The organism is Stenotrophomonas sp. YJH_SMC_20, from assembly GCF_059367845.1.
In genome coordinates this window covers 1-57,671 of the sequence record NZ_JCAFRG010000004.1, presented here as the reverse complement: position 1 = coordinate 57,671, position 57,671 = coordinate 1, and the positions used below count along the sequence as shown (strand labels likewise).

Genomic DNA, 57,671 nt, shown 5'->3' with positions numbered 1-57,671 from the left:
CCAGCGCGCGGTCGTAGCAGACCAGGCCGATCTCGGCATTCAGCGCGAACGAGCGGATGTCCATGTTGATCGAGCCGAGTACGGCGATGTCCTCGTCCACGCTCATGTGCTTGGCGTGCAGGAACTGCGGTTCGTACAGCGCGATGCGCACGCCACAACGCAGCAGCTCGTCGTAGTAGGCCTCCTGCGCCCACGAGGTCAGCCGCTGGTTATTGCTGGCCGACAGGATCAGCTGCACCTGCACGCCGGACAATGCGGCGATACGCAGCGCGCTCAACGTGGCCTCGTCGGGCACGAAATATGGGGTCACCATCACCAGCCGGCGCCGCGCCAGATGAATCAGCGCCGCAACCGCATCGCGCGCGTTGCTGTACGGGTAGGCCGGGCCGCTGGGCAGCAGCTGGGTGGCGATGTCGTCGCCGCATTCGGGAACATCGGTGATCACATCCAGGCGCTGGCCGGTTTCCATGTACCAGTCGCTGGCGAACACCGCTTCCAGATGCGCCACCGCCGGGCCGCGCACGCGCGCCACCAGCTCGCGGTTCGGGTGGCCAGGCACGAACTGCGGGCCGGCCAGATTCTGCGAACCGACATAGGCCACTTCGTTGTCGATCACCGCGATCTTGCGGTGGTTGCGCAGGTCCATGCGGCCGCTGCGGCGCCAGCGCAGGCCACCGGGCAGCATCGCACGCACTTCGATATCGCGAGCTTCCAGGCGTTTGCGATAGGCGCGCAGGCCACGCTTGGCACCCACCGCGTCGAGCAGCACGCGGCACTGCACGCCCCGTGCAGCCGCACGCTGCAGTGCCTCGACAATAGCCTCGCCCACCGCGTCGTCGAACATCAGGTAGTACAGCAGGTGCACCCGGTCTTCGGCCTGGTCGATATCGGCAATCAGCGTGTGCAGCGATTCGTCGTAGTCGGTCAGCAGATCGACGGCGTTGCCGTGCACCGGCATGAAGTCGCCCTGGCGCTGCACCAGCGGCACGATCTCGGCGCTGGCGGTGTCCGGCTGCGGTGTCCAGCGCAGGCGATGCTGCAGCGCCTGTTCCTCGCGGATGACCTGCGAGGCCTCGGCCTGGCGGCGGATGCGCTCGCGCGACAGCCATGGGTGGCCGAACAGCAGGTACAGCGGCAGGCCCAGCAGCGGCACGAAGCCCACCAGCAGCAGCCAGCTGCGCGCCGCCCCCGGCGTGGTGCGGGTGGGAATCCAGCACAGCGCGACCAGCCGGATCAGCCAGTCGATCAGCAGCAGATACGAACCCAGCAACCACTCGAACAGCATCGCGTCGCCCGTCGGGAGGTGATGGGCCATTCTGCCCAGCAGGATTTGTAGAGTCGAGCCATGCTCGACTGCCTTTCGAACCGACGGCAGAGAGCCAGCGTGTCGACCAGGGTCGACAGCTACCGGGTGCGGGGAGAGCGTGCCGACCAACGGTCGGCACCCACCACCTGGATGCCAGGCATGAAAAAACCCGCCACAAGGGCGGGTTTCTTCGCGGGGATCAGCAATCCGTGCGGATTACTTGATCTTGCCTTCCTTGTACAGGACGTGCTTGCGCACGACCGGATCGTACTTCAGGAATTCCATCTTCCCCGGGGTGTTCTTCTTGTTCTTGTCGGTCGTGTAGAAGTGGCCGGTACCGGCCGAGGAAATCATACGGACCTTATCGCGCTTGCCTGCCATGATGCTTTACTCCTCAGACCTTTTCGCCGCGCGCACGCAGCTCAGCCAGAACGGAATCAATGCCGTTCTTGTCGATGGTGCGCAGTGCATGCGCGGAAACACGAAGCTTGACCCAGCGGTTCTCGCTGGCCACCCAGAAACGGCGCTCGTGCAGATTCGGCAGGAAACGACGACGGGTCTTGTTGTTGGCGTGCGAGACGTTGTTACCCGTCTGCACTCGCTTGCCGGAAACCTGGCATACGCGGGACATTGCGCACCTCGATAGTAGTAGTTGTCAGCCCGTAGCCCGGGAGACGGCGGCCTCGATGGTTGCCCACCACACGTCAAGAGAATCAAAGGGTTACGCTGGCGTTGGGCGGCCGGGGACGTGCTCCCGGGGGCGCCGCCCGGTAGAAAACCGGACACAGCGAGCCGCGCATTATGCACGGGTTCAAGCACTTGCGCAAGTTACCCACAGGCTGCGGCTGAACCGGCAGGGCCGGGAGCCCGCCAACCGGCATACTGGCCCGGATCACTGCGGAGCTTTCCATGCGGCTGCTGGCCCTGACCTACGGAACCGAAGGCGATACGCGCCCGCTGGCCATGCTCTGCCATGGGCTGATCGGCGCAGGCCACGCGGTGACACTGCTGGCCGATGGCGGCACCCTGGGCAGCGCGCAGGCCCTGGATGTGCCCCACGTGGCCCTTGAGGGCGACATCCATGACGAAGTGGTCGCCCTGGTGTCGCGTGGCAACGGTGTTGCCGCCGCCAGTTCCGGTCTGGCACGGATGGCGCTGCAGCATGTCAGCGGCTGGATGCGCCAGGCCGATGCGGCCGCAGAAGGCTGCGATGCGATTCTGACCGGTGGCCTGGCGGCCTTTGTCGGCATGAGCGTGGGCGAACGCCGCGGAATGCCGGTCATCGGCACCGGCATGATCCCGCTGACCCCGACGCGGGCCTTCCGCTCTCCGTTCCTGCCACCGGGACGCTCGCCGGGCTGGTTGAACCGCGCCAGCTATGGGCTGGTCAACGGCCTGATCTGGCGCCAGTTCCGCCGGCCGATCAACGCGGCACGCCAGCAACTGGGGCAATCGCCGCGCCGCGCGTTGTGGTCCGGCCTGCCGATGCTCTATGGCATCTCGCCGCAGCTGCTGCCGCCACCGGCGGACTGGCCGGCCAACCACATCGTCTGTGGCCAGTGGCGGCTACCTGATGCGCCCTGGACGCCCCCGGTCGATCTGCAGGCCTTCCTCGATGCCGGGCCGCCGCCGGTGTACCTGGGCTTTGGCAGCATGACCGGATTCGATCACGAGCGCGTGCTGCCGGCCCTGCTGCAGGCGCTGGCACCGCGCCGGGTGCTGCTGTTTCCAGGGTGGGCCGGATTGCCGACGGGTGCGCTGCCAGCAGATGTGTTCGTGCTCGGCCCGACGCCACACGAAGCACTGTTCCCGCATTGCGCACTCGCCATCCACCATGGTGGCAGCGGCACCACGCATTCGGCCTGCCGCGCCGGCATTCCCTCGCTGGTGATGCCGTTCGCCGCGGATCAGTTCTTCTGGGCCGATCGCCTGCATCGGTTGGGCGTGGCACCGGCACCGTTGTCACCGAAGCGACTGGATGCAGCAACGCTGGCGGCAGCCATCACCTTCGCTGAAACCGACGCAACACGCGCACGCGCGGCAGCCCTGGGCGCGGCGATGAACCATGAGGACGGGGTGGCACGTGGCGTGGCAATGATCGAGCGCTGGTTGCGGCCGGTGTAACAGCGGCCAGGCCTCAGCGCAGGTGCGGAATCACCTGCGCCAGCAGATGGGCATCCTTGAGCGCGCCGTGCAGGCCGCGCTGGCTGGGAATGCGCAGGCGCTGCAGCACATCATCCAGCTTGTTGCCTTGGCCCGGCCAGCGCCCGCGCGCCAGCTTCAGGCTGCAGGTGATGCGACAGTGCTGGGCCAGCGTGCCGGGTATGCCGGCCAGGCGCAGCTCGTTGTCGAGGAAACCCACATCGAAGGTGGCGTTGTGCGCGACCATCTCGCTGCCGCGCAGGAAGTCCAGCAGTTCGGCGGCCTTGCTGGAAAACAGCGGCTTGCCCACCAGCATCGCATCGCTGATGCCATGCACGCGCTGTGCGCCCCAATCGACCCTGCGCTGCGGCTGCAGGTAGGTGTGGAACTGGCGACCGGTGAGCTGGCCATCGATCAGCTCGACGGCACCGATTTCGATCACCCGATGCCCCAGGCGGTGGGAGATGCCGGTGGTTTCGGTATCCAGTGCGACGATGCGACTCATGCGTGGCGATGGTTCCTGTTGCGTGCCGCGATGATTTTCGCATGCCTGCAGCAGGAAGCCCTCCCTGTACCCGAACCCGTGCTCGGCTCACGCGCGAAGCGCGGGCCTTGAGCGCTGGAGCGAGAAGCAGCCGAGCGTGGGCTCGGCTCTACAGGTGCGTGTGCATCACCCCAACGCTTGCACCACCCAATCGATGAACACCCGCAGCCGCTGGCTCATGTGCCGGTTCGGCGGGAACATCACGTGCATCGGCATCGGTGGCAGCTGCCAGTCCTGCAGCAGCGGCAGCAGTTCGCCACGCGCCACGTGCGGCGCGGCCATGTAGCTGGGCAGCGCGACCACGCCAAGCCCCGCCAACGCAGCGGCCAGATAGGCATTGCCGTCATCGAAGCCAACCGTATAGCGGCTCTGCACTTCTACGCGCTCCTCGCCGCGCTGCGCGCTGAACACTCTCGCCCGGCCACTACGCGGGCTGAGGAAGCCGACCATGTGATGATCAGGCCCTTCCAGCGCGCGCGGGTCGGTCGGCAGGCCGAAGCGCTGCACATAGCCTGGACTGGCGTGGAAGCCGATCGGCAGTGCAGTCAGCGGCCGCGCCACCAGCGCCGGGTCGGCCGGGGTGCCGCCACGGATCACGCAATCGACGTTGTCGGCGATGACATCGACCTCGCGATCACTCACGCCGACGTCGAGCTGGATCTCCGGGTAGCGCGCCTGGAAATCCGGCAGCACCGGTACCAGCCGCAGCCGCGCGTAGGGCCCTGGCACATCCACGCGCAGGCGGCCACGCGGCTGGGCGGCCGCGTCGCCCAGCCCGCCTTCGACCTCGTCCAGTTCGGCCAGCAGGCGGGCGATGCGCGGGTAATAGGCCGCGCCGTCGGCGGTGACGCTGACCCGCCGGGTGGTGCGGTTGAGCAGGCGCAGCCGCAGGTGCGCCTCCAGCTGCTGCACCAGCTGGGTAACCGTGGTGCGGCTGATCTGCAGGGTGTGCGCGGCGCGGGTGAAGCTGCCGGTTTCCACCACGCGGGCAAAGGCCCGCATCGCCTCGAAACGGTCCATGGCCGGCCGTGATTATTTGGGATTGGCAATCAATCTAGGCCGATCATCGCGGTTTATCCAGACAGCGCTCGCGAGGAGGATGGCGTTCTCTCCCACGGGATCTTCCCCATGTCACAGCGTGATGTCGTTTTCCCCGCCGGGCGCCAGGCCCTGTACGAGCGCAACCGCTACTCGCCGGCGATCCGGTCCGACGGCTTCCTGTTCGTTTCCGGCCAGGTCGGCAGCCGCGAGGACGGTTCGCCCGAGCCGGACTTCGAGACGCAGGTGCGCCGCGCCTTCGAGAATCTCAATGCGGTGTTGGCTGCCGCCGGCTGCACCTTCGATGACGTGATCGACGTGACCGTGTTCCTGGTCGATCCGGAGAAGAACTTCGAGAAGGCCTGGGCGATCGTGCCCGAGTACTGGGGCGAGGCCCCGCACCCGACCCTGACCGGTATCGGTGTGACCTGGCTGTATGGGTTCCAGTTCGAGATCAAGGTGATCGCGAAGCTGCCGTGACCTTCGTTGTAGAGCCGAGCCCACGCTCGGCTGATCGTGCGACAGCAGCCGAGCATGGGCTCGGCTCTACAGACGCGCAGCCCGGTGTCCGACCCCACGGGCCAAAAGGCGTGCCGGCCAAGGTCGGCACCCGCCAGGGCAGAAGGCCCCAGGCCGCCCACCTGAACGGGAGATTCGGACGTATTCCCGAAGCGGCCATTGATATTGTATCCGGCGAAAATCGCTTGCTAGCCTCCCTTCCATGCGCCGGATCACCCGCCAACTGCGTACGTACCTGATGATGCTGCTGATGGCGGCGTTCGTGGTCGTGCCGGTGGCCGACGTGCTGGCCTGCGCGGTCGAACCGCACGACACCACTGCGGTGCACGTGGAAAGCAACGCCAACGATGCCGAGGGTGACAGTGACAGCAAGCACGCCGGTGCCTGCAGCCACAACCACTGCCACCACTCCAACCTGAGCCTGCCGGCGCACACGATCGCCGCCTTCGGGGCGCCACTGCCGGCGCGCTGGATGAGTGCGGGCGATGCGGCGGCCTATACGGTCGCCCAGGATGAATTGACGCGTCCACCCCGGGCGTGAGTTGAGCGCGTCCCGCGATTGCGGGCTCCCGTTTCACTCACAACCGGAATCCCCCTATGTCGATCCTGACACCTCGGTCGCCGCGTGCGGCCGGGCTGGTCGTCGCCGTGTTGCTGGGCCTGGCCCCGGCGGCATCGGTGATGGCGCAAGCTGCCCCCTCCTACGACACCCTGCTTGAACGCCTGGACCAGCTGCCCGGCACTCGTGTGGGCACGGCACTGGCCGAGGCCGCCGATGCGCGCGCCGACCAGGCCCGCGCACTGCCCAACCCTTCCCTGTCCTGGTCGGCCGAGAACGCCTGGGGCACCGGCTCCTATGGCGGCATGGGCAAGGCCGATACCGTGCTTACCCTGTCCCAGCCATTGGAGGTCTGGGGCCAGCGTGGCGCGCGCGTTCGTGCCGCCCGGGCCGAGGCACAAGCCGCTGCCCTGCGTGGTTCGCAGAGCCGCAGCGATGTCGCCAGCCAACTGGCGGCGGTCTACGCACAGGCGGAAAGTGCACTGCGCCGCTACACCCTGGCCGAGGAAGCACTGTCACTGACCCGCGATGACGCCAACGCCGTCAACGCCATGGTCAAGCAGGGCCGCGAACCACAGCTGCGCGCGGTGCAAGCGCAGAGCGAAGTAGCCAATGCCATGGCGTCGCTGGATGAAGCACAGGCGTTCCGCGATGCCGCGCTGGCCCGCCTGGCCGGCACCGCGCTGCTGGATGCGCCGGTGCAGTCGATCGACAACAGCCTGCTCGACCGCGCACCACCGCTGCCGCGCGGTGCCACCGATACCGCACTGGCAGTGCGCATTGCCGAAGCCGAAGCCGATGCGGCGAGCAAGCTGGTCGACGTGGAGCGCAAGCGCGCCCTGCCCGACCTCAGCGTCACCGCCGCACAGACCCGCTTCCGCGAAGGCGGCGAGCGTGCCTACAACCTCGGGCTCAGCCTCAGCATCCCGCTGTTCGACCGTAACCGCGGTGGCATCCGCGCCGCCAATGCCGACCAGCGCGCGGCCGAGGCACGCCTGGACCAGCAGCGCCGCGACAGCGAGGCCGCACGCCTGTCCGCCGTGGCCGGGCTGAAGGCGGCCGGCAGCCGCACCCGTGCCGCCGATGAAAGCGTGGTCGCCGCCGAAGAGGCCTACCGCCTTGCACGCATCGGCTTCGACGCCGGACGCATCTCGCAGCTGGAACTGCGCAGCACGCGCAGCGCCCTTATCGCCGCCCGCGGCGCCGCCGTGGATGCGCGCCTGTCGCGCGTCGGCGCGGAAATCGATCTTGCCCGCCTTGAAGGGCGCGCACCTTTTGTGGAGGCACCATGACTCTCTCCCGTACCTTCCCGCTGATCGGCGGCGTGCTGCTGACCGTGCTGCTGGCCGGCTGCGCTGGCAACGCGCAGACACCTGCAAATGAAGACCCCGCCGCGGCCAAGGCGGGCACCGACGATGGCCATGGCCACGCGACCGACAGCAAGGAAGCCAAGGCGGAAGCCGCCAAGGCGCCGGCTGACGCCGATGAAGGCGTGGTGCCGCTGACCCCGGAGCAGATCAAGGCGTCCGGTATCGAGGTGGTCGCCATCGGCCGCGGTGGCGGTGGCTCGACGCGCCTGTCCGGCCGCGTCGAGCCGTCGGTGGGCGCACGTGCCTCGGTGGCGTCGACCGTGACCGGCCGTGTCGAACGCGTGCTGGTCGCACCGGGCACCGCAGTGAAGCAGAACCAGGCCCTGGCCATCGTGGTCAGTGGCGAAGCGGCGGTGTTCCGTGCCAATGCGCTGGCCGCCTCGGCCGAAGCCGAGGCCGCGCGCCTGGCCTATGGCCGCGACAAGGCGCTGGTCGACCAGGGCGTGGTCGCGCGCCAGGAGATGGAAGCCTCGCGCGCACGTTCGCTGGCGGCACAGGCCCAGGCCGCTGCCGCGCAGGCCCAGGCCGCCGCCAACGGCGCGCCCGATGCCAGTGGCCGCGTGCGCATCACCAGCCCGGTGGCCGGCATCGTCGGTAACGTGCAGGTCACTCCGGGCGGTGTGGTCGCCGCCGGCAGTGCAGTCGCCGATGTCGCCGACCCGTCGATGAACGAGCTGGTGTTCACCGCACCGCCGGCGCTGGCTGCACAGGTCACGCCGGGCATGAAGCTGGAAGTGAGTGTGCCGGGGGGCAGCTTCACCGCCACCGTCACCGGCTCGGCCGCCGATGTCCGCCAGCAGGGCGGCGTCGCGGTGATCCGCGCCACGCCGGTGGATGCTTCGCTGCCGCCAGCCGGTTCGCCGGTATCGGCCGTGGTGGTCACCGAAGGCCAGGACGGCTCGCTCAGCGTGCCCGCCGATGCGGTGCAGAACGTTGATGGCAGCAGCGCGGTGTTCGTCGCCGTCGAAGGCGGCTTCAAGGCGCAGCCGGTACTGGCCGGGCGTCGCGCCGGCGACCGTATCGAGATCCTCGGTGGGCTGACCGGCAACGAGCGCATCGTCGGTGCCAACGCCTTCCTGCTCAAGGCCGAACTGGCCAAGGGCGAAGCCGAGCACGGCCACTGAGGAGGCGACCATGTTCAAGCTGATCATTGAAACAGCGGTGCGCCACCGCTGGCTGGTGGTGTTCATGGCCGCGCTGATCGCGGCCGTGGGCCTGTTCCAGCTCGGCAAGCTGCCGATCGACGCGGTGCCGGACATCACCAACCGCCAGGTGCAGATCAACACGGTGGCCCCGGCGCTGACCCCGGAGCAGATCGAACGGCAGGTGACCTATCCGCTGGAAACCGCGCTGGCCGGCATTCCCGGCCTGACCACCACCCGTTCGCTGTCGCGCAATGGCTTCTCGCAGGTCACCGCGATCTTCACCGATGCGACCGACATCTACTTCGCCCGCCAGCAGGTGGCCGAACGCATGCGCGAGGCATCGGAGGACCTGCCCGATGGTGCGTCGCCGATGCTGTCGCCGGTCACCACCGGCCTCGGCGAGGTGCTGATGTGGACGGTGGACTTCACCGCGTTCGATCCGGCCAAACTGGCCAAGCCCGATGAAGCGGGCTGGCAGGCCGGCGAGGTCTACCGCACGCCGGAAGGCAACCTGCTGCGTACACCCGAAGAACGTGCGACCTACCTGCGTACCGTGCAGGACTGGATCATCGCGCCGCAGATGCGTTCCAGCCCGGGGCTGGCCGGCGTCGATACGGTCGGTGGCTACGTCAAGGAATACGGCGTGCATCCGGACAGTGCCAAGCTGGCCGCGCACGGCCTCGGCCTGGCCGACCTGGTCACTGCCCTGCAGCGTTCCAACGTGCAGGCCGGTGCCGGTTTCGTGCAGCGCGCCGGCGAAGGACTGGTGGTGCGTGCCGATGGCCTGGCGCTGACCACCGACGACCTGGCACAGGCGCCGGTCGCGACCCGCAATGGCGTGGTGGTGCGCGTGGCCGATGTGGCCGACGTCGACCTGAGCCGCGCGCCGCGCCTGGGTGCGGCCAGCCGCAATGGCCATGAAGCCGTGCTGGGTACCGCGCTGATGATCGCCGGTGGCAACAGCCGCACCGTGGCGCAGGCCGCTGCGGCGCGCCTGGAACAGGTGAACAAATCGCTGCCGGCCGACATCGTGGCGGCACCGGTGCTGGACCGCAGCGTGCTGGTCAATTCCACCATCAAGACCGTGGCCAGGAACCTCACCGAGGGCGCACTGCTGGTGGTGGTGGTGCTGTTCCTGCTGCTGGGCAACCTGCGTGCGGCGACGATCACCGCGCTGGTGATTCCGCTGTCGTTCCTGTTCGCAGTGATCGGCATGAACCGCTTCGGCATCAGCGGCAACCTGATGAGCCTGGGTGCGCTGGACTTCGGCATCCTGGTGGACGGTGCGGTGATCGTGGTCGAGTCGACCCTGCTGATGCTGGGCCAGCGCCGCGCCGAACTGGGCCGTGCGCTGACCGCGATGGAACGGCTGCGCGTGGCCGCCGATTCTGCGCTGAAGATGGCGCGCCCGGCGGCGTTCGGCCAGCTGATCATCCTGCTGGTGTTCGCGCCGATCCTCACCCTGGAAGGCGTGGAGGGCAAGACGTTCCACCCGATGGCGGCGACCTTCATGCTGGCCCTGGTCGGTGCCTTCCTCTTCTCTTTCACATTCGTGCCGGCGATGACGGCGCTGCTGGTGCGCGAGCCCAAGGTGAAGGAAGGCGATGCGCATGCGGACGACGGCGAGCACGAGACCAGGCTGATACGCGTGCTGCGTGCGCGCATCGAGCCGGTGATCCGCAAGGCCGTGGCGCATCCGCGCACGGTAGTGGCCAGTGCGGTGATGATGGTGGTGGTGGGCATCGGCTCGTTCTCGCTGCTGGGCCGCGAGTTCATGCCGACGCTGGACGAAGGCAACGTGGCGATGCAGGCCCTGCGCGTGCCATCGACGTCGCTGGAGCAGTCACTGGCCATGCAACTGGCGTTGGAAAAGGTGATTGCCAAGCAGCCGGAAGTGGAGACCGTGTTCTCGCGTACCGGTACCGCCGAGGCGGCGATCGATCCGATGCCGACCAATATCTCCGACAGCGTGATCGTGCTGAAGCCGCGCAAGGACTGGCCCGATCCGAAGCTGGACAAGGAAGCCCTGGTGGCGCGCTTCGAGAAACTGGCCGGGCAGCAGCTGGGCAACAGCTTCGAGTTCAGCCAGCCAATCGAGCTGCGCTTCAACGAGCTGATTTCCGGCGTGCGTACCGACCTGGCCGTAATGATCTTCGGCGATGACTTCAGCCAGCTGCAGAAGGTGGCCGACCAGGTGGCGTTGAAGCTGCGCGCGGTGAACGGCGCGGCCGACGTGCGGGTGGAACAGATCTCCGGCCTGCCTACGCTCAACGTAGCGATCGATCACGTGGCGGCGGCGCAGTACGGGCTGACCGCCGCGGACGTGAGTGATGCGCTGTCCACCGGCATTGGCGGCACTGCGGCCGGCAAGATCTTCGAAGGTGATCGCCGCTTCAACGTGGTGGTGCGCCTGGACGATGCCTCGCGCAACGATCCGGACCAGCTCGCGTCACTGCCGATCGCCACGCCGTCAGGGCTGGTGATTCCGCTGTCGTCGGTGGCGCGCATCACGGTGAGCGAAGGGCCGAACCAGATCAGCCGCAACAATGGCAGCCGCCGTGTGGTGGTGCAGGCCAATGTGCGTGGCCGCGACCTGGGCGGCTTCGTCGGCGAGGCACAGGCCGCGGTGGCCGACGTGGCACTGCCGCCGGGTGCCTACCTGACCTGGGGCGGTCAGTTCGAGAACCTGCAGCGCGCGGAGAAGCGGCTGGCGACGGTGGTACCGGTGGTGTTCCTGCTGATCGGCAGTCTGCTGTTCATGGCGCTGCGCAGCGGCAAGGAAGCCATTCTGGTGTTCAGCTGCGTGCCGTTGGCGCTGGTCGGCGGCATCCTCGCGCTGCTGCTGCGGGGCATGCCGTTCTCGGTATCGGCAGCGGTCGGCTTCATCGCCGTGTCCGGCGTGGCGACCTTGAATGGCCTGGTGCTGATGCAGGCGATCCGCGAGCGCCTCGACGCCGGCGACCTGCCGCTGCAGGCGGCGATCAACGGTGCCTCCAGCCGCATCCGCGCGGTGCTGACCACGGCGCTGGTAGCGATCGTCGGCTTCATTCCGATGGCGATTGCCAGCGGTTCCGGTGCGGAGGTGCAGAAGCCGCTGGCGACGGTGGTGATCGGTGGCCTGATCACCGCCACCGTGCTGACCCTGCTGGTGCTGCCGACGTTTGCCGCACGCGTGGCCAAGCCGCGGGCGGTGGGGTGAGGTGAGAGGGGGTCGGAGCCCCGCCCTTCGGGCGGGGCTCTGACCCGATCGCATCACGCTCGCCGGGCATGGTCCGGCGCTACCACCGCGCATTCTGGTAGCGCCGGGCCATGCCCGGCGACGCGTCGGGTCAGGCCTTCTTGCGCTCGGCGATGTAGGCCTGGATCTGCTGTTCCAGCACAGGCAGCGGCACCGAGCCCTGCTTGAGCAGGGTGTCGTGGAAACCCTTGATGTCGAACTTGTCGCCCAGCTCCTTCTCGGCCTGCGCACGCAGGCGCACGATGGCGATCTCGCCCAGCTTGTAGCTCAGCGCCTGGCCCGGCCAGGAAATGTAGCGATCCACTTCGGTGGTCACTTCATGCTCGCTCAGCGCGGTGTGGTCACGCAGGTAGGCCAACGCCTGCTCGCGGGTCCAGCCCTTGCTGTGCACGCCGGTGTCGATCACCAGGCGCGCAGCACGCCACATCTCGTAGGTCAGGCGGCCGAAATCCTCGTACGGGGTTTCATAGATGCCCATTTCCACGCCCAGCTTCTCGCAGTACAGCGCCCAGCCTTCGCCATAGGCGGAGATGTAGGCGTTGCGGCGGAACTCGGGCAGGTTCTTCTGCTCGGCGGCGATGGCGCCCTGCAACGCGTGGCCCGGATCGGACTCATGCAGGGTCAGTGCCGGCAGGTTGTACAGCGGGCGCGACGGCAGGTTGTAGGTGTTGAGCCAATAGGTGCCCATGCCACCGCGGCCGGCGGTCCAGAACGGCGCGATGTCCGGCGGCACCGGCACGATGGTGAAGCGCGCGCGCGGCAACGTCATGTACTTGCCCAGCTGGCCATCGGTTCGCTTGGAGATCCACGCGGCGCGTGACAGCAGCTCTTCCGGCGTCTTGGCGTAGAACTGCGGATCGGTACGCAGGAAGGTCAGGAACTCGGCGAAGCTGCCCTTGAACTTCACCTGCTTGATGATGTCGTTCATTTCCTTCTGGATGCGTGCCACCTCATCCAGGCCGATGCGGTGGATCTCCTCCGGCGACAGGTCCAGCGTGGTGTATTCGTGGATCTGCTGCTTGTAGTACGCCTTGCCATCGGGCATCGCTTCGGCGGCCAGGGTGGTGCGCGCCTGCGGCACGTACTCGTTGACGAAGAAGGTGCGCAGCTGCTGGAACGCCGGCACCACCTTGCCGCTGATCGCTTCACGCGCCTGCGCCTGCAGCCTGGCCTGTTCGGCGGCCGGGATGCTGTTGGGCAGCTTCTTGAACGGCGCGTACAGCGGCGATTCGGTCGGGTCCTTCAGCTCGGCGACGGTGGCGATGGACACTTCGCGGCCATCCAGCACCGCGCGCGGCACGCTGAAGCCGCGCTTCAGGCCGGCGCGCATGTTCTCGGTCTGCTGGCCGAAGTAACGCGGCACATCGTTCAGCCGTGCGATGTAGTTCTGGTAGTCCTGTACGGTCTTCATCTCGCGCCGGGCCATGAAGGACAGGTTGGACCAGAACGAGGAGTCGGCGTTGAACGGCATCTCGTAGCCGCGCAGGCGCACCTCTTCGGCGAGGTTGAACACCTGGTCGCGGTAGATCGCGTAGTTGACCTGGTTGTCGGGCGACAGGGTCTTCGGGTCGATCTTCTTCAGCGCGGCCAGGGTCTCGTCCCACACCTTCAGGCGCGCCTGCTGCGCGGCCGGGCCGACGTCGGGCATGCGGGTGGCATTGGCCGGGGCGTCCTCGTCCTCGCTGGCCTCGCCGCCGCCATCCTGGCGCCACTTCCATTCCTTCTCGTACACCGCACGGAAGGCGGCGTCGGCGGGCGATTCGGTGGCCACGCTGGCCGGTGCGGCGGTGGCGGGCGGTGCAGCCAGCGCCACGGCGGGGGCGGACAGGGCGAGCAGCAGGGCAACAGCAAGACGGGTTTTCACGAGCACAGGTTCCCGGGAAGGCAGACCCCGATGATGGCACCGCCCACGGCTCATGGCATGGGACGAAGGTCCTGCCTGCAGCGCAGGCAGGACCGGGAACCGGCCGCAGGCCGGGGCCCAAGCGCCGCAGGCGCGTGGTAGAGCCGACTGTCAGTCGGCTGCTCTTCGGCCAGACGTGGCAAAGCCCGCGCTCCGCGCCAAAGTCGACTGACAGTCGACTCTACCCACGGCAGACCGCATCCCGGCGCAGCTTCAGTGGCTGGCCTTGTCGCGCTTCCAGCCGCGGTGCTTGATGTCCAGGTGCAGGCTGTACAGCGCGGTGAACGCCGGGAACAGGTTCTGCAGCACACCCACCGAGTCCTGCTTGGCCGAGAACAGGAAGTAGCTCAGCGTCATCAGGCTGCCGATCACGCTCATGTACCAGAACAGGCGCGGGATGACGGGCTTGCCGGCACGCCTGGAGGCGATGAACTGGACCAGCCAGCGGCCGCCGAACATCAGTGCGCCGGTGTAACCGATCAGCTTCCAGCCGGTTACATGCAGGCCGGTCCAGTACAGCCAGGTCAAGGGCTGATCCAGCCAGTGAAGCTCCAGATCCATCAGCGCTCCTCCACCGCGGTGCGCTTGCTTCGGGTGATCAGCCAGGCCACGCCACGCAGATCGCGGATGCCGACCAGCGCGCGGCCGAGGTTGTTGTACTTGGACACACCGGCGGTACGGTGGCGGTGGTTGACCGGCACGCTGGTGGTCTTCCAGCCGGCGCGCTGCATCAGCGCCGGCAGATAGCGGTGCATGTGGTCGAAATACGGCAGGTCGAGGAACGCGCTGCGTTCGAACAGCTTGATGCCGCAACCGGTGTCTGGGGTGTCGTCGCGCAGCATGCGCGCACGGATGGCATTGGCCCAGCGACTGGCCCAGCGCTTGCTGCTGCTGTCCTGCCGGTTGACGCGCCAACCGGCGAACAGCTTCACCTGCGCGTCGGCGGCGTCGCGTGCGGCGAGCAGCTTGGGAATATCGGCCGGATCGTTCTGGCCATCGCCATCCAGGGTCGCGATCCACGGCGCCCGCGCATGCTTGACGCCGGTGCGCACCGCCGTGCTCTGCCCGCTCTGGTTCACATGGTGCAGCACGCGCAGTTCCGGGGTGGTTGCCTTCAGCCCCTGCAGCACCGCCAGGGTGTCATCACGCGAGTGGTCGTCGATGTAGACGATCTCGAACGGCAGCCGGCCACGCAGCGCAGCGGTGATTTCGGCGACCAGCGGGGCAACATTGTCGCGCTCGTTGAACACCGGGACGACAACGGAAAGCTCGGGTTGGCTCATAAGGCACTCGGCCAAAGGGGGGACAAAGACCGCGCATTCTCCGAAACCGAGGTTATCCGAAGATGAACCCGGCGGCATGAGGATCCATTCTCAGGCGCGATCACCAAAATACTCGCGGCACCACTGCACCACAGGCGGCAGGCCTTGTTCGATCGGGGTCACCGCATCGAAGCCGAAAGCGTCATGTGCGCGCCGGGTATCGGCCATCGTGCGCACCATGTCGCCGGGCTGCATGGGCTTGTAGACCTTCTGCGCGGGGCGGCCGGCGGCCTGCTCGATCACGCTGATGAAGCGCTCCAGCTCGACCGGCGTATGGTTGCCGAGGTTGAACACCCGGTGCGGCACCGGGCCGTCGGCCGGATGCGCGAGGGCGCCGAGGATACCGGACACAATGTCGGAGACATGTGTGAAATCGCGCTGCATACGGCCTTCGTTGAACACGTCGATCGGCCGACCGGCCAGCACCGCCCGCGAGAACAGCAGCGGTGCCATGTCCGGCCGGCCCCACGGGCCATACACGGTGAAGAATCGCAGCCCGGTGGCATGCAGGCCGTACAGCTGTGCGTAGGTGTAGGCCATCAGCTCGTTGGCCGCCTTGGTCGCCGCGTACAGCGAGCGCGGCTGGTCCACGCGCTGGTCCTCGGAGAACGGCGGCGTGGCCGAGTCGCCATACACCGAACTGCTGGAGGCATACACCAGGTGCTGCACGCCACGGTGGCGGCACAGCTCGAGCATGTTGACGAAGCCGACCAGGTTGCTGTCGACGTACGCCTGCGGGTTTTCCAGCGAATAGCGCACGCCGGCCTGTGCAGCCAGATGGATCACGGCGGTCGGCTTCACTTCGTCGAACAGCGCGGCCAGGCCTTCGTTATCGGTCAGGTCCAGCGTGCGCAGGTCCAGCGCCGGGCACAGCGCGGCCACGCGGTCACGCTTGATCTGCGGGTCGTAGTAATCGTTGAAGTTGTCCAGACCGACCACGGCCTGGCCGGCCTCCAGCAGCGCGCGGGCGGTGTAGGCACCGATGAAGCCGGCAGCGCCGGTAAGCAGGATGGTCATCGCGGGTCTCGATCAAAGCACCCCGCTGCCATCGGCGTGGCCGACGTCGCGGGGATGCGTCGGCCGGCGTGATGTGGCGCCGGGTTCAGCCCTGGCGCGTACGCAGCTTTTCCAGCACACCGTCCAGGGTGTCCAGATCGGTGTAGTGGATGATCAGCTTGCCCTTGCCGCCACGGCCGTGGTTGATCGCCACCTTGGCACCCAGCGCTTCGGACAGTTCGGTTTCCAGCGAGGCGATGTCGGCCTGCTGCACCTTCGGCGTCGCCACCGGGCGGTTGCTCGGCACCTTGCCGGCGGCGAAGGCCTGCGCACGGCGCTCGACCTCGCGCACCGACCAGCCTTCATCGGCCGCTTCCTGCGCCAGCTTGCCGGCCAGCTCGGGAGCCAGGGTCAGCAGCGCGCGGGCGTGGCCCATTTCCAGGCGGCGGGTTTCCAGCAGCAGCCGGATCGCCACCGGCAGCTCCAACAGGCGCAGCAGGTTGGACACCGCCGCGCGCGAGCGGCCGACGGCCTCGGCGGCCTCCGCATGGGTCAGGGTGAACTCGCTGATCAGGCGCTGCAGCGCCTCGGCTTCTTCCAGCGGGTTGAGGTCTTCGCGCTGGATGTTCTCGATCAGCGCCATCGCGATGACGGTGCGGTCTTCCAGCTCGCGCACCACCACCGGCACTTCGTCCAGCCCGGCCAGCTGCGATGCGCGCCAGCGGCGTTCACCGGCGACGATTTCGTAGTTGCCCGCCGGCAGCTGGCGCACCAGGATCGGCTGGATCACGCCCTGCGACTTGATCGAGTCGGCCAGCTCGGACAGCTTGCCCTCGTCCATCTCGCGGCGCGGCTGGTACTTGCCCGGCTGCAGCTGGCCGACCGGCAACTTGCGCAGCACTTCACCCGGCAGCGGCTCGATCACCGCGGTGGTGGCCTGCACCTGGCTGACCGCGCCCTTCGGGCCCAGCAGCGCGTCCAGGCCACGGCCGAGGCCTCGCTTCTTGGCTGCCGGCTTGCTGCTGGTCATCAGACGGTCTCCACGGCCTTGCCGGCCTTGTTGCGTTCGTTGTTGCGGCGGATGATCTCGCCGGCCAGGCCCAGGTAGGCCACGCCACCGCGCGAGGCGCGGTCGTAGCCGACGATGCTCTGGCCATGGCTGGGTGCCTCGGCCAGGCGCACGTTGCGCGGCACGATGGTGCGGAACACGCGGTCGCCGAAGTGCTCGGTGAGCTCGGCCGACACTGCGTTGGCCAGGTTGTTGCGCACGTCGAACATGGTGCGCAGCACGCCTTCGATCTCCAGCGCGGGGTTCAGGCTGGTGCGCAGCGCTTCGATGGTTTCCACCAGCGCGCTCAGGCCTTCCAGTGCGTAGTACTCGCACTGCATCGGCACGATCACCGAATCGGCGGCGGCCAGCGCGTTGAGCGTCAGCAGCGACAGCGCCGGCGGGCAATCGATCAGGATGTAGTCGTACTCGTCGCGGATCGGCGCCAGCGCGCGCTTCAGCCGCTGCTCGCGCTCGCTCTGGCCCATCAGCTGGATCTCGGCGGCGGTCAGGTCGATGTTGCCCGGCAGCAGGTCGTAGCCTTCGGCGGTCTGCACGCGCACATCGGCGGCGCTGTTCTCGCCCAGCAGCAGATCGCAGGTGGAGGCCGCCAGCTCACGCTTGTCCACGCCGCTGCCCATGGTCGCGTTGCCCTGCGAGTCCAGGTCGACCAACAGCACGCGCTTGGGTGCGTTGGCCAGGGAAGCGGCCAGGTTGACGGCGGTCGTGGTCTTGCCGACGCCACCCTTCTGGTTGGCGATGGCGATGATGCGGGCCATGCGGGTGTGCCTCGTCGACGGATGGTTGGGACCGGTCATTATGCGTACAACCGGCCCCTTGCGGAAATCGTGGATCGCCAACCCGTTGTTCCACAAAGGGCTGGCGGCGGGAATCAGGGACCTGTAACGGTGACCAGGTGGCGTTCGCCGGCCAGGCCGGGCACGCTCAGCGGGGTCACCTCACGCACCTGCCAGCCAGCCGGCAGTTCCGCGATCTCCTCATGCGGGTAGACGCCCTTCATGGCCAGCAGCACGCCGCCGGGCCGCAGCAGGTGGCCACCGACGCGGACGATGCCGGCCAGGGTGTCCATCGCGCGGGCGGTCAGCTGGTCATAACGGCCGGCCTCGTCCAGCGCCTCGGCGCGCGATTCGGCCACGCGGGCATTGCCCAGGCCGAGCTGGCGCACGGCCTCGCGCATGAAGCGCGCCTTCTTGCCGTTGCTCTCGACCAGGGTGACCTGCAGGCCCGGGCAGGCGATCGCCAGCGGGATGCCCGGCAACCCGGGACCGGTACCGAGGTCGGCCAGGCTGCCATCAGCCACGAACGGCTGCATCGCCAGCGAATCGAGCAGGTGGCGGGTAACCATCTCCTGCGGGTCGCGGATGGCGGTGAGGTTGTAGGTGCCGTTCCAGCGGTGCAGCAGGGCCAGGTAGCGCAGCAGCGGCGGCGCCAGCGCGGCGTCCAGGCCCATCCTGGCCAGGCCCTGTTCCAGCGTGGCAGCCACGCTGGCGGGAAGTGGGTGTTCGCTCATGCCGCCATTATCGCCGGTTTTGCGCGCTGATTCCCCGCTTCAGTGCGGATACCAGGCCAACGCCGCACGGAACTGGCCGCTGGCCTGCCATTCGTGCAGGTGCCAGCGCGCGGCCTCGCCCAGTTCCGGGTCGCACCAGCGCAGGTGCAGGGCGCCATCGGCCCCCGGCGCCAGCTGCAGGCGGTGCAGGCCGAACGAGATGCCCTGGCCGTGCGCCTTCAGGATCGCCTCCTTGACGCACCACACGCGGAAGAACCAGTGCTCGCGGTCGGCCTCGTCCAGGCGTTCCAGCCAGGCCGCCTCCTGCGGGTGGAAGAAGCGCCGCACGATTTCCAGAAGACGAGGCCGCGGCCGCAGCAGTTCCAGGTCCACGCCCAGCCGCACGCCTTCGCCCAGCGCCACCAGCAGCACCTCACCGCTGTGGCTCCAGCCGGTCCCGTAGTGGGCCAACGGGCCGCTCAGCTCCGGCCGGCCCTTGTCGTCACGGACCAGTGGCAGCGTCTGCGGATCGGTGCCCAGCGCCTGCGCCAGTACCTGCCGGGCCTGCGGTTCACCGCGCTGGCCCGGCACGTGCGGGCAGCGCCAGACCGTCACGGGGCCGAAGCGCCAGGGGCCGTCGAGGGTGGCTGGCAGGCTCATCCGCACGCGCCCATCACGCAATTGCACGACGGGTTCACAGCCGTGCGCGTCAACTGGTCACAGTTCCCCACCGGAGGTTCGATCATGGGCATCATCATCTGGCTGATCGTCGGCGGCATCGTAGGCTGGCTGGCCAGCATCATCATGAAGCGCGATGCCCAGCAGGGCATCATCCTCAACATCGTGGTCGGCATCGTCGGCGCGCTGATTTCCGGCTGGCTGTTCGGCGGTGGCATCAACGAAGCGATCACCATCCGCACCTTCCTGTTCTCGCTGATCGGTGCGGTGATCCTGCTGGCGATCGTCAACCTGTTCACCCGCAAGAGCATACGGTGATCTGGGGGTAGCGCCGGGCCATGCCCGGCGTCACCCTGCCGCCGCTGCGCTCGCCGGGCATGGCCCGGCGCTACCTCAACTCAACCCAACTGCACCCAGGCCGGCGCATGGTCACTCGGGCGTTCCCAGGTGCGCGGCTCGCGGTCGATGCCCGAAGCCACCGCACCGCTCTTCAGCGCATCGGAAACCAGGGTCAGGTCGATGCGCAGGCCCAGGTTGCGGCGGAAGCCGGCGGCGCGGTAATCCCACCAGCTGAAGGTACCCGCCTCGTCGTTGTGCAGGCGGAAGCCATCGTGCAGCCCCAGCTGCAGCAGCTTGTTCAATGCACCGCGCTCGGCGGTGGAGGTCAGGATGTGGTTGTCGTTCCACACCTCCGGGTCGTGCACGTCGCGTGCGTCCGGGGCAATGTTGAAGTCCCCCATCACGATCAGCTTCGGGTGCCGCTGCAGTTCCTGCGCGATCCACGCGTGCACCGCGTCCAGCCAGCGCAGCTTGTACTCGTACTTGTCGGTGCCGATGTCCTGGCCATTGACTACGTACAGGTTGATCACCCGCAGGTCGCCGAAGGTACCGGCAATGACGCGCTTCTGTTCGTCCTCGAAGCCGGGAATGCCGATCTGCACGTCCTGCGCCGGCTCACGCGACAGCAGCGCCACGCCGTTGTAGGTCTTCTGGCCGGCGAACACGCTGCGGTAGCCGGCGGCGATCAGCTCAGAATCGGGGAACTTGTGGTCCTCCAGCTTGGTTTCCTGGATGCCGACGATGTCCGGGCCGAAGTCCTTGAGCCACTGCTCCAGGTGCGGCAGGCGGACATTGAGCGAATTGACGTTCCACGAGGCGATTTTCATGGGGGCATTCTACCCGGGTGGCCGGGATGGGGCTCGGGCCGGATTCCCGTGCAGAGCCGAGCCCACGCTCGGCTGCATTGATCGGCACCCAGCCAGGAGCAGCCGAGCGTGGGCTCGGCTCTACAGAAGAATCGGGCCGGGCCCTGATTCAGCAGAGCCACGCCCTGCCAGGGTTCACCGCAGCAGCAGCTTCAACAACCCCGCAATCTTCGAATACGGCGGCCGCAGCCGGTCACTGGCGGCCCAGCGCGACTGCCACAGCACCGGCAGCCGCTTGCTCATCGCATCGAACCCGGCCCGCCCGTGGTACGCGCCCATGCCGCTGGCCCCCACCCCACCAAATGGCAAGCCATCGGCGGCGAAATGCAGCAGCGTGTCATTCACCGTCACCCCACCGGCCACCACCTGGCCGAGGATGCGCTCCACCGTCGCGCGGTCGTGGCTGAAGGGATACAGCGCCAGCGGCCGGTCACGGGACAGCACGTCGGCCAGCGCCGCCTCCAGATCCGGATAGGCCCGCACCGGCAGGATCGGCCCGAAGATCTCCTCGCGCATCAGGTCCAGGTCGTCCGGCGGGTCCAGCACCACGGTCGGCACCAGCAGGCGCTCGCGGTCGGCGCGCGCGTCATCCACCTGCGCCAGCGGAATCACCGGCACGCCGCGTTGCCGCGCCTGTGCCAGATAGCCCTGCAGGCGCCGGTACTGGCCTTCATTGATGATGCGGGTGTAGTCGTCGGCATCGCTGAAGCCGCCATAGCGCTCGCGCACCTGCTGCTGCAGCGCCTGTACGAACTCGCGCTGGCGCGCGGTGTCGATCAGCACGTAATCCGGCGCAATGCAGGTCTGCCCGGCGTTGAACCATTTCCCGGTGGCGAGCCGCGCGGCGGCTTTGTCCAGCGGGAAATCGCGGCAGACGATCGCCGGCGACTTGCCGCCCAGTTCCAGCGTGACCGGCACCAGATGCTCGGCGGCGGCGGCCATCACCTTACGGCCAACGGCCGTCGAGCCGGTGAACAGCAGATGGTCCAACGGCAGCGACGACACCGCCGCAGCCACGTCCGCCCCACCCTGCACCACCGCCACGCGCTCAGGCGGGAACACGCTGGCCAGCAGATCGGCCAGGAACGCGCTGGTGCGCGGCGTGTGTTCGGAGGGCTTCAACAGCACGTGGTTGCCAGCGGCGATGGCGGTGGCCAGCGGCACCAGGGCAAGGGTGACCGGATAGTTCCATGGCGAGATCACCCCGACCACACCCAGCGGCGTCGGCCGCAACTGCGCGCGCGCTGGCCACAGCCGCCAGCCGGCGCCCACACGCTGCGGTTTCGACCAGCGCCGCAGGTGGCGGCGCAGGTGGTCGATGGCCGACAGCACGCTCATGCCATCGGCCAGTTTCGATTCGGTGTGGGCGCGGTGGCCGAAGTCCTCGGCGATGGCCGTGGCCATTTCGTCCAGGCGTGGCTTCAGCGCTTCGCGGAGGCGATGCAGGTCTTTCTCGCGCTGGTTCAGCGACGGGCGCCTCGACTGCCAGGCGCTGCGCAGGGTGTGCAGGAGGGCGGGAAGGTCGGCTGGGGCGGTGGTGGTCATGGGCCGATTGTAGGGTCGACCCGTGCCCGGCTCGCATGCCAACCTTCACGCCGTGGCACGGGGTCTCATTCGGACCCCTCCCGACCGCCTTGCATGCGTTCACCCCCTCATGCAAACCCGTCCATCACTACGTCTTCTGCTGGTCGGTAGGTTGTGCCGGGCAAGACTGCGGTTCTGGCAACTCAAGCGGAATCTTGATCGGGTATTCGGGGCTGCCGTAGGCGTAACAGGAAGTGGTGACCTGAATCTCATCGCAGGGCAGGAAATGTACAGTGATGCCGCAGACATTCTGGTTGGTGTAATCCGGGACGGCGACGATTTTGCTGTGGTAACGCTTTTGTGCCTCAATTTGTTGCAGCCAGGCGTCGTACTTCGCCTCATCAGCAAATCCAGGAAATCCTTTTGAGCCTCCTACCCCCGTTTCCCAATCGACCCGTACCATCGTTCCTGGTTGCCATTGATCTGGGGCCATGTAGCAGCACCCTCCACCGCCACCTTGATACGGACCAATAATGTCAATCGCCGAACGGCCATCGACACTGAACCGGTTGATCGCCCAATGGGTGTGGTTGACGCCATAGATCGCGCTGGCTTCCACAGCGTAGGCAGACAAGAGCAGAGGTGGGCCAGCAAGAAATGCCAGCGCCACGCGCTTCAAAACAAACATCATTGAAACTCCATAATGTATAGCCCTCATTTCTTGTCCGAGGGCACCAAGGCCCTACTCAGGCGCAAACTCCCGCCTCCAGTCACGCAGCATCTCGACCTCCCGCGCGATCAGCGCCGATTCTGCTGCGGGCGCGTCGAAGAACTGTTCGCCCGAAACTGGAGTTCTTCTCAGGGGGGCTTTTGGATCACCTACGAAGAAGTGGGGCGTAAAGCAGTAAGGCTCATCGCCCGATTCCGTGGGCTGCTTCACCAACGTCGCAAACACGGCATTCGTCGGCATGCTCGGTTTGGCGCCTGAGCACCACGGATGCGACGAGACGATGTCCTGAATCCGCGCACCAGCCCGACGGAACTCCGTGGGACTGAAAACCTTGCCGAGAGAGACTCGATGCACCCGATAGGTGTCGACTTCCGGTTGCGCCTCGACAAGCCATCCTGAGTTGTCATGCGATGTGCAGCTGCAATCGCAGGTCACCAGTGTTGCGTTTGGTACGGCGTTGTTCCAGGACAGCCAGACTGTCTCTGTCTTGCATAGCTGTTTGATCACGGGCGATCTTTCCTCGACTCGCAGGCTTCCATGCCGTGTCGCATCGTCGGCAGCTACATGCGTTTCTGCGCCAGCCGCTGACGCTGAGACAGTGAGGATCACTGCCAGAAGTACGCTGCGCATGCCCAGATCCGATTCGATGAGTCACTCATGCTATGGGACGCACTGACGAACAAAGGAAGTTCGGGCCATTTGCGTCAGAGGTTGGCAGTTCTTGCTAGAAGCCCCCGTCTTCCGTGTGGCTGGATACGTCATCCCGCACCGATACGATCAAATACTGGGCTGATATGTAGATTCGTACTTGTTTCATTGCCGCACGACGTCAGCGCGCTGAAGGTAGTGTCCCACCTCCAATAACATGCGTGGATGCGACGCGTATTTGCATTTCTGACCGGATGTCTTCTCGTGGCCGGAGCTTCCGATGCCAGCGAGCAGTCCATGGATGTCGCGGCAGTCGGCCTGAACGCCGAGCGCGGACACATCGACGGCATTGAGCGCTGTCTGTTCGCGTCTGCGGAACTCTGTGCCGCGCGTTGCGCGATCGCCGAGCATGGCTCGGCGCTACAGGGAAAAGAAAAGGCCGCGGTCTGCACCGCGGCCTTTCCTTCATCCGGTGAACATCATTCCTACTTGGTGATATCCACGTCCTTGGTCTCGCGCAGGAACAGGCCACCGATCACCACCGACATCAGCGCGATGATGATGGGGTACCACAGGCCGTAGTACAGGTTGCCGGTACCGGCCACCAGTGCGAACGAGATCGCCGGCAGGAAGCCACCGAACCAGCCGTTGCCGATGTGGTACGGCAGCGACATCGAGGTGTAGCGGATGCGGGTCGGGAACAGTTCCACCAGGTAGGCGGCGATCGGGCCGTAGACCATGGTCACGTACAGCACCAGCAGCCACAGCATGAAGATGGTGCCGGCGATGTTGATGCGGGCGCCATCGGCCTTGGCCGGGTAGCCGGCAGAGGTCAGGGCGGTCTTCAGCTCCGCGCCGAACGCATCGGCCTTGGCCTTGCCTTCTTCCTTGGTCAGGCCGGCGGCCTCATACGAGGTGACGCTGGCACTGCCCACGTTCACCATCGCCAGCGAACCGGCGGCGGCGGGCTGCACGTCGTACGGCACACCGGCCTTGGTCAACGCGGCGGTCGCCACGTCGCAGGAGCTGGTGAACTTGCGCAGGCCCACCGGATCGAACTGGAACGAGCAGGTGGCCGGATCGGCGACGACCAGTGCCGGGGAGCTGCTGCGCGCTTCTTCGATGGCCGGGTTGGCGAAGTGGGTCAGGCCCTTGAAGATCGGGATGTAGGTGATGGCCGCCAGCAGGCAGCCGGCCAGGATGATCTTCTTGCGGCCGATGCGGTCGGACAGCCAGCCGAAGAAGATGAAGAACGGCGTGCCCAGTGCCAGCGCTGCGGCGATCAGCAGGTAGGAGGTGGTGGCATCGACCTTCAGCATGCTGCTGAGGAAGAACAGCGCGTAGAACTGTCCGCCGTACCAGACCACGGCCTGGCCAGCCGCTGCACCGAGCAGGACCAGCAACATCAGCTTCAGGTTGCCGCCCTTCAGGCTGTCGCGGAACGGGGTCTTGGAGCCCTTGCCTTCAGCCTTCATCTGCTGGAACAGCGGCGATTCGCTCAGCTGCAGGCGGATCCATACCGAAATGCCCAGCAGCAGGATCGACACCAGGAACGGGATGCGCCAGCCCCAGGCCTCGAACGCCTCGTTGCCCAGCGTCATGCGGCAGGCCAGGATGATCAGCAGCGACAGGAACAGGCCCAGCGTGGCGGTGCACTGGATGAAGCTGGTGTACAGACCGCGCTTGTCGTCCGGCGCGTGCTCGGCCACGTAGGTGGCGGCACCGCCGTACTCGCCGCCCATCGCCAGACCCTGGGCCAGGCGCAGGATGATCAGGATCACCGGTGCGGCAAAACCGATCGATGCGTAGTTGGGCAGCACGCCGACCAGGAAGGTCGAGATGCCCATGATCAGGATGGTGACCAGGAAGGTGTACTTGCGGCCGATGCGGTCGCCGAGGCTGCCGAAGAAGGCCGCGCCGAACGGACGCACGAAGAAGCCGGCGGCGAACGCCAGCAGGGCGAAGATCATGCCCGTGGTTTCATTGACGCCGCTGAAGAACTGCTTGGCGATGATGGCCGCGAGCGAGCCGTACAGGAAAAAGTCATACCACTCGAAGACCGTGCCGAGGCTCGAGGCGAAGATGACCTTCTTGTGGCCCTTGGTCAGGGTGCCCGCTTTATGTGCGGTGCTGGGTGTACTGGACATGGGACGCTTCCCCTCCGAAGCAATCGTTGTTGGTGGGTGCCGACCGTTGGTCGGCACTCAATTCGGTAGATGCCGACCTTGGCCGGCACCCCATCTCGGTAGGTGCCGGCCGCTGGCCGGCACGCTCTTAGAAGCTGTACTTCGTAGTGAACTGCAACCGGGTGATGTCACCCTTGTTGCCGTTCTCCACTTCGCGACGGCCATACATCAGCTCGGCGCCGATATCGACCTTGGGTAGCGGTGAATAGAAGATGTTGCCGCGGACGCTCTGCACGCTCTTGGTCACCAGCGGGCCGAGGATGCTGTCGTTGTCGTAGTCGCTTCGCGCGTAGATCAGGTTGGTGCGCAGCTTCGGCGAGAACGCATGCCGCCAGCCGACGTAGCCGGCCAGCACGCCGGTCGGGTTGAGCTCGTCGCGGGCCACGTCGTAGGCACTGTCGGCGGTGATGCCCAGGCCGATGTAGCGGGCGATGCCTTCGCCGCCGGTCAGCTGGTAGTGCAGCGAATCGCTGTCACCCATCACCCACTTGCCGCCCAGGGTCAGGCCGCCGGCCACCTTGTCGGCCTTCGCGCCGGTGGCCTGGTTGTCGACCTTCAGCTGACGGACGATGCCGCCGACGCCGAAGGTGCCCCAGTCGCCCTTCCAGCCATAGCGCAGGGTCAGGTCGGGCAGGCTGCCACGGTCGGAGTTGGCGCTGGCGTTGGTCCAGGCACCGGTGACCGGGTTGCGGGTGCCGGTGAGGGTGGTGGTTTCCGGGTTTTCCAGTGCGACACTGAAGCCGCCCTGGGTGTAGCGCACCTGCGCCTGGCGCACGAAGATCACGCCGTCGGTGGGGCCGACGAAGTCGACCGCTTCGGGCAGTGCGGCCGCGTCCATGAAGTTGGACCAGGTCTGGCCGGCCAGCCAGTTGTTCCAGTACATGTAGGCGTGGCGCAGGGTCACACCGTAGGTATTGGTGGCGGTCTGGTTGCCCAGCGAGTTGCCGAAGAAGTCCATCTCGAAGAACGCACCGGCCTTGTTGCCCGATTCGCTGACGTTGTCGATGCCCAGGTTGAAGCGCGAGAACTTGGCATGGGCGTTGAAATCGGTGCCCGAGCGCTTGCCGCTGCCGCCAGCGCCTTCGACCGGGGTCTGGCCCGGCAGGTACAGCGAACGGCCGGTGGCGTCGTCGGCCAGCTGGCCATCGCTGGTCTGGGTGGCCAGGAAGTCGGCCTTGATGAAGCCGCCGATCTTGACCGTGGTGCCCGGCGCGGCGCCCGGGGTGAGGGTGGTGACCTGGATCGGCTGCTTGCCGGCCGGCACCTGTGCGACCGGCTTCTGCTCGGCCTGCACCGTGCGCACTTCGGTCACGGCCTGCTGGGTCTGGCTGATCTGGGTCTGTTGTTGTTGCTGCGAAGACAGCAGCAGCTGGACCTGGCGTTCCAGTTCGGCAACGCGTGCTTCCAGTGCCTTCTCTTTGGCGGTCTCTGCGAACGCCATGCCCGGTGCGACCAGGGCGACCAGCAGGCAGGCCGCCAAAGGTGTGCGCACGGCTTTCAACGTACGGTGGCTCATGTTGCCCTCTCTCCCAAGTGGCAAGGTGATGCCGCGCGTGGGGCACGGTCGAGCCGAGACTGCGGGGCGATTATGTATAGCGGCTATTCGCCATTGGTCGAACCCGGGCCTGCAAGGCGCTCACTTTCGACCATGGTCTAACCAGGGTGGTGACGCGGCCGGGGGTGGATGGGGCAAACTGAGGGGGATCGGTCGTTGCAATGCTGCGACCGCACATACAAAGTCAACGTGCAAGTGAGGGTGCCATGGCTGATATCTACCCCGTCGATCCGCAGTTCGCCGCGAAGGCACGCATCGACAAGAAGACCTATGAACAGCAGTACCAGGCGTCGGTGGCCGATCCGGATGGATTCTGGGGCAAGGCCGCCGAGCGCCTGCAATGGATGCGCAAGCCGGCGAAGATCAGGAACGTCAGCTATGACCTGTCCAACTTCCGCATCAAGTGGTTCGAGGATGGCGAGCTCAATGCCAGCGTGAACTGCCTGGATCGCCAGCTGGAAACGCGCGCCGACAAGACCGCCCTGCTGTTCGAGCCGGACGGCCCGGATGCACCGGCCCAGCACGTGACCTATCGCGAACTGTATGAGCGCACCTGCCGCCTCGGCAATGCGCTGCGCAACCTTGGGGTCAAGAAAGGCGACCGCGTCACCATCTACCTGCCGATGATCGTCGACGCCGCAGTAGCCATGCTGGCCTGCGCGCGCATCGGTGCGATCCACTCGGTGGTGTTCGGTGGCTTCGCGCCGAACTCGATCGCCGACCGTGTCAGCGACTGCCAGAGCAAGCTGATCATCACCGCCGACGAAGGCCTGCGCGGTGGCCGCAGGATTCCGCTGAAGGCCAACGTCGATGCCGCGCTGAAGCTGCCCGGCACGAACACGGTTGAAACCGTGCTGGTGGTGCGCCACACCGGCGGTGCCGTGGACATGCAGGCCCCGCGCGACCGCTGGTTCCACGATGTGGTGGACAGCCAGCCGTCCACCTGCGAACCGGAACGCATGAACGCGGAAGACCCGTTGTTCATCCTCTACACCTCCGGTTCCACCGGCAAGCCGAAGGGTGTGCTGCACACCACCGGCGGCTACCTGCTGTATGCGGCCTACACCCATGAAGCGGTGTTCGACCTGCGCGAGGACGACATCTACTGGTGCACCGCCGACGTCGGCTGGGTTACCGGCCACAGCTACATCGTGTACGGTCCGCTGGCCAACGGTGCGACCTCGCTGATGTTCGAAGGCGTGCCGAACTACCCGGACACCTCGCGCTTCTGGAACGTCATCGACAAGCACAAGGTGACCATCTTCTACACCGCCCCGACCGCCATCCGTGCGCTGATGCGCGAAGGCGAGGAGCCGGTGAAGAAGACCTCGCGCGCGTCGCTGCGCCTGCTCGGCAGCGTCGGCGAGCCGATCAATCCGGAAGCCTGGCGCTGGTACTACGAAGTGGTCGGCGACAGCCGCTGCCCGATCGTCGATACCTGGTGGCAGACCGAGACCGGCGGCATCCTGATCTCGCCGCTGGCCGGCGCGATGGACCTCAAGCCCGGTTCGGCCACCCTGCCCTTCTTCGGCGTGCAGCCGGCGCTGGTCAATGCCGATGGCGAGATCCAGGACGGCCCGACCGAGGGCAACCTGATCATCCGTGACTCTTGGCCGGGCCAGATGCGCACGGTGTACGGCGACCACCAGCGCTTCATCGATACCTACTTCCGCACCTACCCGGGCAGCTACTTCACCGGTGACGGTTGCCGCCGCGACGAAGACGGCTATTACTGGATCACCGGCCGCGTCGACGACGTGATCAATGTGTCCGGCCATCGCATCGGCACCGCCGAAGTGGAAAGCGCGCTGGTCTCGCATCCGAAGGTGGCCGAAGCGGCGGTCGTGGGCTTCCCGCACGACGTCAAGGGCCAGGGCATCTACGCCTACGTCACCCTGGTGGCCGAAGAGGCCCCGAGCGATGAACTGCACAAGGAGCTGATCGCCTGGGTGCGCAAGGAGATCGGGCCGATCGCCACACCGGACCACCTGCAGTGGGCACCGGGCCTGCCGAAGACCCGCTCGGGCAAGATCATGCGCCGCATCCTGCGCAAGATTGCCGAAAACGCGCCGGACCAGCTCGGCGACACCTCGACCCTGGCCGATCCGTCGGTGGTGGCATCGCTGGTGGACGAGCGCAAGGTGCGCTGATGCAGAACCCGGGGTCGGATCCCTTTCCACCAGGAAAGGGCTCTGACCCCATCTGGTTTCCCCCACGGTTCCCCCCGACCATGACCACCCTCCTGATTGCCGATGACCACCCGCTGTTCCGCGAAGCCCTGCGTGGAGCCGTGCAGCGGGTCATCCCCGGCGTGCAGCTGTTCGAGGCCGACAGCGTGGAAGCGCTGTACGCGCTGGCCGACCAGCACAACGACGCCGACCTGGTCCTGATGGACCTCAACATGCCCGGTGCGCAGGGTTTCAACGCGCTGGTGCACATGCGCTCGCTGCACCCGCACCTGCCGGTGGTGGTGGTGTCCGCACGTGAGGAGGCCACGGTGATGCGCCGCGCGCTCGACCACGGTGCGCTGGGCTTCATTCCGAAGTCTGCGGATTCGGACACCATCGGCCATGCGCTGGGCGCCATCCTCGATGGCGAGACCTGGGCACCGCCGGAAGCGCACAACGTGCCGCCTACCGGCAGCGAAGAACGCGAAGTCGGCCAGCGCCTGCGCGAGCTGACCCCGCAGCAGTTCCGTGTCCTGCAGATGCTCGGCGCTGGCCGCTTGAACAAGCAGATCGCCTACGACCTCAACGTCTCCGAAGCGACGATCAAGGCCCACGTCACCGCCATCCTGCGCAAGCTCGGCGTAACCAACCGCACCCAGGCCGTGCTGATGGCCGGCAAGCTGGCCATCGACGACGACGCCATCGTACTGCCGCCGGAAGAAGACTGACGGTAGTGCCGGCCGCTGGCCGGCAATCGTCCGACACCGCCTGAAACCGCTGTGGTAGGTGCCAAGCTTGCTTGGCTAGGTGTATCCGCGGCACCCGCCGGCGCATGAATCATGGCCAATGCCCGGCAATTGGTTCCAAGCGTATGGAGGTGCGACCGATGTGTTTCGCATCTCTCTGCTATCCAGGGCGACGCATTTGGCTCTATGGCTGCCACTACTGCAATTGCATACTGCCGCTGCATGGCGACTTGGGCTCGAAAATGAACACTCTGCTCGACACACCCAGAGATGCGTCGCAGCTTCGACCGGAAGAACGGGACGCCATCCGCATGCTGGTTGCCTTCGTCCGCGAAGGCTGTCCGGATGGCCCCAGCCCACCAGGCTTCCCCAATGATCGCAAGGAGGATTTTCGGCGTGCGGCGCTCGAGTACTTCTCCGATCCGCCCGATCCTGCCAATCACTTTCGGATTGATGTTCCCAGCGATGAGTACATCCGCACCCAGGCGCGAATATACAAGCGCCCATCGGGTGCCCAGGTGGAACTGGACCTGTTCGCCGATGGCGAGATGTGTGATCTGACCGCCACCTTCGACCTTGATCGTGAAAGCGTGGTGTTCGGCGGCCCCAAGCTGTACAGCATCCATGTGATGTAGCCGGTCGCGTCCGCATTCCTGCCGGCCAGCGGCCGGCACTACCAGGCACCGCTGCGCTCACGATATAGCCATCGCTATACAAACCAGCCCTGCCTGCGCGTTTCGCTGGAAATGCACCACGCGCGAATCGCGATGCTAAGCTTCGCGTCCCCTTGGGGAGTAGCCGGATTCCTCCGCAGGAATCGTCCACGTCAACATACTCGGCCGGTGCGCCGTGGCGTGGACAACCATGATGGTTGGCGAGACCAGCGGCCCGCGCGCGCAACGTCAGGTTGGGCGCGAGCGCAGGCCGTGCGTCCGTCCTAGCCCGACCTCAACCGCCGCCCATGTCCCCCATTTCGATCCTTCTGATCGGCTTCGCCATGTCCACCGATGCCTTCGCCGCTGCAATCGGCAAGGGCGCGGCCATGCGCAAGCCGGTGTTCCGCGATGCACTGCGTGCCGGCATCATCTTCGGCGTCATCGAGGCGATCACGCCCATCATCGGCTGGCTGCTCGGCCGCGCCGCGCTGCAGTACGTCGAAGCCTTCGACCACTGGATCGCCTTCGGCCTGCTCGGTGCGCTGGGCATCCACATGATCTACAACGGCCTGCGCCCGGACAGTGGCGAGGAAGACGAAGACCCCTCGCAGCACCACGGCTTCTGGAAGCTGGCGTTGACCGGTTTCGCCACCAGCATCGACGCGATGGCGGTGGGCATCGGCCTGGCCTTCATGGACGTGCATATCGGCGTGATGGCCGCGGTCATCGGCCTGTGTACGCTGACCATGGTCACCGCCGGCATCATGCTCGGCCGCGTGCTGGGCAGCATGGTCGGCAAGCGTGCCGAGATCATCGGTGGCGTGATCCTGGTGATCATCGGTGCGACCATCCTGTACGAGCACCTGCACGGCGTGGGGTAACGCATCGGAAGCGAGCGATTGCGTGGTTGCCGGCCAGCGGCCGGCACTACCAGACGTCACATCCACGCATGGCGTGGATCTGCTGCGGGGCGCCCAGCGCTACTGCGCATCGCGCAGCGCGCCGAGGAAGGCGCGCAGCGAGGCCGGCTTGATCGGCTTGGTCAGCACGCGGTAGCCGCGTTCGCGCGCCATCCGCTTCAACTCGTCGCGACCATCGGCGGTCAGCAGCGCGCCGGGCAACGGGTAGCCCGCAGCCTCGCGAAGTGCCACCAGCGCATCCAGGCCATCCATGCGGTCGTGCAGGTGGTAGTCCACCAGCATCACCTGCGGGCGCTCGGCGATCTTCTCCAGCGCCTGGTCGACGGTGGCGGCAGTGATCACCTGCACCTGCCAACGGCCAAGCAATGCACGCATGCCGTCGAGGATCTCCTCATCGTTGTCCACGCACAGCACGCGCAGGCCGGCCAGCGAATCGCTGCGCACCGGTGCGGCCACGGCCTGGGTCGCCTTGGCAGGCTCGGTGTAGCCGGGCAAGGGCGCAACCCGCGGCAGGATGATCGAGAACATCGAGCCACTGCCAACGCGGCTGCGTGCATTGAGGCGATGGTCAAGCAGGCGCGAGATGCGCTGGCAGATCGACAGGCCCAGGCCCAACCCCTGCTCTCCCCAGTCGAACGGCTGCTGGTAGCGGTGGAACTCGTCGAAGATCTGCCGCATATGGTGTTCGGGAATGCCCGGGCCGGTATCCCACACCTGCAGTTCCACTTCGTCGCCGCGCTGGCGCACGGCCAGCACGATGCGCCCTTGGCGCGTGTAACGCAGCGCATTGGCCAGGAAGTTCTGCAGCACGCGGCGCAGCAGCCGGCGATCACTGCGCACCCAGGCCGCGCGCGCGAACAGGTCCAGGCGCAGGCCACGACCGGCGGCGACCGGCGTGTACTGCGCAGCCAGCTCGCGCATCAACGCACTCACATCGAACTCGCCGATCACCGGGTGCAGGCCACCGGCATCCAGCCGCGATACGTCCAGCAGACCATCCAGCAGTTCTTCGGCCGCACGCAGCGACGCGTCTACGCGTTCGGCCAGATGCTTCTGCTCGTCGCTCACGTGATCGCTGTCGCGCAGTGCGGACGCAAACAGCCGCGCGGCATTCAACGGTTGCAGCACGTCATGGCTGATCGCCGCCAGGAAGCGGGTTTTCGACTGCTGCGCGACCTCGGCCTCATGCGAGCGCTCGGCCACGCGCTGCTCCAGCGTTTCGTTGGCTTCAAGCAGCGCCTTTTCGGCGTGCTTGTAGTCGGTGATGTCGTTGTAGCTGGTCACGTAGCCGCCGCCGGGCAGCGCCTGGCCGCGCATCTCGATCACCTTGCCGTCGCTGCGGGTGCGCTCGAACACGTGCGGCGAACCGGCGCGCATGTAGCCGATGCGGCGGTTGATCTGCACTTCGATATCGCCCTCGCCCAGCTCGCCGCGCTCGGCGTTGTAGCGGATCAGGTCGGCCACCGGGCGGCCCACGTAGAGCATGCCGTCGGGGTAACCGAACATGTCCTGGTAGCGGCGGTTCCACGCGGTCAGGCGCATGTCCGGATCGACCACGCTGACCCCGGCGCTGATGTTCTCCAGCGTGGTCGACAGGATCTCGCGGTTGAAGCGCAGTTCCTGCCCGGCTTCGTCCAGCACCGCCACCACTTCGCCAAGGTCCATGCCCGAGCCACGCAGCAGGCTGGTCAGCAGCAGGCGCGCCGAGGCCGCACCAATCGACGCGGCCAGCAGGCGTTCGGTGAACTGCACCCACGGCCGGTCGGCCGGCGCCGAGGATTGCAGCTCGCGGCCCAGCGACTGTGCCTGCTCGAAGAACGAGCGCCGCGCATGGCGCTCGCCGACCACGCGCGAGGCAAGTGCCAGCAGGTCGCCCACATGCACGTGGCCGGGCCAGCCACCGGCCACCGACGGGCGCTCGGCATACGGGTCGAGGAACGGTGCCGCACGCAGGCGCTCGTCCACACCGGGGCGCCAGCGTGCGGACACCAGCATCATGGTGGCCGCATTGACCAGCAGCGACCAGAACGTGCCGTGGGTCAGCGGATCCCAGCCGGACATGCCGAACAGCTGCTGCGGACGCAGCCACTCGATGCCGAACGGGCCGTGCTGCACCCAGGCGGCGTCGACCCAGCCGGCCATGGTCATCGCCGGCAGCAGCAGGGTGTACAGCCAGGTGGCGAAGCCCAGCAGCATGCCTACTTCGACGCCGCGCCGGCTGGCACCGCGCCAGTACAGGCCGCCGATCAGGCCGGGCGCGAACTGCGCCACCGCTGCGAACGCCATCAGGCCGTACGAGGCCAGCGTGCTGTCGTTGCTGCTGGTGCGGTAGTAGCTGTAGGCCATCAGCGCCAGCAGCAGGATCGCCAGGCGGCGGATCCACAGCACGCGCGAGGCGACGTCGGCAGCTTCCTGGTGGTCACCGCTCCGACGCAGCAGCACCGGCATCACCAGATCATTGCTGACCATGGTGGCCAGCGCGATGGACGAGACGATGACCATGCCGGTGGCCGCCGAGAAGCCGCCCACGTAGGCGATCAGCGCCAGCGCATTGCGGCCTTCGGCCAACGGCAGCGCCAGCACCATCGAATCGTCGGCGACGCTGCCGCCGGTGCCGAACAGGGTCACGCCGGCGGTGGCGATCGGCAGCACCATGCCCGAGATCAGCACCAGGTAGCCACCGAACATCCAGCGCGCGCGGCGTACGTCGCGCACATCGCCGCACTCGACCACGGCCACGTGGAACTGGCGTGGCAGGCAGATGATGGCCAGGAAGCTGAGCAGGGTCTGCGAGATGAAGCCCACCGGCGGCAGGCCGGTGAACAGCGTATGCACCGACTCGACCACCGCATCGGTGCGGTTGCTCAGCCAGAGGTAGGCGAACACGCCCACGGCCAGCATCGCCAGCAGCTTGATCACCGATTCGAAGGCGATCGCCAGCATCATGCCGTGGTGGTGTTCGGTGGCATCGACCTGGCGGGTACCGAACAGGGTGGCGAACAGCGCCATCAGCAGCGCGACGTACAGTGCGGGATCGGTGAAGAAGCCGGTCGGACCGGTGTTGCCGGTCAGCACCTGCAGGCTCATCGCCACCGCTTTGTACTGCAGGGCCAGGTACGGAATGATGCCGATCAGCGCGATGATCGCCACCAGCGCCGCCAGCCGCCGCGAGCGGCCGAAGCGCGAGGAGATGAAATCGGCGATGGAGACCACGTTCTGGCTGCGCGCGATCAGCGCCAGGCGCTCGATGATGCGCCAGCCGAACAGCAGCAGCAGCAACGGGCCGATGTAGATCGGCAGATAGCCCACGCCATTGCGCACAGCGGTGCCGACCGCGCCGTAGAAGGTCCACGACGAGCAGTACACGGCCAGCGCCAGGCTGTACACCACCGGCCGCAGCCACGGCCGGTCGGGATACATCGGCCGACGGTCGCCCCACCACGCCACGCCGAACAGCAGCGCGGCATAGGCAACCGAGACCAGCAGCAGGATCCAGCTGGAGACCACGCGTGCGTTTCCGTCGGAGGAACCCGCAGTGTAGGCCAGGCGCGGCCGGGTGTACGGGCTCGTTGGGGGCAACCGCCCCCACCAGTGTGGGGGCTTACGCGGTGCGGGCCACGACCGTGGGTCGTGGCCGGCTTCTCACTGGGCCGGCACGCCCATTTCCTTCAGCAGTTCCGGCGCCGGGTAGACCTTGGCCAGCAGCCAGCGCAGGTAGCGCATGTCCACGTGCACGGCACGCTTGTAGCGCGGGTCGAACCACCAGCTGGCGCTGACCGACTCCCAGTTGCTGTCAAAGTTCAGGCCGATCAGTTCGCCCTTGGCGTTGAGCACCGGCGAGCCGGAGTTGCCGCCGGTGGTGTCCAGGTTGGTCAGGAAGTTGACCGTCTGGGTCTTCAGCGCCGGGTCGGCAGTGCTGCCGAAGTCACCCTTGGCGATCGCGGCCAGCAGCGGCTTGGGTGCGTCGAACGGATAGGCGTTGGTGTTCTTCTCGACGATGCCGGCCACGGTGGTCACCGGCGAGTAGGTCACGCCATCGCGCGGGTGCAGTGCCTCGACCCTGCCGTAGCTGATGCGCAGGGTGCGGTTGGCATCCGGGTACACGGCGCGGCCCTGCTTGGCACGCCAGGCGAACAGCGCCTGCATGTACGCCGGGCGCAGGCGCAACTGCTCGCCTTCGCGGGTCTTGCTCTCGTTTTCGATGCGCAGCTGCGCGGCCACCAGCGGGCCGGCCACGGCGATCAGCGGATCGGCGGCCAGGGCCTTGCCTTCGCGTGCGGCGGCAAAGCGCGACAGGCGCTGCGCCTCATCGCCCAGCTGGGTTCCGGCGTACAGGGTGTCCAGCGCCGTGGCCAGCTGCTGCGGGGTGCGGCCGAAGGCCGCGTCGAACTCGGCCACGCGCTGCGCGTCCGGCAGCTGCTGGTAGCGGGTCAGCAGGGTGGTCAGCAGGGCCTTCTCGACCTCCGGCGCGTAGCGGCGCTGGACCTGCTTGAGCACGCCTTCGATCATCGCCTGGTCGCGCTGCTGGTAACCGCTCTCGCGCTGCGCGTCAGGCTTGGCCGATTCGATGCGCAGGCGCTCCAGCAGCAGCGCAGAGCGCAGCAGCTGGCTCTGCGCGGCGATCTGGTCCAGCAGCAGGTCACGCTCGGCCACCGCCGCGCCCTGCGACAGGTTGGCCAGCAACGCCTTGATGTCGCCCTGATACTTGCGGTCGGTCGCGGCCAGCATCGCGGTCTCGTCGGCGGCACGCTGGGCCTTGGCGTCGCTGCGCAGCAGGCCTTCCAGTTCGCCAGCGGCGCGCTTGCGGTTGTTCTTCAGCGACTGCAGCTGCGAGGCATAGCGGGTACGCGCCTGCGCGTCCTTGGCGGTGGCAGCCTCGATGGTGTCGATCATCTGCTGGAACACCGACACGCGGCGCGGCAGCACGGCATCGATCTGGCCGGCGAATTCGGCCGCGGTGCGGTGGCGATAGGTGATGCCCGGGTAACCGGCCAGCATCGCGTAGTCGCCTTCCTTCGGGCCTTCCACCGACATCTGCAGGTGCGCCGGTGCCTGGTAGGGCACGTTGTCCTTGCTGTAGGCGGCCGGCTTGCCGTCCTTGCCGACATAGGCGCGCAGCAGGGTGAAGTCGCCGGTGTGGCGCGGCCACATGAAATTGTCGATCTCATCGCCATAGTTGCCGATCGCGCGCGGCGGCGCGTACACCAGGCGCACGTCGCTCAGTTCCAGCTGGGCGATGCGATAGAAATCGGTGCCGTAGTACATGTTGGCCACCGAGCAGCGCACGCTGCCGTCCTTCTCGCACTCGGCCACGATCTGCTTGCTGGCCGCATCAACCGCATCGAAGTAGGCGCGGCCGGTCTTGCCACGGGCCTGCGCCAGCACCTGGTCGGTCACCTTGTCGAAGCCGACGGTGACCAGCACGCGGAAGTCCGGGTTGGCCGGGCGCTCGTCGGCACGGCCGTTGGCGATGAAGCCACCAGTGATCAGGTCGTGCTCGGGCGAGCTGTTGTACTGGATCACGCCCATCGCCACGTGGTGGTTGGTCAGCAGCAGGCCGTCGGCGGACACGAACGAACCGGTACCACCACCGGCGCGCACCACGGCGCTCAGCGGCGGCGCGGTGACATTGGCCAGGTCGGCCGGATTGCCCTTGAAGCCTGCGGCCTGCAGCGGCTTGGCCAGTTCCGGCAGCTGGGTCGGCATCCACATGCCTTCATCGGCGTGGGCACCGGCGGCGAGGGTCAGGCCCAGGGCCAGGGCGGTGGGAAGGGCTTTGCGTGGTGACATGAGGCAATCCGGTACGACAGAACAGCCCGGGACCATAGCCGCTGGGGCCGGATGGGGCAACGGCCGATGGTTGGGGGCCTCTCAGGTAGAGCCGAGCCCATGCTCGGCTGCTCTTCCTGCAGACCGCGCTGCGCGCGGAAGCCGAGCATGGCTCGGCTCTACAGGGATGCCACGGCGGGTTATTTCTCCCGCCGCCAGTTGATCGACCCACGGTTTTCCACCGTGCTCGACTCCACTTCCACATCAAACCCGCGGCGCAGCAGGTACTTCAGCGTGATCACCGAACCTGCGCCCACCAGCGACACGCCGTACCCCACGTACAGCTTGGGCGAGATGTACTTGCCGACGCCGATCACCGAGCCGCCCAGCGCGCGCGACTGGCTCACGCCTGCATCATCCAGGCCCAGCTTGGCACCCAGCTGCGAGGCGAGCAGGCCACTGCCAGCCGAGAGCGCCGCCGAGGCCGCGTTGACCTGCTGCGCCTGGTCGCTGCTGGCGCCGGTCAGGCTGCGTCCCAGCACCAGATAGGCCAGTGCCTCGGACTGCGACATCGCCGGATCGGACCACACGTCGGCACGCGGTTGCTGGGCACGCCCGGTCACGTCGATGCCGGCGGTGACATCACCGATCCGTCGCTCGGCACGGATGTTGATGCGCGGGTCGGACACCGCGTTGTAGTTCCAGTTGAGGTTGCCGCGGGTGATGGTCAGGTCCTGCCCGTACGCCTTGTAGCGGCCGCTCACTTCCAGGCCGCCATTGGCGGTCATTTCGCGGCCGGGCTTGGCCCAGACCTGCATCTTGCCGGTCAGCGCGCCCTTCAGGCCGAACCCGGTCATCTTCACCTTTTCGCCGAGGCTGACGGTCAGGTCCATGTCCAGCGGCGAGGTGCGCGACTCTTCCGGATCGGCCGGGTCGAGCACCACCACGTCTTCGGACACCGAGGTGCCGCGGTCCAAGCGTTCCAGATCGATGTCGGCCTCGGGCACGTGCACGGTGCCGCGCAGCTCCATCGCCGCCTTGGCCAGGGTGAAGTCGAGGTTGGGGTTGGCGACGATGCGCAGTTCGCTGGTGTTGGACAGCAGCACGTTCTCGCCATGGATCTTCAGCTGCAGCGGCTGCGCATCGCCGAACCACGACAGGCCACCGTCCACGTACAGCGTGCCCTGGCCGGAGTTGGCCTGCGCGGTGATCTTGGCCGAACCGTCGGGCTGGGCCACGAAGCTGCCCTTGCCCTGGTCGAAGGTCAGGCCCAGCGCGGGGAATTCGCCCTTGAAGTTGCTCAGCTGCGCGTCGCCACCCAGCGACGGCTGCCCGCGCGTACCGCGCAGGCTCACGTGGCCCTCGATCAGGCCGGTCGGGCGCACGATGTCCGGCGAGAACAGCTCCAGCCAGTACAGCCGCGACATGTTCAGATAGAGCTCACCGTTCAGTGGTGCACTGGCTTCCCAGCCGGTCTGCATCTTCGCGTCGACGAAGCCGTTGCCCTGGAAGCCCATGCCCAGGTAGCCCTTGATGCTGGCCGGGGTCATGTCGAGCTTCAGCGAGAACTGGTCATAGCGCACCAGTTCGCCGCGGGTGGTATCGCCCACGGTGTTGCGGTTCTCGCCCAGGCGCACGCCGCCTTCCTTCGAGCGCACTTCCACATGGCCTTCCCAGGCCGCGCCACGCGGGCGGATCTGCGCGTCCAGGCTGACGTCGCCGCGCAGATAGATGCGGCGGCCGGACTGCGGCGGCAGCCACGGCTGCACCAGCGCCAGCGGCAGCGCGTCACTGCGCACCACCAGGCCTTCGCGCGGCCAGTTGGCCTGTGCGCACAGCGCGCCGCTGCTGGCGGCGGCCAGGCAGGCTTCGGACAGGGTGTAGGTGCTGCCGTTGATCGCGAACGCCGCCGGTGCACGCAGCGACCACGCATCACCCTTCACCGGTGCGATGCGCAGCGAGGCCAGCTCGCCGCGCCACTGCGTGCCCTGCTGGCGCACGCTGCCCTGCAGCTCGATCGCCCCCATCTCGTTGCGGGTCTGCGCAGCCAGGCGCAGGTTGGAGACACTGCCCTGCGCATCCACGTTCAAGCGCTCCAGCAGCATGCCCGCGTTGACCTGCTGGCCCTGGATCGCCAGCGTGCCGCTGTCGCCGCGCCACGGCAGGCGGCCCTTGATGCTCACGCTTTCGGCGCCGTAGCCGTCCCAGTTGAGGTTGTTGCCGACCAGGTCGGCGGTGATGTCCGGCGCGTCGCGCGGGCCCTTCACCTGTACCTGGCCACGCAGGCCACCATCGGCGCCCGGCAGCAGATCGCTCAGCTGCAGCGGTTCGAAACGCGCATCGATATCGAGGCGGTCGCCGACCTTGCCCGACGCGGTCACCCGGCTGCTGCCCAGCGACAGCTTCAGGTCGCCCTGGCCCTGCGCGCCCTGCAGCGCGAACTTTCCCTGCGCATCGAGATTGCGCTGGCGCAGCACGCCCTTCAGCGACGGCAGATCGACCGTGGCTTCCAGTGTGCCGGTGGTACCCGGCGGTGCGTTTGCCGGCGGCGGCAGCTGCCGTCCCTTCGAAGCCAGGTTGCCGGACAGCCGGCCGTTCCAGCCCGGCACGAAGTAGCCAGGGTCGAAGTCCTTCAGCGTGGCCTTGGCATCCCAGTCCAGCTGCGGTGCCCACGCCACCTGGCCTTCCACCTGCAGCTGTCCACCCGGCGTCTGCGCCTGCAACTGGTGGATCGACGCGGCCTGGTCGTTGCCGCGTACGTCGAAGCGCAGCTGGGCCTTCTGCTTTTCGCGTTCGACATCGGCGCGGCCGATCGCCGCCCAGGCCTTCAGGGTACCGGCCAGGCCGAAGCGTGCTTCCTTCAGGGTGACCGGCACCGGTGCGCTGCCGGCGGTGTTCGGGTCCGGTGCCGGCACCCAAGTCAGGTCACGCGCGACCACCGAGAAGTTGAGCTTCTGCTGGTCTTCCTGACTGAAATCGGCGGTACCTTCCAGCCGCGCCTCACCGCCAAGGCCCTTCACCAGCAGCGGTGAGACCTTCAGCACCTGGTCCTGCAATGACACCACCGACGGTGCCAGTTCCAGTTCCTGATCGCCCTGCTTTACCTTGCCACGCAGGTTGGCATTGCCGCCCTTGCCGGCGGCGGTGAAGTCCAGCGACAACGGCGCGATCGCCGAGCTCGCCAATGCTGGCGACAGCAGCGCCAGATCCAGCTCGTCGCTGCGCACGCTGGCGTTCCAGGTCGGGTCGGTGCGGCCATCGAACACCAGCATCGCGTGCAGTGGCTTCGGCGCGCGCCCGGCTACGGCCACTTCCATGTGCGACAGGTCACCGCGGGCGACCAGGCCCACCGTGGCGGCCGTGCGCCCACGCGGTGCCGGCAGCACGGCAGTGACGGTCACGTCGGTGTCGTAGTCCTTGGCCGGGATGTAGCGACCCTGGGCGGTGAAGTTGCCCATGTCGCTGTCCACCACCAGCCTGCGTGCCTGGAACTCGCCATTGGCGATCTCGATGCCACCACGCACGCGACTGATGTCGATCACCGGCTCGTTGGCCTGGCTGATGCGGAAGCCGTCGATGGCGATGGCGTCGGCCTGGATCGCCAGCGGCATCTCGATCTGCGGCAGCGAATCGGGCCACGACGGCAGCTCGAACGGCTCATCGCTCTTGGCCAGGTTCAACGTCGCGTTGCTCAGCTCCAGCTTGTCCAGCAGCAGCTTGCGGCCCAGCAGCGGGCGCAGGTCCGGCTCCAGGTAGGCGCGCTCGGCGTGGAAATGGATGTCGTCGTAACGGAAGTCGACGTTGTACAGGGTCAGCGGCCCTGCCACCGGGCCGTCCACCTTGTCCCAGGTGAAGCTGGCACCCACCGGCAGGCGCGCCACCACCTGGGCCAGCAGTACGTCACGGCCGGCCACGGTCTGCAGCAGCCAGTACACCGCCAGCAGGGCCAGCAGCACCAGGCCCAGCACGCCCACGCCGGACCAGGCCCAGAAGCGGCGGCGCCGGTAGAAACGCACGCGCGGCGGCCTGTTCGGAGTCGGTGCGGGGGAACTCACAGGTCCGCTCCGATGTTGAGGTACAGCTGGAACTGCGAATCCGGGTTGTTCAGGCCGTGCGCGATATCCACCCGCACCGGGCCCACCGGCGATTTCCAGCGCACGCCGAAGCCGACGCCGGTATGCAGGTCGATGGTGTTGTCGAAGGCACTGCCGGTATCGACGAACACCGCCGCACCCCAGGGGCCACCGTTGAAGTAGTGCTCGTACTCGGCCGAGCCGATCACCAGGTTCTTGGCACCCAGCGCATACTTGTCCGGCTTCGGCGTACGCGGGCCAACCTCACGGTAGGCGTAGCCGCGGATGCTGCGGTCACCACCGGCGAAGTAGCGCAGGCTCGGCGGCATCGCCACCAGGTCGCTGGTCCAGGTGGTGCCACCCTCGCCGCGCAGGATCAGGCGATTGCTATCGCCCACCGGGATGTACCAGCGCAGCACGGCATTGGCCTGCACGAAGCTGGTGTCCGAACCCGCACCTTCCACACCGGCGCGCATCGTTGCCGTACCGCTGACGCCCTTGCGCGGGAACAGCTCGTCATCGACGTTGACGTAGTCGGCAACCATCTGCGGGTACACCAGCGTCGAGGTGTTGTAGACCGCGTCGGTGAATTCGGTGCCGGAGGCATAGCGCCAGCGCTCGCGCAGCGCGTTGATCGAGGCGATCGCGGTCCAGTGTTCGTTGATCTCGCCGCTGCGGCTGGCGATCAGCTTGAAGTTGCGCAGGTCGATGTAGTCGGTCTGCTCGTCGTAGGCGCTGGCAGCGAAGGTGTACCAGCCATCAAGCCAGTTGAAGGCTGGAATGCGGTAGCTGGTGATCAGGCTCTTGCGCTTCTGCGCATAGTCCAGCTGCGTGTTCATCTTGTGGCCGCGGTTGTTCAGGAACCGCCGCTCGATGCCACCACGCACACCCGGGCCACTCTCGCTGCCGTAGCTCAGGCCCGCGGTGTAGATGGTGCGCTTGGCGCGCGTCAGCTTCACGTCCACCGGCACTTCGCCGTTTTCGTCGGCCTGGTCCGGGCGCGGCTGGATGTCGATCACGCTGAAGTAGTCCAGCTTGGTCAGCGACTCGCGCAGCCGGTCCAGCTTGCCCTCGTGGTAGTAGCTGCCCTGCTCCCAGTACACCAGCGGGTCGAACAGCTTGTCGACGAAGTAGTCCTGCTGGAAGCGCACCGGGCCCATGTTGTAGCGGCGGCCGCTGTCCCAGGTCAGGTCGATGTCGGCCGCGTTGTCGGCGCGGGTGATCTGCACCTGGCGCTGGGTGTAGTCGGCATCGAAGTAGCCACGCTCGGCCAGGCGCCGGGTGATGGTGATCTTGCTGGCTTCGTACTGGGTGTGCTCGAAGCGCTGGCCCTTGCGGGGCTTGAATGCGGCCAGGTCGTCCTGCAGGTACTGGTCGTACATCGCCGGGCCGGTGATGTCGATGTGCTCGCGGCGCACGGTCACCGGGGCCCCCTTGTCGACATGGATGAGCACGCGCACGTGCTCATCCTGGCGCGGCGCCTCGACCTTGATCACCGGGTTGTAGTACCCGAACGGTTCCAGCGCCTGGCGGGTCTGCCGCTCGGCCTGCGACAGCAGGTACTCCAGGCGCGATTCACCCTGCTCCTTGCCGATCGTGTCGAACAGCGACAGCGATTCCTGGATGTTCTCGATGATTGCGGCGTCGTCGCCCTTGTCCAATCCCTTGATGTCCACCTTGTCGATGGTGCCGCGCGCGTGGGCCACGGAGGTGGCGGCCAGCGACAGGACCATCAGCGGCAGGGCGTATTTCTTTGGCTGCATGCGGCACAGCATACCGACCGGAGGTGACGATGCGAAATGCATCACGTCGTTGGAGATCGGTTGTTAAGTGGCGGTCAAAATACGCGCCTTTGTGGCGATCATCGGAATCGCACTCGAGGATGCCGACGTCGCGTGCGGCGACGCCGATGATCCCGATGGACATTCGCCGGCGATGTTCCGGTAGTGCCGGCCGCTGGCCGGCAACCCACAGATCCGGGGCAATGCCGGCCAGCGGCCGGCACTACCGATACGGGCGTCAGCTCGACAGATGCTCGATCGCCGCCACCTTGCCCAGGCGCTCGCCCAGCATCGTCAGCAGTGCCAGGCGGTTGCCACGCAGTGCCGGATCTTCCGCGTTGACCATCACGCCATCGAAGAACGCGTCGACCTGCGGACGCAGGCGCGCCAGGCGTGCCAGCACCGCCACATAGTCCTTCTGGTGCAGGCTGGCGCCGGTGTCATCGATGGCGGCGGTGACCGCTTCGGCCAGCGCGCGCTCGGCATCTTCCTGCAGCAGTGCCGCGTCGATCTGCGCCGGAATCTCGCCCTCGGCCTTGCGCAGGATGTTGCGGATGCGCTTGTTGGCCGCGGCCAGCGCTTCGGCTTCCGGCAGCGTCGCAAAGATGCCGATCGCATCCAAGCGGCGGTCGAAGTCGTACAGCGAGGCCGGTTTCAGCTCGGCCACAGCGTTGAAGTGTGAAGCCGGCACGCCCTTGTCGCCGTAGTAGCCCTTCAGGCGGTCGAGGATGAAGTCGTACAGCTCGCCGACGTCGGCCTGCACGTTGCGCGCCGCCAGGCCGCCGTTGGCGCTGGCCAGCAGCGCGCGCAGGTCCAGCTCGAAGCCGCTTTCGATGATCGTGCGGGCCAGGCCCAGCGCGTTGCGGCGCAGGGCGAACGGGTCCTTGTTGCCGGTCGGCTTCAGGCCTGCAGCAAAACCACCGGCCAGCGTATCCACGCGTTCGGCGATGGCCAGCACCTTGCCCAGCGGCGACAGCGCGATGTCATCACCACCGAAGCGCGGCTGGTAGGCCTCGTCAATGGCCAGCGCAACCTCGGCCGATTCACCACCTGCCACGGCGTAGTGGCGGCCGGCGATGCCCTGCAGTTCCGGGAATTCGTTGACCATGCGCGACTGCAGGTCGTTCTTGGCCAGCTCGGCAGCCCGCTTGGCCTGCGCCGGATCGGCACCGACCTGGGCTGCGATCACTTCGGCCAGTGCGGCCACGCGCGCCACCTTGTCGGCCACGCTGCCCAGCTTGGCCTGGTAAGTCACCGTCTTCAGGCCCTCACCCATCGACACCAGGCCCTGCTTCAGATCCTCGTCGAAGAAGAACTTGGCATCGGCGAAGCGCGGGCGGATCACCCGCTCGTAGCCCTTGGCCACTTCGGCCACGTTCTTCGACTCGATGTTGGCAATGCCGATGAACTTCTCGGTCAGCGTGCCGGCCGCATCCAGCACGGGGAAGAACTTCTGGTTGATTTCCATCGTCTCGATCAGCGCTTCCTGCGGCACCGCCAGGAACGCGGGCTCGAAGCTGCACAGCACTGCCGACGGCCATTCGACCAGGTTCACCACCTGCTCCAGGTTGTCCTCGGTGATGCGGGCACTGCCACCGGCCTTGGCTGCGGCGGCTTCGACCTCGGCGACGATGCGTGCGCGGCGCTCGCTCGGATCGACCAGCACGAACGCGGCGCGCAGCGCTTCAACGTAGTCCTGCGGCTGTGCCAGCGACACGGCCTGGTCGTGGTGGAAGCGGTGGCCACGGCTGACACGGCCGGCCTGCAGGCCGAACAGTTCGGCCTCGACCACAGTGGCACCGTGCAGCAGCACCAGCCAGTGCGCCGGGCGCGCGAAGCCCCAGGCGTGATCGCCCCAGCGCATCGGCTTGGGAATCGGCATCGCCGCGATCGCCTCGCGCAGGATTTCCGGCAACAGGCTGGCGGTGCTCGCGCCCGGGGTCACCGCGCGGTGCACGAAGCGCTCACCCTTGTTGTCGGTGGTCTTCTCCAGCGCGGTCCAGTCGATCCCGGCCTTGGCGGCGAAGCCCTGCAGGGCCTTGGTCGGCTGGCCTTCGGCGTCAAGCGCGATGTTCAGATACGGGCCCAGCACTTCGCTGTGCTGTTCCGGCTGTTCCAGGCCGACGCCCGGCAGCAGCACGGCCAGGCGGCGCGGGGTGGACAGCGGGCGCGCATCGCCCAGTTCCAGCGCGATGCCACGCTTGCGCAGGCCTTCGACAACACCGTCAAAGAAGGCCTGGGCCAGGCCCGGCAGCGCCTTGACCGGCAACTCTTCGGTGCCCAGTTCAATCAGCAGGGGGGACAGTTGGCTCATCGGTTCGATCCTGTGGTGGGGGCGCAGCGCGCGACGCGTCCGGCGCCCCGGAGTAAGGGGGAGAGCGCGGCCTTCAGGCCTTCTTCGCGCCCGGGAAGCCCAGCTTCTCGCGCTGTTCGTAATACGCCTTGGCCACCGCCTGGGCCAGTGCGCGCACCCGCAGGATGTAGCGCTGGCGCTCGGTCACGCTGATCGCGCGGCGCGCATCGAGCAGGTTGAAGGTGTGGCTGGCCTTCATCACCTGCTCGTAGGCCGGCAGCGGCAGGCCTACTTCCACCAGCTTCTGCGCTTCGCGCTCGCAGGCGTCGAAACGGTGGAACATTTCTTCCACGTCGGCGTATTCGAAGTTGTAGGTGCTCTGCTCCACCTCGTTCTGGTGGTAGACGTCGCCGTAGGTCACCGGCTGGCCGTCCGGGCCGTAGGTCCAGACCAGGTCGTAGACGTTGTCGCAGTTCTGCAGGTACATGCACAGGCGCTCGAGACCATAGGTGATCTCGCCCAGCACCGGGCGGCATTCCAGGCCACCGGCCTGCTGGAAGTAGGTGAACTGGGTCACTTCCATGCCGTTGAGCCAGACTTCCCAGCCCAGGCCCCACGCGCCCAGCGTCGGCGATTCCCAGTTGTCCTCGACGAAGCGCAGGTCGTGCACCAGCGGATCGATGCCCAGTGCCTTCAGCGAATCCAGGTACAGCTGCTGGATGTTGTCCGGCGCCGGCTTCATCGCCACCTGGTACTGGTAGTAGCGCTGCAGGCGGTTCGGGTTCTCACCGTAACGGCCATCGGTCGGGCGCCGCGACGGCTGCACGTAGGCCGCATTCCAGCTTTCCGGACCGATCGCACGCAGGAAGGTGGCCGGGTGGAAGGTACCGGCGCCCACCTCCAGGTCGAGCGGCTGGATGAGCACGCAGCCCTGCTGGGCCCAGAACTGGTTCAGGGTCTGGATCAGGCCCTGGAAGGTGATCGGAACGGTCGGGGTCGCGGACATGCGTACGAGTCTTGGCCGGCAAGGGGGTGCGCTAGTATAACGGCCGACCTGCGGGGCATTCCGTACCCGGGAGGAGCAGGCAGATGGAACATCGGCTGCCGGCAGGCACGCCCGGCGAGGCGGGCGGCGTCCCGCTGCCCTGGGGACGGCTGCATTTCGAGCAGATTGCCGCGGCTCTGGTCGCCGATGACCTGGTGGCCGAGCAGGACCGCGAGCGCATGCGGTTTTCCGCGCAGGGCGCGCGCAACGCCAGTGAAGTGCATCCGCTGGTACTGCTGTCCAACCTCAAGCTGGCCGCCACGGGCGGCGGCGAACTGACCCTGGAACGCCTGACCGAGTGGCTGGCGCAGCGCACCGGCAGCCGTTACCTGCGCATCGACCCGACCCGGGTGGACGTCGCTGCGGTGACCGCGCTGGTGTCGCATGCCTACGCCCGCCGCCATCGCTTCCTGCCGCTGGCGGTGGATGCCGAGCGCGTGCTGGTAGCCACCAGCGAGCCGCTGGTGCAGGAATGGCGCCGCGACCTGCAGCACCTGACCCGCCGCCGCATCGAGCTGGCAGTGGTCAACCCGCTGGACCTGCACCGCTACACCATGGAGTTCTACGGGGTGACGCGTTCGGTGCGCGGTGCCCGCGGCGACGTGCGCGGCGAGGCCAGCACCACGCTGCCCAGCTTCGAGCAGCTGGTCGAGCTGGGCCGCACCGGCGACGTCAATGCCGACGACCAGCACATCGTGCACATCGTCGACTGGCTGCTGCAGTACGCCTACGAACAGCGCGCCTCGGACATCCATCTGGAGCCGCGTCGCGAGATGGGCCGCATGCGCTTCCGCATCGACGGCGTGCTGCACAAGGTGTTCGAGGTGCCGCCAGCGGTGATGACCGCGGTGGTCAGCCGTATCAAGGTGCTCGGCCGCATGGACCTGGCCGAGCGGCGGCGCCCGCAGGATGGACGCATCAAGACCCGCTCGCCGGGTGGCCGCGAGGTCGAGATGCGCCTGTCGACCATGCCCACCGCCTTCGGCGAGAAGTGCGTGATGCGCATCTTCGACCCGGATGCTGCGTTCAAGAGCATCGACCAGCTCGGTTTCAGCCCGCAGGAGGCCGCCGGCTGGAATGCGCTGGTCGAGCGGCCGCACGGCATCGTGCTGGTCACCGGTCCAACCGGTTCGGGCAAGACCACCACCCTGTATTCCACGCTGAAGCGGCTGGCCACGCCGGACGTGAACGTGTGCACGGTGGAGGACCCGATCGAGATGATCGCGCCGGAGTTCAACCAGATGCAGGTGCAGGCCAACATCGACCTGGACTTCGCCAGCGGCGTGCGCACCCTGCTGCGGCAGGACCCGGACATCATCATGATCGGCGAGATCCGCGACCTGGAGACCGCGCAGATGGCGGTCCAGGCTTCGCTGACCGGCCACCTGGTGCTGTCCACCCTGCATACCAACGACGCGCCCTCGGCGGTCACCCGCCTGCTCGACCTGGGCGTGCCGCACTACCTGCTCGCCAGCACCCTCAACGGCATCCTCGCCCAGCGCCTGGTGCGCACGCTGTGCCCGCACTGCAAGCAGCCGCACACCCTTGGTGCTGCCGACTGGGCGGTGCTGGCTGATAGCGATGGCGCATATCCAGATGCCGCCACGCCCTGTCGGCCGGTTGGCTGCCTGGAGTGCCGGCGCACCGGATTCCTTGGCCGCATCGGCCTGTATGAGTTGCTGCCATTGGGCTCGCGGCTGCGCGGGCAGATCCGCGCCGACATGGATCTGGCCGGTTTCAGCCGTGCCGCACGTGCTGAAGGGCTGCGGACCCTGCGCCAGGCCGGGCTTGAAAAGGTGGCGCAGGGGCTGACTACAATCGAGGAAGTCCTGTCAGTACTGCCGCCCCCGGATGAATCCAGCCCCGTTCCTGATCGTTGAAACCGGCCGACCGGTGCCGCCGCTGCGCCGCTATGGGCGCTTTCCACACTGGATTCGCGTCGCCGCCGGACTGGAAGAACACGAGACGGTGGTGGTCGATGTCGAACACGGTGATGCCCTGCCCGATCCGCATGCCTTTGCTGGCGTGCTGGTGACCGGCTCGGCCGCCTTCGTCACCGACCACGCCGACTGGAGCGAGCGCAGCGCCGCATGGCTGCGCCAGACTGCCCACGCCGGTCTGCCAGTGTTCGGCATCTGCTATGGCCATCAGTTGCTGGCCCATGCGCTGGGGGGCGAGGTGGCCTACAACCCGGCTGGCCGCGAGTCCGGCACGATCGAACTGGAACTGCAGCCGCAGGCGGCACAGGACCCGTTGTTCCAGGGCCTGCCGCAGCATTTCGCCGCCCACGCCACCCACCTGCAGACCGTGCTGCGTGCGCCCGAGGGTGCCCAGGTGCTGGCACGCTCGCCGCTGGATGGCTGCCATGCATTCCGCTGGGGCCGCCACGCCTGGGGGGTGCAGTTCCATCCGGAATTCGCCACCCACCACATGCGCGGCTACGTGCGTGCCCGCGCCGACTGCATCGGTCGCCACGGCGGCTGCGCCCGCACCATCGAGCGCGCAGTCAGCGCCGCGCCGCTGGCCCGCCAGCTGTTGCGCCGTTTCGTGCGCCAGGCGCGGCTGTCTTCAGCCCAGCCGATGGCAAAACAGGGATAATCGGCGGCACGGGCAGCCGCCCGGCCCCTCCTGTCCCTCCCGGATGTCCATGAAAGAGATTCGCAAGCTGCCGGCTTCGGCGGGCGCCCAGTGGTTGCTGGATACGTTCTCCCTGTACCGGCGTGCGCCGCTGCAGCTGGCCCGGATCGGCCTGGCCTGGCTGCTGGTGAGCTGGCTGGTCACCCTGTTGTCCACGCTGATTCCCGGCGCGGCAGGCATGGCCGTGCAGCTGATGACCCTGGCCATCTCGCCGATCATGTTCGGCGGCATGCTCTACGCCGTGGGCGAGATCGACGAAGGCCGCCCGGGCCTGGCCTCGCACTTGCTGCAGCCGATCCGCGACCACCGCGTCAGCCACCTGCTGGTGCCGCTGGCGATCCAGGTGCTGGCGGTACTGCTGCTGGGCGCGCTGCTGTTCATGATGATCGGTCGCGAGGGCTTCACCGCCTTCAGCGAGGTCATGACCAAGATGGAAGAGATCAGCCGCAGTGGCCAGCAGATCAAGCCGGACGATGCCGCCGCGCTGGTCGCCAACCTGCCGGCAAAGCGCATTGCGCTGTGGATGCTGCTGGTGTTCCTGAGCGCGGTGGCGCTGTCGCTGGCGATGTTCACCCAGCCGGCACTGGTGGTGTTCGACAAGCAGAGCGGCATGCACGCGCTGCGCCTGAGCCTGCAGGGCTGCATCGAGAACATCGGCGCGATGATCGTGTTCGCCGCACTCGGCCTGATCGCCGCGTTCTGCATGTACATCCTGTTCGTGATCGTGATCCAGATCGCGATGCTGATCGGCGGCCCGCTGGCCGCCGCCTTCATCGCCCAGCTGGTGCTGACCACGGTGCTGATGCCGCTGTATGTCGGCGCGGTCTACGCCGCGTGGAAACAGATGTTCGTGCACCGCGGCAGCCGCGCGGCGCCGCCGATCCCGACCACGCCGACCTCCAGCGACGTGTTCCACGCCTGACCAGAACGCAGGTAGATCCACGCCATGCGTGGATAGAAAAGGGGACGGAGGGGATTAAGTCGTTTTTGCCTTTAACGACATAATCCCCTCCGTCCCCTTTTTGTCTTTCAGGCGGCGGGCTTCTTCACTACCGACGACGGCACCAGCCAGCGTGCGGCGTGGATGCCCAGCTCGTACAGCAGGCACATCGGAATCGCCAGCATCAGCTGCGACACCACGTCCGGCGGGGTCAGCACCGCCGCCAGCACGAAGATGCCGACGATCGCGTAGCCGCGGCCTTCCTTGAACTGCTGCGGCGTCACCCAGCCCAGCAGCACCAGGATCACCATCGCCACCGGCAGTTCGAAACTGCCACCAAAGGCGAAGAAGATCGCCAGCACGAAGTCCAGATAGGCATTCGCATCCGGTGTGATTGCGATCACGTCCGGGCTGAAGGTGGTGAGGAAGTGGAACACCGCCGGCAGCACCAGGAAGTAGGCGAAGGCGCAGCCGATGTAGAACAGCAGCACCGACGACACCAGCAGCGGTACGGCCAGGCGTTTCTCACGCGCGTACAGGCCCGGGGCAACAAACGCCCACAACTGGTACAGCAGCCACGGCACCGCCACGAACAGGGCGACGAAGAAGGTCAGCTTCAGCGGGGCGAAGAAGGCGCCGGCCGGGTTGGTGGCGATCATCGTCTGCCCGTTCGGCAGCTGCGACACCAGCGGTTCGGCCAGTGCGTTGTACAGCTTCTGGGTAAACGGCAGCAGCGCCAGCAGCACCACGCCCAGGCCCAGCAATGCGCGCACCAGGCGGCCGCGCAGTTCCACCAGATGCTCGACCAGCGAGCTTTCGCCGAAATCCTGTTCACTCATGGCTGGCGCTCCGTGCTCTGCGGCGGCGGTGTCGCGGCTGCTTCAGCGGGCGCGTCTGCAGCCGCCCCGGCAACGGCGCCAGCCTGGGCCGGTGGGTCCACGCCGGGCTGGGCAATCATGTGCGGCGGCAGATCGGCCTGCGCCGGTGCTCGCACTTCCTGCGCCAGATCGTCGCCCTGCTGCCGCGCCTGCTGGGCCTGGCGACGGAGCGCTTCGCCACTGGCGCGCAGCTGGTTCTCGGTGTCCTGCATGCCTTGGCGCACGTCCTGCATCTGCCGCTTGATCTCCTCGGCGTGCAGTTCGCGCTCCAGTTCCTGTTTCACCGAATCCCACTGGTTGCGGGCACGACGCACCCACAGGCCGGCGAAGCGGGCCGCCTTGGGCAGGCGCTCGGGACCGAGCACCACCAGAGCGACCACGGCAATCACCAGCAGTTCGCTGAAGCCGATATCGAACACCGCGACCGCTCCGGATCAGCGTGGGTTGCGGTCGTGCTCGTCCTGCGCGGTGCGCGAGGCATCCTGGCTGCGCGACTCGTCGCCCAGCTGCGCGTTCGGCTTGTCGTCGTCGCGCATGCCCTTCTTGAATTCCTTGACTGCCGAGCCGAGGTCCTTGGCGCCACTGGTCAGGCGCTTGGTGCCGAACACCAGCAGGACGATGGCCAGCACGACCAACCAATGCCAGATGCTGAAACTGCCCATAAAGACGCTCGTTACGTTAGTGATCAGGCTGTCGAGCATAGCGCACCGGCTGTAAGCCGGCGCGCGTGACGAAAGTCAGTTCCCGCCCAGCGTTTCCGTGCGGATTTCGCCGTCATTGACCGGCTGGAAGCCCTGCTGCTGCGGTGGCGGGGTCTGCGGCACGTTCTGCAGCGGCGCCGTGGTGGCTTCCGCCGGGGCGGCCGGTGCTGCCTGAACAGGCGCCGGCGCAACCGCCGGGGCCGCTGCCGGACGCGGTGCGCTGCCGTTGCCGCTGCGGTTGCTGCGTGCAGCGTAGGTGGCCTCTTCCAGGCGGTCACGGAAGGCCACCACATCCATCGACGGCGAACCGGCAGCGCGGCCTTCGAAGATCATGCGCGGCGTGGTGTTGCTGCCGTAGGCATCCAGATTGGCGGCATCATCGATCTGCAGCACCGCACCATCCAGCGCGACGCCGGCAAACAGGCCGCGCGCGCGCGACCAGGACCAGATCTCGGCCTTCAGCTGGCCGTCGGTGGCAGCGGCGGCATTGCGGCCGACCGGGCCGGCGGCGACACCGGCATCGGCGCCCAGCGTGAACTTGCCATTGACCAGGTTGTCCAGGCTGCGGTCGTTGCGGAACACCAGCACCACGTCCGAGGACTGCACGCCGGCCTGGAAGCCGATGCTGCCGCCGGTCAGCTTCACGAACACCGGATTGGACCAGGCGCCGTTGGGCATGCGCACCGACATCAGGCCGTGGCCACGACGACCACCAATGACCAGACCGGCCTTGATCGTGTCGGGAATGACGATGACCGCGCGGCCTTCGTCGAGCAGTTTGTCCGGAATGCCCTGTTCGGGGATTTCCTGGATTTCAGCAAGCACGCGCACGGCATTGCGCGCACGCTGGTCTTCCTGCGGTCCGGCCATGGCCTGGCTGGACAGCAGGCTGGCGGCGATCAGCAGGGCTTGGATCGGGCGACGCATGGCAGGCTCCAGAAGTCAGTCCATAGGAAGATATAGCAAGTGACTGAAATTAGTAGCGTTGTCATGAATCCCCAATGAGCGTTCCCTGCTCACATTGATGCGCGCTATGCCTGCAATCCGAACCCTGCATCCCGGCACGGCGCCGGATCGGCGACAATACCGCCCATGCTCGACGCACCCGATACCGCCGTGCTGGCGGTCAACCTAGGCACGCCCGAGACGCCGACGGCCCCCGCCGTACGCCGTTACCTGGCCGAATTCCTGTCCGACCGCCGCGTGGTCGCGATCCCGCCACTGCTGTGGCAGCCGCTGCTGCGCGGACTGATCCTGCCCCTGCGCAGCAGTCGTTCGGCGGCCAAGTACGCCCAGGTCTGGCTGCCCGACGGCTCACCGCTGATGGTGCATACACGCCAGCTGGCGCAGGCCATGCAGGCCCTGTTGCCGACCCTGACAGTGCGCCATGCGATGCGTTACGGCGAACCGGCGCTGGCCAGCGAGCTCGACCGCCTGGCAGCCGACGGCGCGCGCCGCATCGTGGTGCTGCCGCTGTACCCGCAGTACTCCACCACCACCACCGCCTCGGTCGAAGACCGCGTCGATGCGTGGCAGCGCCGCAACCCAGGCGTAACCGTCAGCCTGGTGCGCGATTACTCGGTCGATCCAGGCTGGGTCGAGGCCGTGGCCGGATCGATCCGCCGCTACTGGGAGCAGCACGGTCGCGGCCGGAAACTGATGTTCTCCTTCCATGGCATCCCACAGCGCCTGGCCGACGCGGGCGACCCGTATCCGCAGCGCTGCGAGGCAAGCGCGCAGGCCATCGCCCACGCACTGGGCCTGGGCAGGGACGACTGGCAGATGGGTTACCAGTCGCGCTTCGGCCGCGAGCGCTGGCTGCAGCCGTATGCCGAGCCCAGCCTGTGGGCGCTGGCCGAATCCGGCGTGAAGCAGATCGACGTGGTCTGCCCGGGCTTTGCCACCGATTGCCTGGAAACGCTGGAGGAAGTGGCGCTGGGCTTCACCGAGACGCTGGCCGAGCGTGGCGCGACGATGCGCTACATCCCCTGCCTCAACGCCGATCCGGAACACGCTCGCGCCCTGGCGCGGCTGGCCGTGGCCTCGCTGGCATGAGTCTGCAGCCGTTTGAACTGGAGGTCGGTGGCGCGCGCGTCGCCGGCCTGCGCAATCACGGCGACGGCCCGCGCGTGCTGGCCCTGCATGGCTGGCTCGACAATGCGGCCAGCTTCGTGCCGCTGGCGCCGCACCTGTCGCCGTTGCAGCTGGTGGCCATCGACCTGCCCGGGCATGGCCACAGCGCGCACCTGCCGGCCGGTGCCAGCTACACCACGGCCGCCGCGATCTGCCACGTACTCGATGTCGCCGACGCGCTGGGCTGGGACCGCTTCAGCCTGCTCGGTCATTCAATGGGCGCCGGCATCGCCAGTCTCACCGCCTCGGTCAGCGACCGCGTGGAGCGGCTGGTGGCGATCGAAGCACTGGGCGGCCTGCGTGGCCCCGAGGAAGAAACGGCCAACCGTCTGCGTGAACATGTAAACGCCACGCGGGGACTGGCACGCAAGCAGTTGCGCGTGTTCCCTGACCTGGCCGCGCCGATCCGTGCGCGGATGATGACCAACCAGCTCAGCGAAGGATGCGCGCGGCTGCTGGTCGAGCGGGGCGTGGAACCGGTCGAGGGCGGCTACCGCTGGTGCAGCGATCCGCGGCTGATGCTGCCCACCGCGATCCGCCTCAGCGAAGGCCAGATCGACAACCTGCTGCAGGCCATCGCCTGCCCGACGCAGGTAATCTATGCCACGCCTGCGCAGTCCTACTACCCCGAGCCGATGCGCAGCGAGCGCCTGCAGCACCTGCGCAACGGGCGGCTGGCGGTGTTTCCCGGCAACCATCACCTGCACATGGAAAACCCGGAACAGATCGCAGACGTGATCCTGCACTTCTTCAGCAACGACAACGCCGGCTGAGTCGCGGCGTTCGCGCACTTCACTCCGCGCAGTTGCGGCCGATACATCAGTTGCGGGCCCCTGCGCCCGCCGCACGCGGACCCGGTCGGGCCTGCGGCGTGTGTCTGGTCCTGCAAGGAAGTCCGCATGCCCGCTCTGCTGCACCGTCATCCACAGGATGTGGCCACGGTGCCCCGTCTGCGCGTCGCTGATCGCGTCGCATTCCCCGAATTCCCGGCACCCGCCCTCGTCACGCCCTGCTGCGTGCGTTGCGGCGTGGCCGTTGTCTTTAGCTGACCCAGGAGTCGCCGATGTCCGTTGCATCCTCCCGTCCCCCTGATACCGCCCGCCTGCCGCATCTGCAGCAGCTCGCGCGCCGCGCTGACCGCCGCCTGCTGATCGGCAGCGGGATATTGGCTATGGCTGCCCTGGTGCTGGCGCTGCGTGGGCCGCAGGCACAAGCCGCCGCGTTGGCGGCCGTCGCCGTATTGCCAGCCGCGTGGTTGGGCGGCCCCCAGGCGGGCCGGGCCGTCGCCCGCAACGGTCTGGCGTTGCTGTTGTCGCTGCAGCTGGCCGTGTTGTGCGCGATCATCAGCCTGTCACCGGCATTGCCGATTGCCCTGCTGCTGGGCGTGCTGCTGGGCCACCGTGATCGCCTTCCGGTGTGGCTGGCCGGTGGCGTCGGTACGCTCTCCCTGCTGGCACCGCTGCTGGACGGTACTGCGCTGTGGCCGGCGCTGCTGCAGGCCGCGATGCTGGCCGGCCTGACCCTGTTCCTTGGCCAGGTCGCACTGCGGCTCCGCCAGCAGACCGAAGCACTCGGCCACGGTCCCCGCCGGCTGGCCGCGCTGGCGCGCGACATCGCCACCGGCGCCGATCTTGGTGCACATGCTGACACCACCGCCTACGCACCAGGTTCGCTGGCCCATGCGCTGGCCGACACCGCACGCCATGTGCAGGCCCAGCGTGGACGCGAAGCGGAGGCACACGCCGAGAACGCGCAGATCCGCCAGGCCCTCGATGCCTCGCGCACCGCGATGATGATTGCCGACAACGATCACGTGATCCGCTACGTGAACCGCTCGGTGGTGGCCCTGCTGCGTAACCAGCAGGCAACGTTGCGCCAGGCCTTCCCCGATTTCGATGCCGAGCGCCTGGTCGGTAGCAGCATCCATCGCTTCCACGCCAACCCGGACCGGATCCGCGCCATCCTCAATGGCCTGCAGGTCAGCCACAACGGCAAGGTACAGATCGGCCCGGTGCACTTCGCACAGGTGGTTACTCCGGTCTTCGACGCACAGGGCGTGCGCCTGGGCTTCGCCGTGGAGTGGCATGACCGTACCCATGAGCTCGCGTTGGAGAACGCCGTCGCCGGCATCGTCGCGGCCGCCGCCGCCGGCGACCTCGACCAGCGCCTGCAGGCAACCGAAGGTGCCAGCTTCCTCGATGGCCTCACCGGTGGCATCAACCAGTTGCTGGATACGTTGGGCAGTACGGTTGACGAGGTGCGGCAGATGCTCTCGGCGCTGGCCAGCGGCGATCTCGATCGACGCATGCATGGTGAGTATCACGGCGCATTTGCCGCGATCCAGCGCGATGCCAACGCCACCGCCGGCCAGCTGGCGCGCATGGTGGGCCGTATCCAGCAGTGCGCGTCCTCGATCAGCACCGCTGCGAGCGAAATCGCTGCGGGCAATGGCGCGCTGTCCGAGCGCAGCGAGCGCCAGGCAGCGCACCTGCAGGAAACCGCCGCTTCGATGGAAGAGCTGACCGCCACCGTGCGCCAGAACGCTGCCCATGCGCGCGAGGCGAGCCAGCTGGCGATCACCACCCAGAGCGCCGCCAGCGACGGCAACGTCGCCATGCAGCGGGTCGTCGACACCATGCAGGCGATCGAGGGTGCCTCGAAGCGGATCGGCGACATCACTGGCGTGATCGATGGCATCGCCTTCCAGACCAATATCCTCGCGCTCAACGCGGCAGTGGAGGCCGCCCGTGCCGGCGAGCAGGGCCGCGGCTTCGCGGTGGTGGCCAGCGAGGTGCGCGTGCTGGCGCAGCGCTCCGCCGCCGCCGCACAGGAAATCAAGAAGCTGATCGATGAGGCGGGTCGCCAGGTGGGCGAAGGTGCCCAGCTGGTGGCCGATGCGGGCCAGCGGATGCAGGGCATTGTCGGGGGCGTTGAGAATGTCAGCCACCTGATGCACGAGATTTCGGCGGCCTCTCAGGAGCAGTCGGTTGGCATCGAGCAGATCAACCAGACCGTGGTGCAGATGGATCAGGCCACGCAGCAGAACGCGGCGCTGGTGGAGGAGGCCACCGCTGCCGCACGTGAGCTGCAGTCGCAGGCTGGGACGCTGACTGAAGCGGTGTCGGTCTTCCGCCAGCAGGAAGCACACGAGGTCCCGCGGGCCGCCTGATCAGGGTCTGCCAAGCGAGTGGATGAGGACGGCGCCCGCAGGGCGCCGTCTTTTTATGCGTGACCTGCCCCTGGTAGTGCCGGCCGCTGGCCGGCAACCGATTGCTGTGTGGGCCTGCTGTTGGTGGCGGCCAACCTTGGTTGGCACCGCTGCTCCTCGCAGGGGGTATCCACGCATGGCGTGGATCTACCGGGCGATGTAATGCCATCGGGTTGCCGGCCAGCGGCCGGCACTACCCGGTGTTTACCGCGCACAAAGTTGCCGGCCGCTGGCCGGCAAACGACCGCTGTGTGCGCCTGCTGTTGGTAGCGGCCAACCTTGGTTGGCGCCGCTGTTCCTCGCAGGGGGATCCACGGATGGCGTGGATCTACCGGGCGATGTAACGCCATCGGGTTGCCGGCCAGCGGCCGGCACTACCGGCGTTTGCTACGCACAAAGAAAAACCCCGCTGCGTGAGCAGCGGGGTTTTGGGTGTAAACCCTGGCGATGACCTACTCTCGCATGGCTTGAGCCACACTACCATCGGCGCAGCTGCGTTTCACTTCCGAGTTCGGGATGGGATCGGGTGGTTCCACAGCGCTAATTTCACCAGGGAG

The 57,671-nt window shown here is 67.3% G+C and carries 47 protein-coding genes, 1 rRNA gene and 1 riboswitch (1 of these 49 running past the window's edge); of the genes, 17 read left to right on the top strand and 31 right to left on the bottom strand.

Annotated features, from left to right (window positions below; translation table 11 throughout):
• From cls to rpmB, 3 genes are all read right to left on the bottom strand, one after another.
• Positions 1-1,285 carry the 5' portion of a cardiolipin synthase gene (cls, locus tag AC5P6A_RS08625; protein WP_164144858.1) on the bottom strand. 134 nt of this gene lie to the left of the window's left edge, so the window shows 1,285 of its 1,419 coding nt (coding positions 1-1,285); the start codon lies at positions 1,283-1,285; its stop codon lies beyond the left edge, outside the window.
• Between the two features lie 237 nt (positions 1,286-1,522).
• Positions 1,523-1,690: a 50S ribosomal protein L33 gene (rpmG, locus tag AC5P6A_RS08620; RefSeq protein WP_169411268.1), complete on the bottom strand. Its 168-nt coding sequence runs from the start codon at positions 1,688-1,690 to the stop codon at positions 1,523-1,525.
• Positions 1,691-1,700: 10 nt separating this feature from the next.
• A complete protein-coding gene (gene rpmB / locus AC5P6A_RS08615; protein WP_005411638.1) occupies positions 1,701-1,937 on the bottom strand; it encodes a 50S ribosomal protein L28 in 237 nt (78 codons plus the stop codon).
• A gap of 278 nt (positions 1,938-2,215) precedes the next feature.
• On the opposite strand from rpmB, the gene AC5P6A_RS08610 reads away from it, so the two are divergent.
• Complete coding sequence (locus AC5P6A_RS08610; RefSeq protein WP_180876332.1) at positions 2,216-3,430, top strand: nucleotide disphospho-sugar-binding domain-containing protein; 1,215 nt, start codon at positions 2,216-2,218, stop codon at positions 3,428-3,430.
• 13 nt (positions 3,431-3,443) lie between these two features.
• Here AC5P6A_RS08610 and dnaQ read toward each other — a convergent pair whose 3' ends face one another.
• Entirely contained in the window at positions 3,444-3,953 is a 510-nt protein-coding gene (gene dnaQ / locus AC5P6A_RS08605; RefSeq protein ID WP_180876330.1) for a DNA polymerase III subunit epsilon, read from the bottom strand.
• A 165-nt stretch (positions 3,954-4,118) separates the two neighbouring features.
• Positions 4,119-5,012 (bottom strand): LysR family transcriptional regulator, encoded by an 894-nt coding sequence (locus tag AC5P6A_RS08600; protein WP_346714993.1) that lies wholly within the window; start codon positions 5,010-5,012, stop codon positions 4,119-4,121.
• 108 nt (positions 5,013-5,120) lie between these two features.
• Here AC5P6A_RS08600 and AC5P6A_RS08595 point away from each other — a divergent pair, with 108 nt between their 5' ends.
• From AC5P6A_RS08595 to AC5P6A_RS08575, 5 genes are all read left to right on the top strand, one after another.
• A complete protein-coding gene (locus AC5P6A_RS08595) occupies positions 5,121-5,510 on the top strand; it encodes a RidA family protein (protein ID WP_053443741.1) in 390 nt (129 codons plus the stop codon).
• 241 nt (positions 5,511-5,751) lie between these two features.
• On the top strand, positions 5,752-6,090 hold the full coding sequence (locus AC5P6A_RS08590) for a hypothetical protein (protein WP_346714992.1): 339 nt from the start codon (positions 5,752-5,754) through the stop codon (positions 6,088-6,090).
• 56 nt (positions 6,091-6,146) lie between these two features.
• Positions 6,147-7,400 (top strand): TolC family protein, encoded by a 1,254-nt coding sequence (locus AC5P6A_RS08585; protein ID WP_346714991.1) that lies wholly within the window; start codon positions 6,147-6,149, stop codon positions 7,398-7,400.
• Positions 7,397-8,602: an efflux RND transporter periplasmic adaptor subunit gene (locus AC5P6A_RS08580; protein ID WP_312250774.1), complete on the top strand. Its 1,206-nt coding sequence runs from the start codon at positions 7,397-7,399 to the stop codon at positions 8,600-8,602. The genes AC5P6A_RS08585 and AC5P6A_RS08580 overlap by 4 nt, the downstream gene beginning before the upstream one ends.
• 10 nt (positions 8,603-8,612) lie before the next feature.
• Complete coding sequence (locus AC5P6A_RS08575) at positions 8,613-11,822, top strand: CusA/CzcA family heavy metal efflux RND transporter (protein ID WP_171952455.1); 3,210 nt, start codon at positions 8,613-8,615, stop codon at positions 11,820-11,822.
• Positions 11,823-11,952: 130 nt separating this feature from the next.
• Here the strand turns inward: AC5P6A_RS08575 and AC5P6A_RS08570 are convergent, their stop codons facing one another.
• The 8 genes from AC5P6A_RS08570 to AC5P6A_RS08535 form a co-directional block, all read right to left on the bottom strand.
• On the bottom strand, positions 11,953-13,725 hold the full coding sequence (locus AC5P6A_RS08570) for a DUF885 family protein (protein ID WP_180876321.1): 1,773 nt from the start codon (positions 13,723-13,725) through the stop codon (positions 11,953-11,955).
• 252 nt (positions 13,726-13,977) lie between these two features.
• The gene (locus AC5P6A_RS08565; protein ID WP_180876319.1) at positions 13,978-14,325 is read right to left on the bottom strand and encodes a lipid-A-disaccharide synthase N-terminal domain-containing protein; all 348 of its coding nucleotides are present in this window, start codon (positions 14,323-14,325) and stop codon (positions 13,978-13,980) included.
• Positions 14,325-15,047 (bottom strand): glycosyltransferase family 2 protein, encoded by a 723-nt coding sequence (locus AC5P6A_RS08560; RefSeq protein ID WP_019661749.1) that lies wholly within the window; start codon positions 15,045-15,047, stop codon positions 14,325-14,327. The genes AC5P6A_RS08565 and AC5P6A_RS08560 overlap by 1 nt, the downstream gene beginning before the upstream one ends.
• 90 nt (positions 15,048-15,137) lie before the next feature.
• On the bottom strand, positions 15,138-16,103 hold the full coding sequence (locus AC5P6A_RS08555; protein WP_111102317.1) for an NAD-dependent epimerase/dehydratase family protein: 966 nt from the start codon (positions 16,101-16,103) through the stop codon (positions 15,138-15,140).
• A gap of 85 nt (positions 16,104-16,188) precedes the next feature.
• Entirely contained in the window at positions 16,189-17,112 is a 924-nt protein-coding gene (locus AC5P6A_RS08550) for a ParB/RepB/Spo0J family partition protein (RefSeq protein WP_005411652.1), read from the bottom strand.
• Entirely contained in the window at positions 17,112-17,909 is a 798-nt protein-coding gene (locus tag AC5P6A_RS08545; protein ID WP_019661751.1) for a ParA family protein, read from the bottom strand. The genes AC5P6A_RS08550 and AC5P6A_RS08545 overlap by 1 nt, the downstream gene beginning before the upstream one ends.
• A 113-nt stretch (positions 17,910-18,022) precedes the next feature.
• Positions 18,023-18,661, bottom strand: coding sequence for a 16S rRNA (guanine(527)-N(7))-methyltransferase RsmG (gene rsmG / locus AC5P6A_RS08540; protein ID WP_346714990.1), 639 nt, complete (start codon positions 18,659-18,661; stop codon positions 18,023-18,025).
• Between the two features lie 39 nt (positions 18,662-18,700).
• A complete protein-coding gene (locus AC5P6A_RS08535; protein ID WP_155030362.1) occupies positions 18,701-19,300 on the bottom strand; it encodes a 4'-phosphopantetheinyl transferase family protein in 600 nt (199 codons plus the stop codon).
• Between the two features lie 84 nt (positions 19,301-19,384).
• On the opposite strand from AC5P6A_RS08535, the gene AC5P6A_RS08530 reads away from it, so the two are divergent.
• Complete coding sequence (locus tag AC5P6A_RS08530; RefSeq protein ID WP_005411656.1) at positions 19,385-19,636, top strand: GlsB/YeaQ/YmgE family stress response membrane protein; 252 nt, start codon at positions 19,385-19,387, stop codon at positions 19,634-19,636.
• A gap of 80 nt (positions 19,637-19,716) precedes the next feature.
• Here AC5P6A_RS08530 and xth read toward each other — a convergent pair whose 3' ends face one another.
• The 7 genes from xth to AC5P6A_RS08495 form a co-directional block, all read right to left on the bottom strand.
• On the bottom strand, positions 19,717-20,484 hold the full coding sequence (xth, locus tag AC5P6A_RS08525; protein ID WP_346714989.1) for an exodeoxyribonuclease III: 768 nt from the start codon (positions 20,482-20,484) through the stop codon (positions 19,717-19,719).
• Between the two features lie 174 nt (positions 20,485-20,658).
• Positions 20,659-22,068, bottom strand: a complete 1,410-nt coding sequence (locus tag AC5P6A_RS08520; RefSeq protein ID WP_346715326.1) for a coniferyl aldehyde dehydrogenase — start codon at positions 22,066-22,068, stop codon at positions 20,659-20,661.
• A 127-nt stretch (positions 22,069-22,195) separates the two neighbouring features.
• Entirely contained in the window at positions 22,196-22,735 is a 540-nt protein-coding gene (gene tli1a / locus AC5P6A_RS08515; RefSeq protein ID WP_346715327.1) for a Tli1a family immunity protein, read from the bottom strand.
• Between the two features lie 54 nt (positions 22,736-22,789).
• On the bottom strand, positions 22,790-23,407 hold the full coding sequence (locus tag AC5P6A_RS08510) for a hypothetical protein (protein ID WP_346715328.1): 618 nt from the start codon (positions 23,405-23,407) through the stop codon (positions 22,790-22,792).
• Between the two features lie 183 nt (positions 23,408-23,590).
• Positions 23,591-23,836 carry a hypothetical protein gene (locus tag AC5P6A_RS08505; RefSeq protein WP_346715329.1) on the bottom strand — a complete coding sequence of 82 codons (246 nt, stop codon included), beginning with the start codon at positions 23,834-23,836 and terminating at the stop codon, positions 23,591-23,593.
• 74 nt (positions 23,837-23,910) lie between these two features.
• Positions 23,911-25,572, bottom strand: a complete 1,662-nt coding sequence (locus AC5P6A_RS08500) for an MFS transporter (protein ID WP_154351652.1) — start codon at positions 25,570-25,572, stop codon at positions 23,911-23,913.
• Positions 25,573-25,699: 127 nt separating this feature from the next.
• The gene (locus tag AC5P6A_RS08495; protein ID WP_058979243.1) at positions 25,700-27,127 is read right to left on the bottom strand and encodes a DcaP family trimeric outer membrane transporter; all 1,428 of its coding nucleotides are present in this window, start codon (positions 27,125-27,127) and stop codon (positions 25,700-25,702) included.
• A 245-nt stretch (positions 27,128-27,372) separates the two neighbouring features.
• On the opposite strand from AC5P6A_RS08495, the gene acs reads away from it, so the two are divergent.
• From acs to AC5P6A_RS08475, 4 genes are all read left to right on the top strand, one after another.
• On the top strand, positions 27,373-29,316 hold the full coding sequence (gene acs, locus AC5P6A_RS08490) for an acetate--CoA ligase (RefSeq protein ID WP_346715330.1): 1,944 nt from the start codon (positions 27,373-27,375) through the stop codon (positions 29,314-29,316).
• Between the two features lie 80 nt (positions 29,317-29,396).
• Positions 29,397-30,062: a response regulator transcription factor gene (locus AC5P6A_RS08485; protein ID WP_111098071.1), complete on the top strand. Its 666-nt coding sequence runs from the start codon at positions 29,397-29,399 to the stop codon at positions 30,060-30,062.
• A gap of 260 nt (positions 30,063-30,322) precedes the next feature.
• Entirely contained in the window at positions 30,323-30,715 is a 393-nt protein-coding gene (locus AC5P6A_RS08480) for a hypothetical protein (protein WP_346715331.1), read from the top strand.
• A gap of 148 nt (positions 30,716-30,863) precedes the next feature.
• Positions 30,864-30,953: riboswitch (yybP-ykoY riboswitch) on the top strand.
• 88 nt (positions 30,954-31,041) lie between these two features.
• Positions 31,042-31,617, top strand: coding sequence for a manganese efflux pump MntP (locus AC5P6A_RS08475; RefSeq protein ID WP_109813707.1), 576 nt, complete (start codon positions 31,042-31,044; stop codon positions 31,615-31,617).
• Between the two features lie 99 nt (positions 31,618-31,716).
• Here AC5P6A_RS08475 and AC5P6A_RS08470 read toward each other — a convergent pair whose 3' ends face one another.
• From AC5P6A_RS08470 to glyQ, 6 genes are all read right to left on the bottom strand, one after another.
• The gene (locus AC5P6A_RS08470) at positions 31,717-35,163 is read right to left on the bottom strand and encodes a hybrid sensor histidine kinase/response regulator (protein ID WP_495222309.1); all 3,447 of its coding nucleotides are present in this window, start codon (positions 35,161-35,163) and stop codon (positions 31,717-31,719) included.
• A 135-nt stretch (positions 35,164-35,298) separates the two neighbouring features.
• Complete coding sequence (locus AC5P6A_RS08465; RefSeq protein ID WP_495222296.1) at positions 35,299-37,446, bottom strand: S46 family peptidase; 2,148 nt, start codon at positions 37,444-37,446, stop codon at positions 35,299-35,301.
• 179 nt (positions 37,447-37,625) lie between these two features.
• Positions 37,626-41,480, bottom strand: a complete 3,855-nt coding sequence (locus AC5P6A_RS08460) for a translocation/assembly module TamB domain-containing protein (RefSeq protein WP_346715332.1) — start codon at positions 41,478-41,480, stop codon at positions 37,626-37,628.
• On the bottom strand, positions 41,477-43,273 hold the full coding sequence (locus tag AC5P6A_RS08455; protein ID WP_171952692.1) for an autotransporter assembly complex protein TamA: 1,797 nt from the start codon (positions 43,271-43,273) through the stop codon (positions 41,477-41,479). The genes AC5P6A_RS08460 and AC5P6A_RS08455 overlap by 4 nt, the downstream gene beginning before the upstream one ends.
• A gap of 244 nt (positions 43,274-43,517) precedes the next feature.
• The gene (gene glyS / locus AC5P6A_RS08450) at positions 43,518-45,593 is read right to left on the bottom strand and encodes a glycine--tRNA ligase subunit beta (protein ID WP_308305835.1); all 2,076 of its coding nucleotides are present in this window, start codon (positions 45,591-45,593) and stop codon (positions 43,518-43,520) included.
• 73 nt (positions 45,594-45,666) lie between these two features.
• Entirely contained in the window at positions 45,667-46,578 is a 912-nt protein-coding gene (gene glyQ, locus AC5P6A_RS08445; protein ID WP_019661767.1) for a glycine--tRNA ligase subunit alpha, read from the bottom strand.
• 83 nt (positions 46,579-46,661) lie between these two features.
• Between glyQ and AC5P6A_RS08440 the strand changes: the two genes are divergently transcribed.
• Genes AC5P6A_RS08440 through AC5P6A_RS08430 form a run of 3 tightly spaced genes read left to right on the top strand, consistent with a single transcriptional unit; the run spans position 46,662 to position 50,176 of the window.
• Positions 46,662-48,497 carry a GspE/PulE family protein gene (locus AC5P6A_RS08440; RefSeq protein WP_227844910.1) on the top strand — a complete coding sequence of 612 codons (1,836 nt, stop codon included), beginning with the start codon at positions 46,662-46,664 and terminating at the stop codon, positions 48,495-48,497.
• Positions 48,469-49,215: a glutamine amidotransferase gene (locus AC5P6A_RS08435; RefSeq protein WP_134732171.1), complete on the top strand. Its 747-nt coding sequence runs from the start codon at positions 48,469-48,471 to the stop codon at positions 49,213-49,215. Before AC5P6A_RS08440 ends, AC5P6A_RS08435 begins: the two co-directional genes overlap by 29 nt.
• A gap of 49 nt (positions 49,216-49,264) precedes the next feature.
• Positions 49,265-50,176 carry a BPSS1780 family membrane protein gene (locus AC5P6A_RS08430; protein WP_019661770.1) on the top strand — a complete coding sequence of 304 codons (912 nt, stop codon included), beginning with the start codon at positions 49,265-49,267 and terminating at the stop codon, positions 50,174-50,176.
• 107 nt (positions 50,177-50,283) lie between these two features.
• Here the strand turns inward: AC5P6A_RS08430 and tatC are convergent, their stop codons facing one another.
• From tatC to AC5P6A_RS08410, 4 genes are all read right to left on the bottom strand, one after another.
• On the bottom strand, positions 50,284-51,033 hold the full coding sequence (gene tatC / locus AC5P6A_RS08425; protein ID WP_049403616.1) for a twin-arginine translocase subunit TatC: 750 nt from the start codon (positions 51,031-51,033) through the stop codon (positions 50,284-50,286).
• The gene (gene tatB, locus AC5P6A_RS08420; RefSeq protein WP_019661771.1) at positions 51,030-51,491 is read right to left on the bottom strand and encodes a Sec-independent protein translocase protein TatB; all 462 of its coding nucleotides are present in this window, start codon (positions 51,489-51,491) and stop codon (positions 51,030-51,032) included. The genes tatC and tatB overlap by 4 nt, the downstream gene beginning before the upstream one ends.
• Positions 51,492-51,506: 15 nt before the next feature.
• Entirely contained in the window at positions 51,507-51,734 is a 228-nt protein-coding gene (gene tatA, locus AC5P6A_RS08415; RefSeq protein ID WP_295567652.1) for a Sec-independent protein translocase subunit TatA, read from the bottom strand.
• A gap of 75 nt (positions 51,735-51,809) precedes the next feature.
• The gene (locus AC5P6A_RS08410) at positions 51,810-52,700 is read right to left on the bottom strand and encodes a lipid-binding SYLF domain-containing protein (protein ID WP_019661773.1); all 891 of its coding nucleotides are present in this window, start codon (positions 52,698-52,700) and stop codon (positions 51,810-51,812) included.
• A 165-nt stretch (positions 52,701-52,865) separates the two neighbouring features.
• Here AC5P6A_RS08410 and hemH point away from each other — a divergent pair, with 165 nt between their 5' ends.
• The 3 genes from hemH (at position 52,866) to AC5P6A_RS08395 (ending at position 57,075) form a co-directional block, all read left to right on the top strand.
• Complete coding sequence (gene hemH, locus AC5P6A_RS08405; RefSeq protein ID WP_019661774.1) at positions 52,866-53,828, top strand: ferrochelatase; 963 nt, start codon at positions 52,866-52,868, stop codon at positions 53,826-53,828.
• Positions 53,825-54,679 carry an alpha/beta fold hydrolase gene (locus tag AC5P6A_RS08400; protein ID WP_019661775.1) on the top strand — a complete coding sequence of 285 codons (855 nt, stop codon included), beginning with the start codon at positions 53,825-53,827 and terminating at the stop codon, positions 54,677-54,679. The genes hemH and AC5P6A_RS08400 overlap by 4 nt, the downstream gene beginning before the upstream one ends.
• Positions 54,680-54,969: 290 nt before the next feature.
• On the top strand, positions 54,970-57,075 hold the full coding sequence (locus AC5P6A_RS08395) for a methyl-accepting chemotaxis protein (protein WP_021204699.1): 2,106 nt from the start codon (positions 54,970-54,972) through the stop codon (positions 57,073-57,075).
• Positions 57,076-57,553: 478 nt separating this feature from the next.
• Here the strand turns inward: AC5P6A_RS08395 and rrf are convergent.
• Positions 57,554-57,668: ribosomal RNA gene (gene rrf, locus AC5P6A_RS08390) — 5S ribosomal RNA — on the bottom strand.
• Positions 57,669-57,671: the final 3 nt, after the last annotated feature.

Coding starts and splice junctions, on each gene's coding strand:
- rpmB (WP_005411638.1), bottom strand. CDS start 1,937: ATGTCCCGCGTATGCCAGGTTTCCGGCAAGCGAGTGCAGACGGGTAAC.
- AC5P6A_RS08610 (WP_180876332.1), top strand. CDS start 2,216: ATGCGGCTGCTGGCCCTGACCTACGGAACCGAAGGCGATACGCGCCCG.
- dnaQ (WP_180876330.1), bottom strand. CDS start 3,953: ATGAGTCGCATCGTCGCACTGGATACCGAAACCACCGGCATCTCCCAC.
- AC5P6A_RS08600 (WP_346714993.1), bottom strand. CDS start 5,012: ATGGACCGTTTCGAGGCGATGCGGGCCTTTGCCCGCGTGGTGGAAACC.
- AC5P6A_RS08595 (WP_053443741.1), top strand. CDS start 5,121: ATGTCACAGCGTGATGTCGTTTTCCCCGCCGGGCGCCAGGCCCTGTAC.
- AC5P6A_RS08590 (WP_346714992.1), top strand. CDS start 5,752: ATGCGCCGGATCACCCGCCAACTGCGTACGTACCTGATGATGCTGCTG.
- AC5P6A_RS08585 (WP_346714991.1), top strand. CDS start 6,147: ATGTCGATCCTGACACCTCGGTCGCCGCGTGCGGCCGGGCTGGTCGTC.
- AC5P6A_RS08580 (WP_312250774.1), top strand. CDS start 7,397: ATGACTCTCTCCCGTACCTTCCCGCTGATCGGCGGCGTGCTGCTGACC.
- AC5P6A_RS08575 (WP_171952455.1), top strand. CDS start 8,613: ATGTTCAAGCTGATCATTGAAACAGCGGTGCGCCACCGCTGGCTGGTG.
- AC5P6A_RS08565 (WP_180876319.1), bottom strand. CDS start 14,325: ATGGATCTGGAGCTTCACTGGCTGGATCAGCCCTTGACCTGGCTGTAC.
- AC5P6A_RS08560 (WP_019661749.1), bottom strand. CDS start 15,047: ATGAGCCAACCCGAGCTTTCCGTTGTCGTCCCGGTGTTCAACGAGCGC.
- AC5P6A_RS08555 (WP_111102317.1), bottom strand. CDS start 16,103: ATGACCATCCTGCTTACCGGCGCTGCCGGCTTCATCGGTGCCTACACC.
- AC5P6A_RS08550 (WP_005411652.1), bottom strand. CDS start 17,112: ATGACCAGCAGCAAGCCGGCAGCCAAGAAGCGAGGCCTCGGCCGTGGC.
- AC5P6A_RS08545 (WP_019661751.1), bottom strand. CDS start 17,909: ATGGCCCGCATCATCGCCATCGCCAACCAGAAGGGTGGCGTCGGCAAG.
- rsmG (WP_346714990.1), bottom strand. CDS start 18,661: ATGAGCGAACACCCACTTCCCGCCAGCGTGGCTGCCACGCTGGAACAG.
- AC5P6A_RS08535 (WP_155030362.1), bottom strand. CDS start 19,300: ATGAGCCTGCCAGCCACCCTCGACGGCCCCTGGCGCTTCGGCCCCGTG.
- AC5P6A_RS08530 (WP_005411656.1), top strand. CDS start 19,385: ATGGGCATCATCATCTGGCTGATCGTCGGCGGCATCGTAGGCTGGCTG.
- xth (WP_346714989.1), bottom strand. CDS start 20,484: ATGAAAATCGCCTCGTGGAACGTCAATTCGCTCAATGTCCGCCTGCCG.
- AC5P6A_RS08520 (WP_346715326.1), bottom strand. CDS start 22,068: ATGACCACCACCGCCCCAGCCGACCTTCCCGCCCTCCTGCACACCCTG.
- tli1a (WP_346715327.1), bottom strand. CDS start 22,735: ATGTTTGTTTTGAAGCGCGTGGCGCTGGCATTTCTTGCTGGCCCACCT.
- AC5P6A_RS08510 (WP_346715328.1), bottom strand. CDS start 23,407: ATGCGCAGCGTACTTCTGGCAGTGATCCTCACTGTCTCAGCGTCAGCG.
- AC5P6A_RS08505 (WP_346715329.1), bottom strand. CDS start 23,836: ATGCTCGGCGATCGCGCAACGCGCGGCACAGAGTTCCGCAGACGCGAA.
- AC5P6A_RS08500 (WP_154351652.1), bottom strand. CDS start 25,572: ATGTCCAGTACACCCAGCACCGCACATAAAGCGGGCACCCTGACCAAG.
- AC5P6A_RS08495 (WP_058979243.1), bottom strand. CDS start 27,127: ATGAGCCACCGTACGTTGAAAGCCGTGCGCACACCTTTGGCGGCCTGC.
- acs (WP_346715330.1), top strand. CDS start 27,373: ATGGCTGATATCTACCCCGTCGATCCGCAGTTCGCCGCGAAGGCACGC.
- AC5P6A_RS08485 (WP_111098071.1), top strand. CDS start 29,397: ATGACCACCCTCCTGATTGCCGATGACCACCCGCTGTTCCGCGAAGCC.
- AC5P6A_RS08480 (WP_346715331.1), top strand. CDS start 30,323: ATGAACACTCTGCTCGACACACCCAGAGATGCGTCGCAGCTTCGACCG.
- AC5P6A_RS08475 (WP_109813707.1), top strand. CDS start 31,042: ATGTCCCCCATTTCGATCCTTCTGATCGGCTTCGCCATGTCCACCGAT.
- AC5P6A_RS08465 (WP_495222296.1), bottom strand. CDS start 37,446: ATGTCACCACGCAAAGCCCTTCCCACCGCCCTGGCCCTGGGCCTGACC.
- AC5P6A_RS08455 (WP_171952692.1), bottom strand. CDS start 43,273: ATGCTGTGCCGCATGCAGCCAAAGAAATACGCCCTGCCGCTGATGGTC.
- glyS (WP_308305835.1), bottom strand. CDS start 45,593: ATGAGCCAACTGTCCCCCCTGCTGATTGAACTGGGCACCGAAGAGTTG.
- glyQ (WP_019661767.1), bottom strand. CDS start 46,578: ATGTCCGCGACCCCGACCGTTCCGATCACCTTCCAGGGCCTGATCCAG.
- AC5P6A_RS08440 (WP_227844910.1), top strand. CDS start 46,662: ATGGAACATCGGCTGCCGGCAGGCACGCCCGGCGAGGCGGGCGGCGTC.
- AC5P6A_RS08435 (WP_134732171.1), top strand. CDS start 48,469: ATGAATCCAGCCCCGTTCCTGATCGTTGAAACCGGCCGACCGGTGCCG.
- AC5P6A_RS08430 (WP_019661770.1), top strand. CDS start 49,265: ATGAAAGAGATTCGCAAGCTGCCGGCTTCGGCGGGCGCCCAGTGGTTG.
- tatC (WP_049403616.1), bottom strand. CDS start 51,033: ATGAGTGAACAGGATTTCGGCGAAAGCTCGCTGGTCGAGCATCTGGTG.
- tatA (WP_295567652.1), bottom strand. CDS start 51,734: ATGGGCAGTTTCAGCATCTGGCATTGGTTGGTCGTGCTGGCCATCGTC.
- AC5P6A_RS08410 (WP_019661773.1), bottom strand. CDS start 52,700: ATGCGTCGCCCGATCCAAGCCCTGCTGATCGCCGCCAGCCTGCTGTCC.
- hemH (WP_019661774.1), top strand. CDS start 52,866: ATGCTCGACGCACCCGATACCGCCGTGCTGGCGGTCAACCTAGGCACG.
- AC5P6A_RS08400 (WP_019661775.1), top strand. CDS start 53,825: ATGAGTCTGCAGCCGTTTGAACTGGAGGTCGGTGGCGCGCGCGTCGCC.
- AC5P6A_RS08395 (WP_021204699.1), top strand. CDS start 54,970: ATGTCCGTTGCATCCTCCCGTCCCCCTGATACCGCCCGCCTGCCGCAT.